This is a genomic window from Streptomyces venezuelae (assembly GCF_008642355.1).
Classification (GTDB): Bacteria; Actinomycetota; Actinomycetes; order Streptomycetales; family Streptomycetaceae; genus Streptomyces; species Streptomyces venezuelae_B.
The window spans coordinates 914953-972623 of sequence record NZ_CP029193.1 but is presented as its reverse complement, the minus strand read 5'-3'; the positions used below and the strand labels follow the sequence as shown (position 1 = coordinate 972623).

Below are 57671 nucleotides of genomic sequence, written 5' to 3'. Positions count from 1 at the left end.
CGGCGACGACTGCTACTTCGGTCCCTACGTCTACGTGACCTCCACCAATCACTCCTACGACGACCCGCACACGCCCATCGGCAAGCAGTGGCCGCGGATGGACCCGGTGGAGATCGGGCCGGGGTGCTGGGTGGGGACCGGTGCGGTGATCCTGCCGGGGGCGCGGATCGGGCGGAACGTGGTGGTCGCCGCGGGCGCGGTGGTCCGGGGCGAGGTGCCCGACCACGCCGTGGTGGCGGGGGCGCCCGCGAGGGTCGTCCGGACCTGGGACGCCGAGCACGGGTGGCAGCCGCCGCTGCGGACGCCGGCGCCGGTGCCGATCCCTGACGGGGTCACGCCGGAACAACTGGTGGCGCTCGGCGAGTTGGGAGAGCGGGGGGAGTCGGGGAGGCTGGACGAGGTCTGACGAGGCGCGTCGGCCCGCGTCCTCAGGTCGCCAGCAGGACCGTGCCCACCAGGGCCAGGCCCGCGCCCGCCGCCTGCACCCCGCGCAGGCGTTCCTTCAGGACCAGCCGCGCCGCCAGCGCCGTCACCACCGGGTAGACCGAGGCGAGGACGGCGGCCACGGTGACCGGGCCGTGCTGCGCGGCCACCGAGTACGTGCCGTTGGCGGCGACGTCCGCCAGGCCGACGAAGGCGAGAGCCGGCAGTGCGGCCCGTACGACACCCATGCCGCCTCCTGCCGTCCCGGAGCCCTCGGGGAGTGCCCCGCCGCCCCTCCGCACGGAGGCGTACAGCGCCGCGCCGCCCGCCGCCACGTTCGTCACCCGCTGCACGAACAGCGCGAGGAACAGACCGGTCAGGCCGCTCGACGCCTCGGCGATCAGGGCCATCACACCGCCGAACCCGAACGCGGCGAGGAGGGTGAGCAGGACGGCCCGCCGCTGCACGGGAGCGCCCCGCAGTTCCGGCCCGCCCGCGAGCACGATGCCCGCGAACGCGACGGCGATCCCCGCGAACTGGGCGAGCCCGGGCCGCTCGCCGAGCATGAGCCCGACACCGACCGGTACGGCGACGCCGAGCGAGCCGAGCGGCGAGACGACGCCCATCGGCCCGAGGGCGAGGGCCTTGTAGAAGGCGAGCATCGCGACGGGTCCGGCCAGTCCCGCGGCCACCGCGAACCACAGCTGTGGCCCCCACTCCGTCCACGCGCCGGTCGCGATCACGACGGTGCCGAGCACCACCACCGCGATGGACTGCGAGACGACCACCACGGTGAGGGCGGGGATGCGCCGGGTCAGCAGTCCGCCCCCGAAGTCGGCGAGGCCCCACAGCAGGCTGGTGGCCAGGGCGAACAGTGCGGTCATCAGCAGGCCTCGCAGTACAGTGTGTTGGACCATCCGGGTTCTTCGGTTGCACCGCACCGTAGTTCAGTACCGTGAACCCTGTCATCCAAAATATTGGACGGAATGTGTCGGACCTCGACCAGCTGACCCAGTCGCTCGCCCGCAACCTCAAGCGCTGGCGCAACGAGCGGGGCTTCACGCTCGACGCGCTCGCCGCCCGCGCCGGTGTGAGCCGCGGCATGATCATCCAGATCGAGCAGGCCAGGACCAACCCCAGCGTGGGCATCACGGTGAAGCTCGCGGACGCGCTGGGCGTCAGCATCACCACCCTCCTCGACTACGAACAGGGCTCCCACGTCCGGCTCGTGCCGCCGGAGCAGGCGGTCCGCATGTGGTCCACGGAGGCCGGCAGCAGCACGACGCTCGTCGTGGGGGCCGAGGCGCGCGGCCCCTTCGAGCTCTGGTCGTGGCATCTGATGCCGGGGGAGGGCAACGACTCCGACGCGCACCCACCGGGCACCATCGAGCTGCTGCACGTCACGCGCGGCGAGCTGACGCTCGTCGTGGACGGCGCCGAGCACGCCGTCCCCGCGGGGACGGGCGCCACCTTCGAGGCCGACGTGGCGCACGGCTACCACAACAAGGGCGCCGAGCCCGTCGAGATGACGATGTCGGTCTCGGTGCCGCCGGCCCACGCGGGCGCCTACTGACGAGCGGCCCGGACTCTCAGGAGCAGACACCCTCCTCGCGCAACCCCGCGATGTCGTCCGGGCCGTGACCCAGCTCGGCGAGGATCGCCTCGGTGTGCTCGCCCGCCTCCGGCACGGGGTCCATGCGCGGGGTGACCCCGGAGAGGATGGCCGGGGGCAGCAGGGCCTGTACGGGGTCGGTCGTGCCCGGCACGCGGATGTCCTGCCAGCGTCCGCGCTCGGTGAGCACTGGGTGGGCCAGGAACTCGTGCACCGAGTTGACCCCGGCGTTGGCGATGCCCGTGCGGTCGAGCAACTCCATCGCCGCGTCGCTGTCGAGCTCCGCGAACCGCTCGGAGATGATCGCGTCGAGCGCCTCGCGGTGCGCCACACGGTCGGACCCGGTGGCGAAGCGCGGATCGTCGGCCAGCTCGGGGCGTCCGATGAACGCACGGCACAGAGCGGCCCATTCGCGCTCGTTCTGCACCGACAGGAGAACGTCCTTGCCGTCGGACGCCGTGAACGGGCCGTACGGCGCCACCGTCGCGTGCCGGGCGCCGACGCGGGGCGGCTGGGTGCCGCCGTACCGCGTGTAGTAGGCGGGCTGGCCCATCCACTCGGCGAGCGCGTCGAAGAGGGACACCTCCACGGCCGGGGCCCGCCCCGTCGTCGCCCGCGTGTACAACGCCGACAGAATGCCGCTGTAGGCGTACATTCCCCCGGCGATGTCCGCGACGGAGATCCCCGCCCGCGCGGCTTCGTCCGGGGTGCCGGTGAGCTGGAGCAGTCCGGTCTGGCACTGCAGGAGCAGGTCGTAGGCCTTGCGGTCGGCCCACGGCCCGTCCGTGCCGTAGCCGCTGACGGTGCACGTGATCAGGGACGAGTGGCGCTCCCGCAACTCCTCGGCGCCGAACCCGAGCCGCGCGGCGGCGCCCGGGGCGAGGTTCTGCACGAACACGTCGGCGCCCGCGACCAGCTCCTCAAGGATCGCGAGGCCCCGCTCCGTCTTGAGGTCGAGGGTGATCGATTCCTTGGACCGGTTGAGCCAGACGAAGTAGCTGGCCTGCCCCCGCACGGTGGTGTCGTACCGCCGCGCGAAGTCGCCGCCCCCGGGCCGCTCGACCTTGATGACCCTGGCCCCCAGATCGGCGAGCTGCCGGGTGGCGAAGGGCGCGGCGACGGCTTGTTCCAGGCTGACGACAGTGACACCCGCGAGGGGCAGAGGAGGGGGAGGCGGCATGCGACGTTTCCTGTCCGACTGGATTTCTATTAATCCCAACGGGTGGCTCGAATTCAGATTGTCGGCGGCGGACCACAACAATGACGAGCCTCACGGCCGTTGGAGGTCTCGTGTTCCGCTCCACCTCGTCCCCGCAGAAGATGACCACGCTGGGCTGCGCCCTCTTCGCGACCCGGTGGCTCCAAGCCCCCCTGTACTTCGGCTTGGTGGCCGCGCAGGGTGTGTACGTCTACAAGTTCTTCAACGAGCTGTGGCACCTCATCCACCACGTCATCAGCGGGCACGCGGACGAGACGCACGTCATGCTCGCCGTCCTCAAGCTCGTCGACGTGGTGATGATCGCCAATCTGCTGATCATGGTGATCGTCGGGGGATACGAGACGTTCGTCTCACGGATCGGACTGCAGGGCCACCGGGACCAGCCCGAGTGGCTCTCGCACGTCAACTCCAACGTCCTGAAGGTCAAGCTGGCCACCGCGATCGTGGGGATCTCGTCCGTGCATCTGCTCCAGATGTTCGTCGACGTGCACCACACGCCCCGCCACGACCTGCTGTGGGGGACCGTCATCCACATGGCGTTCATCGCCTCCGCGGCGATCCTCGCCTACATGTCGGGGCCCATGGCGGCCCATGAGGCGAAGACGCGCGCAGTGAAGGACACCGGGCGGACCGCCGTCATTCCCGCGCAGCGGGACGGCGGCGGGGCCGGCGGAGGGGCACCGGCCGAGCTCTCGACCGGCGCCGAGGAGCGCATCGAGGCCGCCGGGTTCCCCGCGAGGAAAGTCCTGGAGATGTTCGACGAGGCGCATCTGCGGGCGCCCGAGCCCCAGGTGATCACCCGCCTCGGCAAGGTCGACTTCGTCAGCCGCAAGGCGAACGTGGTGCTGCTCGGCGGGCCCGGTACCGGCAAGACGCACCTGGCGGTAGCCCTCGGCGTACGCGCCTGCCAGGCCGGGCACCGGGTGCTGTTCGCGACCGCCGCCGAGTGGGGTGCCCGGCTCGCCGAGGCCAGGGCCGCGGGGCGGCTGCGCAAGGAGCTGGCACGCCTCGACGCCTACCCGGTGCTCGTCGTGGACGAGGTCGGCTACGTGCCCTTCGAGGCCGACGTCGCCCACCTGCTCTTCCAGCTCGTCTCGCACCGCTACGAGCGGGGCTCGCTCATCGTCACCGGCAGTCGGCCACTGGGCCGCTGGGACGAGGTGTTCGGCGACAGCGCGACGGCGTCCGCGACGGTGGACCGGCTGGCCCACCACGCGGAGGTCGTCACTCTCGACGCGGACAGCTACCGGACGCGCCGCCTGGACCTGGACAGCACGCAGGTCATGGGGGCGGGCGACGCGGGGCCCGCCACACCTTTCTGAGCAGAGGCACGACGGCGTCGACATGTCCGGCCGACGGCACCCGGGGCCTTCGCCTGCGGTCCCCTCCGATCCGGTCCGATCCCGTCCCCTCCGGTCTGATCCGGCCCGATCCGGACGCGAGCCCGACGACGGGCCGACGCACGCCTGAAGCGCGCAGTTCAGGCGGCGCGGGCACCGTGCTGAGTGGGCGCCGCCCTGAGCCGCGGCAGCGCCCACCGCACCGACTCCCCGTCTCCGTCGTCGTCCCCCTCGAACCGAGAAACGGAACCGTCATGCCCTCGACGCCGCTCGTCGCGACTCAGCCCAGCTCGTACGTCACCTCCATCGCGGACACCACCGAACAGATCAGGGCGGCCCAGCGGCTGCGCCACCGTGTCTTCGCCGAAGAGCTCGGCGCCGCCCTCGACACGCCCCTGCCCGGCCACGACATCGACGCCTTCGACGACCTCGCCGACCACCTGATCGTCACCGACACCTCGTCCGGCGACGTCGTCGGAACGTACCGGATCATCCCGCCCGGCCGGGCCCGGCGCTCCTACTCCGACGGCGAGTTCGACCTCGTCGCCCTCAACGCCCTGCGGTCCTCCACCGTCGAGGCCGGCCGGTCCTGCGTCCACCCCGACCACCGCTCCGGCGCCGTGATCACCCTGATGTGGTCCGCACTCGCCCGCTACGTCCTGCTCTCCGGCCACCGGTACCTGGCGGGCTGCGCCTCCGTGCCGCTCGCGGACGGCGGCCGCGCCGCGACCGCCGCGTGGCTGCTCGGCACGGCCAGGCACGCGGCACCGCCCGAGCTGCGCGTGCACCCCCGGCGCCCCTGGACCCCCGGCGGTCCGGCACCGGAACGCCCTGCCTACGCCGATCTGCCGCCCCTGCTGCGCGGCTACCTCCGCCTCGGCGCGTGGGTGTGCGGAGCCCCCGCCCACGACCCGGAGTTCGACGTCGCGGACTTCTTCGTCCTCCTCGACACGGAGCGGCTCAGCGCCCGCCACCGCCGCTACTTCCTCGGGGAGGACGCGCGATGAGCGCGTGGACGGTCGACCGCGGCTGTCCCGCGTCCTGCGCCGCCGACCCGGACCCGCGCGTGCCGTTCGGTGAACTCGCGCGCCGCTACGCCACGTTGACGTACGCCCTGACCCGCGCCGTGGCCCGAGGCGACCGGCTGGCCGAACCGTCGGCCCTGCGGGCCGAGGCCCGTGCGGTGCTCAGCGCGCTCGGGGTGGGCGTGGAAGGGGTCGAGGACGCGCCGTTCAGCGTGCGGACGGGGGGCGTGGGCACGCTGGTCGTCGCCAACCACATCTCGTGGCTCGACGTCGTCGCGCTGCTCGCCGTCGAACCGGTGAGCGTCCTCGCCAAGCGCGAGGTCGGCCGGTGGCCGGTGGTCGGCGCGCTGGCCCGGCGCGCGGGCACGCGGTTCATCGACCGTGACGGCAGCCCGCGCGAACTGCCGGGAGTCGTCCATGAGCTGGCCGACTGTCTGCGCGGTGGCACGTCGGTGCTCGTGTTTCCCCAGGCGACGACCTGGTGCTCCGCCTCCGGTGGCCGGTTCCGGAGGGCAGCCTTCCAGGCGGCGGCCGACGCGGGCGCGCCCGTCCGTCCGGTGACGGTCGAGTACCGCCAGGACGGTGGGCCGAGCACGGCCCCGGCCTTCCTCGGCGAGGAGGACTTCACCGCCTCGCTGCGCAGAGTGGCGGGCGCGCGCGGCCTGCGCGTACGGGTCGCGGCGCGCACGCCGCTGTGGGGCACCGACCGCCGCGCACTGGCCGACGCGGCGAGACGAGCGGTGCTCGGGGCCGGAGTCGTGGACGAGGCGTGTGTTGCGCGAGGGGTTGACCCTTCAACTGGGGCCTCCTATGGTCCCGTTGCAACAAGTTGCTGCAAGGCGGCATGAGTTTTCAGCAAGCCGCTGGAGGCGACCACTCCCACCCCACGCCCCACCCTCACGCCCATCCCCCCCACAGGAGGCTTTCGATGCACGGCCGTATATCGAAACCCCGCAGGATCGCCGTCATGAGCACCGCACTGGTCGCCGGAGCGGCGGGCAGCCTCTCCGCCGGAGCCCAGCAGCCCGGCCAGGCCGCGGCACCCGCCGGGACGAGCCGCGCCGCGGCCGCCGCCAAGGACGTCACGGCGGTCATGTTCGAGTGGAACTTCGACTCCGTGGCCAAGGCCTGTACGGACACGCTCGGCCCGGCGGGCTACGGCTACGTCCAGACCTCGCCCCCGCAGGAGCGCCTGGAAGGCCCCTCGTGGTGGACCGCCTACCAGCCGGTCAGCTACAAGATCGCCTCCCGGCTCGGCGACCGCGCGTCCTTCAAGAGCATGGTGGACACCTGCCACGACGCGGGAGTCAAGGTCGTCGCCGACACGGTCATCAACCACATGACCAACACGCAGGGCACCAACACCGGCTCCGGCGGCACACGCTTCTCCAAGTACGACTACCCCGGCACGTACGGGGACGCCGACATGGACAACTGCAAGAAGGAGATCCAGGACTACACCAAGCGCGAGGAGAGCCAGAACTGCGAACTCGGCGGCCTCGCCGACCTGGACACCGGGGAGGAGCACGTCCGCACGACCATCGCCGGATACATGAACGACCTCCTCGCACTCGGCGTCGACGGCTTCCGCATCGACGCGGCCAAGCACATGCCCGAGGGCGACCTGAAAGCGATCAAGTCGCAGCTCACCGACCCGGACGTGTACTGGAAGCAGGAGACGCTGCCCGGACCCGGCGAGGAGGTCCAGCCCGGCGAATACATCGGCACCGGTGACGTACAGGAGTTCAACTACGCTTACGCCCTGAAGGGCGCCTTCGAAAGCGGCAGCCTGGCCGGACTGAAAAACATCGCCGACGGGAAGCAGCCGTCCGAGAACGCGGGTGTCTTCGTCGCCAACCACGACACCGAGCGCCAGGGCAACGTCCTCACCTACAAGCAGGGCGCCCCCTACACCCTGGCGCACGTCTTCGCGCTGGCCTTCCCGTACGGCTCGCCGGACGTCCACTCCGGATACGCCTTCGACAGCAAGGACGACGGTCCGCCCGCGGACGGCAGGGCCGACTGCTCCGGCGACGCGTGGGTGTGCCAACACGCGCAGCCGAAGATCGCGAGCATGGTCGCCTTCCGCAACACCGCCGGTGATGCGCCGCTCACCGACTGGTGGGACAACGGAGGCGGCGCCATCGCCTTCGGCCGCGGCGACAAGGCGTTCGTCGCCGTCAACGCCGGGGACGGCGAGGTCAAGGAGAACCTGCGGACGTCGCTGCCCGCGGGGGAGTACTGCGACGTCCAGTCCGGCAAGCCCGTGACCGTCGACGGCGAGGGGCGCCTGGCCGTGACCGTCGCCGCGAAGAGCGCGGTCGCCCTGCACGTCGGCGCGAAGAGCTGCCCGAGTGCGAACGGCTGACGTTCCGGCACGCACGCCCTCCCGGCGCCGCCGCCCCGCGTTCTGCCCGCGCGGGGCGGCGTTCGTCGCCGTTCGAACGGAAAGGTCCCTATCCGTGGTGGAGTTGAGAGGGTACGGTGAGTAACAGCCCGCGGTCTGTTGTTGCTGTTAGCGCTGCGATGACCTTCCGGCGATCTCTCGGGCCTGGAGCGGGGCCCCCACGCCAGCGGCTGCTTCCAGCGGAACTCTGCTTCCGCCTCGTGGCACCGTGTGCAGGACCGTGCGATGGATCCGAACCCGGCATCCGCCGCCATCCGTCCCCTTTCACGGCGCATCAAGGCATTGGACTGCCATGCGCGACTACTTCGCGGACGATCTCCTGCTCATCATGCCCACCCCCCACAGCCCCGGCGTGCGCCTGTCCGGCGAGGTCGTGAGCACACACCGCGGGCCGCTGGCCCTGGCACTGACCGACCAGACCCAGGCCAACGGCGTGGACAGGGCGCAGGCCGACGAGATCCTCATCGACCTCACCGGCGTCCGCTACCTGGCCAACAGCGGCCTGGAGACCCTCGTGGCCTTCGCCGTCCATCTGCAGCCCCCGCAGTGCCTCGTGGTGCGCGCCACCCCGGAACTGGGCCTGCACGAACGGATCGCGGCGCGCGGCTGGGACCGCATCGAGACGCTACGGCTCGAGGAGGGTTCCGACGCGTAGCGGGAACGCGGGGGCCAGATCGCGTGCCCCCGCACGAACCCCGCGTACGGGGACGGCGCGCGTGGCGGGGAGCCGCGCCAGCAACTCGCCCACCAGGCAGGCGTTCTCGGGCCGCGAGGCGTAGCGGCTGCGGGCCTTCGGGACCGGCACGACCAGGCGGGGCGTGGCGCCCAGCGCCTCGGCGATCACCCCGGCCCACTCGGCGCGCGTGACCCGGTCCGGGCCACCCAGGTGCAGGACCGGCGGAAGCGGGTCGGGGGCGGAGAGGAGCGCGGCCACCACCTCGGCCACGTCCTCCACATGGACCGGTGTGGTCCAGTGGTCGTCGGGCGCCTCGACGGGCGTGCCGTCGGCCAGCCGGTGGGCGCATGCGGCGAAGAAGTTGAGCCACTTGCCCGCGTCGGCGGGCTCGTGGCCGTAGACGAGGCTGACCCGCAGACAGACCGCCCGCGGGGCGCTGCCCAGGAGCAGACGCTCGGCGTGCCGCTTGGCGCGGCCGTAGGCGTTCGCGGGGGAGACGGGGGTGCGCTCCGTGTTGTGCCACGCGTGGCCGTCGAAGACGTTGTCCGTGGAGATCATGACGATGCGGGAGGCGTCGGCGTACGCGGCGATGTTGGCGGTGACGGCGGCGTGCGCCGCGTCCGCCTCCTCCGGGTGCTCCTCGCACCAGGTGACGTCGGAGGGGCCGTGCACCAGGACGATCCGCTCCGGCCGCGACCGCGCGAGCAGACGACCGCAGGCCTCGGCGTCCGTGGCGTCCAGCGCGGACCACCGGGCGCCGTACTCCTCGGGCGGCGTGGCGGGGCGCCCGCGCGAGACGAGGGTGACGTCGTCCCCGGCGCGCGCGAGCCGCCGGGCGATGCCGGTGCCGACGAAGCCGCTGCCGACGATGAGGGTGCGGGCGCTGAGGGAGGTGCGGGGCGTGGTCATGTGGGCGGCCTGTCTGTGAGGGGCGGGGACGGGTGGCCGCGGGCGGCCAGGAGGCGGCCCGCGCCGAGCAGGCCGTGGTCGTCGTCGGGGGCGCCCAGGGACACCAGCGCGTTCACGCGGTCCGCGGAGAGACCGAAGCAGCCCTGCCGGACCAGCTCCTCCACCAGCAGCACCCGGTACCGCTCCCCGACCGCCAGGGCGAAACCGCCCATCAGGATGAAGCGGCACACGCCGATCGACGTGAAGACCGCCGAGACCGCCTGGGCGAGCGGCACGAGCGTGCCACGGAGCACCCCCGTAGCGAACGCGTCGCCCTCCGCGATCGCCTTGGCCAGCGCCGGATTGCCGATCGCGTCCGGGTGGCCGCCCCCGCAGAGAGCGGCGAGCCGGGACGTGGAGAACCCGGCAGGATCGGCGGCCGCCGCGCGCCGGGCCGCCGCGAGCACCCCGCGCCCCGAGGCGACGGCGCCCAGGTGGCCGCGGCCCCCGCAGTCGCAGAGCGGCGCGTCGGGCGAGGGGTCGCAGACCCAGTGGCCCAGCTCGCCACCGTGCCCCGCGGGGTCGACGAGCACGTCGCCGCCGCGGAACACCTTGTTGCCGATGCCCGAGCTGACGGTGAGGAGACAGAACGGCTCCGGTTCCGTGGCGGCGTACCGCCAGGCCGCCGCCGTGAGGTCGTTCACGACGGCGACCGGCACGCCCAGCCGCTCACCCAACCGTGCGCCGAGGGGCAGCGGTGCACCGCGCGGCCCCCACACCGTGGGCGCCGCGACGACCAGACCGTCCGCCGTGACCGGCCCCGCGAAGGCGATCCCGACCGCGCGCGGCGCTCCGCCCGCCCCCGCACCGTGCCGTTCGACCTCGCGGACGATCTGCTCCACCACCCGCTCCTGCAACTCCGGCACGGACGCGTCCGGATGGAGCGCCTTGCCCTCGACCGGGACGCGGCGCACCCGGGAGAGACGCCCGGTGGCCGGGGTGTAGCTCCCCACCCGCAGCGTGGTGCCGCCCACGTCCAGAACGGTGAAGGGCCCGGTCCGAGGGTCAGCTTCCTTCGTCTTCACGCACTGCCTCCTCGGAGATTTCGGAGACCTCGAAGACCAGCAGGTGCAGATCGGTCGCGTCCGCGGAGTCGTTGAGCAGGCCGTGCTCGCCGTGCGGCCGATTGACGACGACGTCGCCCGCTCCCACCCGGAACTCCTCCCCGTCGCGGAACATCAGCCCGCTCCCGGCGAGCACGACGTACGTCTCGCGGTCGGCCCCGTGCCGGTGCCTGCCGATGGACGCACCGGGCGGCAGAACGGCCAGGTCGATGAAGTCGGCGCCGGCGGAACCCTCTGCGCGGGCGAAGATGCGGTGCGCCAGGATCGTGCCGAGGCCACCGTGGTCGTGCTCCTTGGCGGTCAGCAGATCCCTTACGTTGACCGGGCGCCCGCGGCCCGTCGCCGTCGCCGCCGCGTCCTCAGCCATCGCGCCGCACCGCCCGGTCCGCCAGCGCGTCAAGGGCTGCCCGCAGCGTCTCCGTCGGGAGGTGCTCCAGCTCGTCGACGAAGGCCGCCTTGCCCAGCGCGGTCGGCACGACCAGGTGCAGCTTGCGGCCCCGCCGCTGCCACGACGCGCGCAGCGCCTGCGTCATCAGCTCCGGCGTGCAGGTGGCCGGGTCGTACACCGGCAGCCCGATCCGCTCGAGCAGGGTCACGATCCGCTCGCAGGTCTCCTCATCGGCGAGACCGAGCAGCCGCGCCAGGTGCGCGGAGAGCGCCATGTCGACGGCGACCGCCTCGCCGTGGGCCAGGCGGTGGCCGCCCGCCGTCTCGATGACCGGGCTGAACGTGTGCCCGAAGTCGACGAGCCTGGCGAGCTCGTGCTCCCGCAGATTCGGGCAGAGCTCCTCCATCATGAGCCGCATCGCGGTGCGGATGATGTACGTCTCCACATCGCCGCCCGAAGCCGCCGTGCCCGAAGCCGCCGCGCTTGACGGTCCGCGGCGGAACGCGTCCGGATGCCGTTCCAGTGTCCTGAACAGGTCGCCGTCGAGGATGACCGCCATCTTCACGATCTCGGCGAGACCGCAGCGGATCTCACGGGCCGGCAGCGTGTCCAGGAGCGCCGGATCGTTGAGGGAGGCGTGGGCGGGGTGGTAGGCGCCGAACATGTTCTTCGTGTGCAGGGCGTTGACGCCGGTCTTGACGCCGACGCCGACGTCGACCTGCCCCACCAGGCTGGTGTTGACCTTGATGTAGCGGATGCCGCGCGCGTACATGGACGCGGCGAAGCCGACGATGTCCGCCACGATGCCGCCGCCCACCGCGAGCATCACCCCGTGCCGGTCCAGGCCCGCCGCCTTGGCGGTGGCGCAGACCTGCTCCACCGACGTCAGGGACTTGTGGTGCTCGCCGGTCGCGATGGTGTGCACGCTCCAACTGCCCGGCTCCAGACGGGCGGTGAGGTAGTCGCGGAGCCGCTTTCCGTAGATGCGGTCCACGGTGGGGCCGATGTAGGCCACCACGCGGCGGCCCGCCACGTACTCCGCGAGCAGCGGGTTGTCCGGATGGAAGACCCCGCCCGTGACGTCGACGCGGTATCCGGTGCCGTCCGGTGCGAGCAGATCGAAGCCGCCGGCGTCCTCATGGACCCCCGCGGCCCCGGCCTCAGCAAGAACCTGGCCTGCCATGACTCTCCTCGATGTCGTTCTCAGTGGTGTCGTGCGCGGAGGCGTCCGCGGTGTCGTGCGCGAAGATGTCCGCCAGGATCCGGAGCAGCGTGGAATCGGGCAGCTCCTCCAGCGGCACCGGGCGGCCCCGTGCGTCCGCCACCGGCAGCCGCCAGTTGGGGTGCACGGCGGCCGTGCCCGGCAGGTTCTGCGGGCGCCGGTCGCCCGTCGCGTCCGGCAGCCAGACGCCGAGCATCCGGGCCGGCGTGAGCCGCAGGAACCGGTGCAGGGCGGCGACCTCGCCGTCCGGGTCGGGCAGCAGACCCAACCGGGTCAGCTCGGCGAGCCAGCCGTCGCGTTCGGCGGCGGCCGCTGCCTTCTCATCGGCCTCCGGCCGGGTCAGGAGCCCGAGCCGGGCCCGCAGGTCCACGTGTTCGCCGGAGAGCCAGGCCGCCGTCGTCGGCAGGTCGTGGGTCGTCAGCGTGGCCAGACAGTTCGCCCGCCACTGGTCGGGCGGCAGCGGGCCGTGCCGGCCCGCGGAACCACCCAGATACTCGAAGCGCTGCACCGACGTGCCGAGCATGCCGCGCTCCGCGAGCTCCTCGCGCATGCCGTCCTCGACGGTGCCGAGGTCCTCGCCGATCACCGCGGCGCCCGCCCGGTACGCCTCCAGGGCAAGGACCCCGAGCATCGCGTCCCGGTCGTACCGCACGTACGTGCCCTCCGTGGGCGGCCGTCCCTCCGGCACCCACCACAGCCGCGAAAGCCCCATGACGTGGTCGACGCGCAGGGCTCCCGCGTGCCGCAGCCCGGACCTGAGCAGCTCGGCGAAGGGCCGGCAGCCCTCGGCCGCGAGCGCGTCCGGCCGCCACGGAGGCTGGCCCCAGTCCTGGCCGCGCCGGTTGAAGTCGTCCGGCGGCGCCCCCACGCTCATCCCGGCGGCGAGACAGCGCTGCAGGGCCCAGGCGTCGGCCCCTTCCGGCGCGACACCGACCGCCAGATCGTGGACGAGACCGACCCGCATCCCCGCACCGACCGCCGCGGCCTGCGCCGCCGCCAGCTGCTCGTCGGTGATCCACGCGAGCCACCGGTGGTGGTCGACGGCCGCGGCGAGCTCGGTGCGGGCCCGCGCCACGGCGGGGGAGCGTGGATCGCGCAGCTCGGCGGGCCAGGACCGCCACGCCCCGCCGTGCACCTCGGCGAGCGCGCACCATGTGGCGTAGTCGGTCAGGCCCTGCCCCTCGCGCTCGACGAACGCGGCGAAGGCGGCGGCCCGTCCCGGCGACAGCGGCACGTCACGCACGGCCCGCAGCGCGCGCTGCTTGAGCTCGCGCACCGCCTCCCGGTCGATCAGTGAACTCCCGTCGAGCACCGTGTCGTTCAGCCGACGCGCGCGGGCGACGAGGCCGTCCACGGCGGGACGCGCCGCCGGGTCGAGATACGCGTACTCGGGCACGGCCTCCACGCGTACGTGCAGGGGGTCGGCGAAGCGCCGCGAACTCGGCCGGTACGGCGACGGGTCGGGCAGCGGGCCCGGCTCCACCGCGTGCAACGGCCCGAGCTGCACGAACCCCGCGCCCAGGGCCTGCCCCGACCAGGCGGCGAGCTCCGCCAGGTCGCCGAGGTCGCCCATGCCCCAGGAGCGGCGGGAGAGGACGGAGTAGAGCTGCACGAGGAAACCCCAGGTGCGGCCCGCGAGGGCGGGCAGACGGTCGGGCACCGCGAGCAGGGGTGCGTGCGCCTGCCGTCCGTCGGGGGTGCGGACATGGAGGAAGTGGTGGCCTGGCGGGAGGGCCGGGGAGAGAGCCGTCGTGCCGCCGGACTCCAACTGCACGTGTACGGCGGCGCGTCGACTGAGCCTCGTGAGGTGGTCGGGGAGAGGGGAGGCGGTGGTCCGGGCGCCGTCCACGGGGACGCGTACCACCACACACGGGGGCAGCGGCCTCTCCGCCTGCTCGTGCCGGTGCGCCTCCAGGGCCGCCCGTGCCGTCGCCTCCGTCGACGCGTCCACGCCGCACGCCGCGAGGACGGCGACCAGCGTGTCCGGGACGACGTCGACGCGGTGGCCGAGGTCGGTGGTGTAGGCGGTGGCCACGCCGTGGGCATGGGCGAGTGCGGTGCGTACGTCGGTCATGCGTGTGCCCCCGGTCCCGGTGCCTCCGGCGCCGGGACCGACGTCGCTGCCGGGCCCCGCGGTGCGGCGAAGAGCCGTTCCAGGACGGCTGCGACGCCGTCCTCCTCGTTGCTCGGCGCGACCTCGTCGGCCATGGCGCGGAGCTCCGGATGGGCGTTGGCGACGGCCACCCCGTGGCCCGCCCAGGCGAGGAGCGGTATGTCGTTCGGCATGTCGCCGAACGCGATCGTGTCCGCGCCGGTGAACCCCAGGAGCCGGGCCGCCCGTGCGACCCCCGCGCCCTTGGTGGTGCCGAGCGGCAGCACCTCGACCATCCCCTTCACGGAGTGCACGACGCTCACGTCGTCCCCGCACAACTTCTCGGTGATGCCGGCGAGTTCGTCCTCCGGGACCTGCGGGTGGTGCAGGACCAGCTTGTCGATGGGGCCGGACCACAGCTGGGCGCGGTCGGCCGTCACGTCCCAGCCGTGCCGGACCCGCTCCCCGAAGCGCGGTGTCACCTTGAAGCGGCTCTCGGGCGGCGCCGTGACGACCCCGAGCTCCAGCGCGCCGAGCGCCTCCTCGACCCGTGCGACCACCGACCTGGCCAGGTCGAGGTCGAGCCGGGCGGAGTCGATGAGCCGGTCCGCGCCCGCGTCGTACAGCTGGGCGCCCTGCCCGCACACCGCGATGCCCCGGTAGCCGAGCGCGGTGAGGAACTCCCGGCAGGCGGCGGCGGGCCGCCCGGTGACGACGAGGTGGTGCGCGCCCGCCCGGGTGGCCAGGGCGAGGGCGCGGCGGGTGCGGTCGGACACGGTCAGGTCGTCGCGCAGCAGCGTGCCGTCGAGGTCGGTGGCGACGATCCGGTAGGGCGGGGGCGCGGCCTCGGGGACCGGGACGGTGTCCCAGGCGACGCGTCCGGAGCGCAGGGTCACCATGACGACGAGTTCCCGCCCCGCGGGCAGTCCGTCGACGGTTCCGTGGAACGTGCCGTCGCCCGCCGCACTCAGAGCCTGGAACGCGGCCCCGCTCCCCATGGGCACGGGCTCGTCGGAGGCGACCGCTTCGGCGACGGACTCCAGGCCCGCCCCGGACTGCGTCGGCCCTGCCGACGCCACGACCACCTCCACGCGCTCCGCCCCGGCGTGGACGTACTCGACCCGCCACCCGCTACCGTCTCCCCCAGGGACCGGCGTCGCCCGGCACCGCGTCGCCAGCCGCGCCGCCCAGTCGTCGCGTCCCGCCGTCGCCGCGAGCTCCGCGCACCGCGCGAAGTCCGCGCGTGCGTACGCCGCCTCGAAGAGCCGCTCCAGGGCGGGCCCGTCCAACGGGGCGCACCGCGCGTACGCCGCCGCGTCACCCCGTTCGGCCGCCGCCCGCGCGATCCGCTCGCCGTGGCGTGCGAAGTCCGCGTCGTCCAGCGCGTCGAACCAGCCCCACGCGATGGCGTCCTCGGCGGGGAAGGGCAGTCGCTCGCCGCGCAGCAGCGCGTCGAACGCGGCGAGGCGCAGCTCGGCGGTCCGCGGCCAGGTGAACCGCCGGGCCAGTCGGCGCGAGTTGGCCGACAGGCGGTCGTACGTCTCCGGGGCGTCCCGGAAGACCGCCGCGGCCTGCCGTATTCGGTCGGCCAGTTCGCCTGCGAGTACGGAGTCGTCGTCGCGGAACGAGCCGCGCACCGAGAACCCGGTCGCCTCCGGGTCGGTGAGCGGGCGTGCGTGCCCGAAGTGGCCGGTGACCCGCTGGGCCGTGGCGATCGGCACGGCCCCGCACGCCATCGCCTCGGCCTGCGCGATGAGGAAGCCGTCCAGTTCGTACTTGGACGGGTTGACGCAGAAGTCGGCGCAGGCGGCCTGTTCGAAGAGGGTGTCCTCGTCGGCGAGACGCCAGTCCAGGTGCACCTGGCCGGGGTGGCGGTCGGCGACGTCCTGGAACCAGGCGTTCGCGACAGGTGTGGCCTCGACGGTCTCGCCACCGCCGCCCGTCGCGCAGCGGATGACGAAGCTGATGTCCGGGTCGGTGGCGAGGACCTCCTCCACCGCCCGCATCAGCTCCAGCTGGCCCTTGTGGTGCACGGCGTAGCGCGCCGCGTGGAAGAAGACGGGGCGCGCCGGGTCGAGGCCGAGGCCGCGCAGGACGGCGGTACGGTCCACCGCGCCGGGGTCGCGGGCGAGCCAGCTGTCGGCCACTCCGCAGCCGCCCATGAGGAGCTTGTGCGGATGGGCGCGGAGCTGCCGGGCCACCGGGAGCGTGGCGAAGAGCGCTTCGAAAGGGGTGCCTTCGAAGGTGCTGTAGTAGGCGCGCTGGCCGGGCGAGACGAAGTCGACGAGGTCCGCGTGGGCGGCGACCAGGGGGAACACACCGACGTGGTCGGGTCGGCGCTCCTGGTGCATGCGCGTGCCCGCGAGGGCTCGCGCGATGGTCGCCGCGGCGGTGTCCTCGGATGGCGGTGGCCCTTCGAGCGCGTCCAGGTCGATGGCCCCACCGGCGAGGCCCTCACCGGCGCCGAGCAGCGTGAGGAGGCGCTCCACCTGCGGCCGGTACACCTGCTGCCCGACGGGCGCGTTGGCCGCGACCGTGCTCACGGTGCGGTAGCGCGGGTCGGCGGCGAGGACGGGGGGCAGCAGGTAGTGGTAGTACGGCTCGAAGCCGTGGACGACGGCCGGTTCGGCGCCGGACGGGTCGGCGAGGGCGCCGGAGCGGATGAAGCGCGCCCCGTCCACCTGGAACACCAGCGGCTTGAAGTGCGCCAGGTCCCGGCCCTCCAGGCCCGGCGGCGGGTAGAGGCGGTCGGGCAGCAGGTCGAGGTACGCGTCGGCCAGGAAGTAGACGTCCACGCCGTCCAGGCGGAGCCGGTACGCGCGCGTGGTCAGCTCGACGGCGACCTCCGCGGGGTGGTCCGGCCACACCTCCGGGTCGAGGACGAGCGGCACCACGTGGTCGGCGCGGTGGTCGAGCTCCTCGACGGGGAATGTCTCCCGGAGCCGGTCGAGGTGGCCGTGGGCCGGAGTGACCACGGAGACGCGATGGCCGCGCGCGGCGTACTCGCGCGACAGGTTCCAGACCAGCGGCGAGAGGCCGCCCCGCATCAGACGGTGGTCGAAGCCGCCGCACTCGTACGAGAAGTTGATGATGTGCACGTGCGCGCAGCTCCCTCAGCCGGTGGCCGCGGCGCTCGCGCGCACACACGCGCCGCGCAGCCCCGGCAGGTCGATGAACTCGGTGTGGGTGCCCGCGCTGCCGCAGGCGAAGGCCCCCGAGACGGACCCGGCGAGCACGCACTCCTCCACCGGCCGCCCCTCGAAGAGTGAGTGCAGGAACGCGGTGACGAAGGCGTCCCCCGCGCCGTTGCTGTCGACCACGGGACGCTCCGGCCGCGCCGCGGGGAAGTGCCGCACCTTCGTGTCGCCGCGCACCAGCACGTGGCAGCCGTCCGCGCCGTCGGTCGCGACGACGAGGCGTGCCCTGCCCTCGTCCAGCACCGAGTGCAGCACTTCGTCGAGCCGGTCGTGGATCGCGGCGGCGCTGAGGAAGACGTGGTCGGAGGCGAGCGCGTACGTACGGTGGTGCGGGTTGTGCCCGTCCCAGTCGTGCAGGTCCGTCGAACAGGTCGCGCCGAGCCTGCGGATGTCGTCGTACATGTCGCGGTTGACGCCGGTGATGGAGAGGTGGACGTGCCGGGCGCGCTCCAGATACGGCAGGTAGAAGTCGCGCGGCAGCCGCAGGTCAGCGGGGTGCCTGCCGTCGTAGAAGGAGAAGCGGCGGCCCTGCGGGTCGACGAGGTTGACGCCGCGCGGGGTGCCGTGCGGCGACACGACATGGCTGAAGTCCAGACCGCGTTCGGCGTACGCGTCGAGGACGGAGCGGCCCTGCGCGTCGTCCCCGAGGAAGTCGATGAACTTGGTGGACAGGCCGAGCGCGTGCCAGCCGAGCGCGACGCCGTTCCCGGTGTGCGCCACGTAGTCGTACACGGGCGGCACGAACACGGAATCCCCGGGCGGCAGTTGCAGCGCCTCGACGCGCACGATCGTGTCCACGCCGGCGCCGCCGACCACCAGGACGTCGTACTCCGGCTCACTCATGCGCGTACTCCCTCTGTCGTGACTTCGGTCCGCTGGACGCGGCCGTCCTCCAGGACGACGGCCCCTTCGATGTCGGCGCCCGCGGGGATCCTGGCGCCGGGCAGCACCACACTGCGCCGCACCCGGGCGCCCGCTCCGATCCGCACGCCGGGGAAGAGCACGCTGTCCTCCACACGGCCGTCGTTGACCAGGTCCGACGGCACCACCGACGAGCGCACGCCGAAGTGGTCGGCCACCCAGGAACGCCGCACGTCCGGCGCCACCGTCCACGGCATCCGTCCGACGGGCAGCCCCGCCCGGGGCGACGCGGCGAGCGCGAGGTGCGCGCGGTGGTAGCGCTCGACGGTGCCGATGTCCTCCCAGTGGCCCGCCACCTCGTGGCCGCGGATGTGCTCGCCGGCCGCGAGCATCGCCGGGATCACGTCCCGGCTGATGTCGTGCTGCCAGTCGGTGCCGTCGAGCCGCTCCAGATACCGGCGCAGGACAGCGGCGTCGAAGACGCAGAACGCCGCGAAGACCAGGTCGCTCGTGGCGACCTCCGGCTTCTCCACGAACGCGGTGAGCCGCCCCCGCGCGTCGAACTCGACCATGCCGAACAGGTGCACCCAGCGCGGGTCGATGCGCTGGTACGCCAGGGTGAGCGCGGCCCCGGACGCGCGGTGGGCGTCGATCAGCGGCCGGTAGTCGAAGCGGTAGACGTGATCGGCGTGCAGCACGAGGACGTGCTCCGGGTCGGGCCGGATGCCGTCCCCCTCGAAGACGTACGCCTTCTTGCGGATCAGCGCGTCGGCCGTGCCCCGCTCCAACGGCCAGGTACGGGCGGGCAGTTCGGACGGTATGCGGGAGCCCGCCGTGGCGTACGCGGGGTCGTACGGACCGAAGTGCACCCGGAACCCCGGCCGCTGGTTCCACACCCGGTGCAGGTCGTCCATCAGCTGCCGCTCCTCGTACTGCGAGAGCAGCAGCACCTCGCCGAGGCCGGAGGCCCGCGCGTTGGCGAGGCTGAAGTCGATGAGTCGGCAGGCCCCGCCGTACGGCACCAGCGGCTTGAGCCGCCCCGTCCCGAGCGGGCCCATGCGCCGGCCCTCGCCGCCCGCGAGCAGCACGGTCCTGACCGGGCGGCTGAGCGCGTCGCGTTCAGTCATGGCGCACCTCGTCCCAGGTCACGCGGCCGGAGGAGAGGGTGAGGAGCAGCCGGGCGTCGGCGGCCCGGCCGGGCGCAGGACCGGTGAACACGCCGGGCGCGGTGCGTTCGAGGAGCTGTACGCGGGGGAGGGCGCGGCCGTCCGCGCCGGGCTCGGAGGGCACGACCAGCTCGACGCGTTCCGCGTGCGCCAGCCGGTAGACGATCCGGCCGTCGTCGCCCACGTGGCAGCGGCCGCGCAGCCGGTCCACGTCCTGCCGTTCCACCGCGCCGACCGGCCCCCGTTCGAGGACACGCTCGCAGGCGGCGAAGTCGGCCCGCTGCCAGGAGGCCGCGAAGATGCGGCGGGCGGCGTCGGAGTCCAGCGGGGCGTGGCGCGCGTAGACGTCCACGGCGCCGTGCGCGAGCGCCGCTTCCGCGACCGCGGCGCTGTCCGCGTCCTGCAGCTGCTCGAACCAACCGTGCCGCAAGGCGAGTTGGAGCGCCGCAGCGGCGGACTCGCCCCGCCAGAGACGCCCGAACGCGGCCAGATGCAGGTCCGCGCAGCGCTCCCACGTGAACTCCCGCGCGACGGCGGACGCCCGCTCCGACAGCTCCCGGTAGCGGGCCGGATCCTCCGACCACAGCGTCACCGCCGCCCGGAACCGGTCGGCGAGCGCCGAGACGAGCAGCTCGTCGTCCTCCGCGAACGACCGGTTCACGGCGAATCCGGTGCCCGTCGACGGGCCGTCGGCGTGCCGGAAGTGCGCCATGCCCTCCTGGGCGGTCGCGATGGGCACGGCGCCGCACGCCATCGCCTCGCCCTGCGCGATGAGGAAGGTGTCCATCTCGAACTTCGACGGGAAGACGCAGAAGTCGGAACTCGCCGCGTACGCGAACACCCGCCGCTCGTCGACCCGCTCCCACTCCAGGTGCAGCCGCCCGGCGTGCCGTCGCGCGACCTCGTGGAAGTACGGGTCGTCGATGCCCTCCCCGGCGATGCAGCGCAGCACGAAGTTGGCGGCGAGCCCGGCGGACAGGACCCGGTCGACCGCCCGCACCAGCTCCACCTGGCCCTTGTGGTGGACGGCGTAGCGCGCGTTGTGGAAGAAGGTGGGCAGGGCCGGATCGAGTCCGATGCCGCCGAGCACGTCCGCCCGGTCGACCTCGGCCGGGTCCATGGCCAGCCACTCGTCGGAGATCGCGCAGCCGCCCACGAACATCTTGTGCGCGTTGCGCCGCACGACGTCCGCCATCGGCAGCCGCTCGAAAAGCTCGGCGAAGGGGGTGTCGCGGAACGAGGCGTAGAAGTCGAGCTGGCCGGGGGAGAGGAAGTCGATCAGGTCGGAGTGCTCGGCGGTGAGCTCGTAGAGCGCGACGTGGTCCGGCGGATAGGCGTAGTGCAGGTGCGTGAGCTGCTGGTACTGGAGCACGGCGGCCGGATACGTGCCCTCCGGGACGTCCGGCAACTCCGCTTTCACATCCAGGAGTTCGAACAGGCGGCGCACCTCGGGCCCGTACACCTTCTTCGCGACGGGCATGTTGCTCTGGACGGTGCTGACGACCATTTTCGTGGGGTCGTCGCGCAGCGCGGCGGGCAGCAGATAGTGGTAGTACGGCTCGTGCGCGTGCACGACGGCCCGCTCCTCGCCGAACCAGCCGCGCAGGAACCGCACACTGTCGGCCTGGAAGACGAGCGGCTTGAAGAAGACGAGGTCGCGGCCCTTGGCGGAGTAGGGCGGATAGAACGTCGTCGGCAGCCGGTCGAGGCAGTCGTTGGAGAGGAAGTACAGGTCGACGCCGTCAAGCCGGATGCGGTGCGCCGTCGTCCGCAGCTCGATCCCGGTCTCCGCCGGGAAGTCCCGCCAGATCTTCGGGTCCAGGACGAGCGGGAGCGTGTACGTGTCCTCGTACGGCAGGTCCTCCACGTCGTAGCGCGCCCGCAGGTCGTCCAGGCGGCCGTGCGCAGGCGTCACGATGGAGACCCGGTGGCCGCGTGCGGCGAAGGCCCGGGACAGGTTCCACAGGTACACCGAGGTGCCGCCCTGCAAGAAGGTGTGGTCGAAACCGCAGCACTCGAAGTAGGTCTCGATGATGTGCATGCGGGGCTCGACCGTCGGTACGACGTTCTCGGGGGGCTCGGGGGTCAGCACGGCCTCACGTCCTCGGAGTCGCGGTGGGCGCCGCTGCCGCCTCCGCCGAGCCGCAGGGCGTGGCGGAGGTCGATCGCGGCGTGGTAGGGGCGCGTGTGCGCGTGGTTGTAGGCCAGTTCGTGGAGGAGTCGGCGCAGGTAGAGCAGCCGTCGGAGCGGTCCGTGGGACGCGGGGCCGAGCAGCAGTTCGCGCACGCGGTCCCGCCAGTGGTCCGCGACCGCGAACACCCGGTGCAGCTCGCCCTGTTGGGCCGGGGAGAGGTGCGGAGCACCGTCGAGCGAACCGACCATGGTCTCCAGGGAGTCGACACCCAGCCGGTTCGCGGCCTCGAACGCCGCCTCGTCCGCCGCGAAGTACTCCAGACCGCGCTGCAACGCCACGATGTCCTCGAGCGGCGACTGCGCGGCCCAGCCCGGCGCGGTGGGAGCGGTGCTCGGGGTGGAGAGATCGATCAGGGCGGGCGGGTTCCACAGCAGGTGGGACAGGTGCAGGTCACCGTGGCAGGGGCCGCCGCCGGGCCAGGAGTCGCCTGCTCGCGCCAACTCTGTTCGCAGCGCGGCAACGTCGTCCTCCAGCGCTTTGAAGGCGCCCCGCACCACCCGTGCGGGCAGCGCCGGATCAGCGGTGGTGCGGTCGTGCAGGTCCGCGAGACGCCGCTCCGCCTGTGCCAGCCGTTCGGCGGCCGGATAGGCGGGCTGCGGCGACCCGTCGCCGAGGCGGTCGGCGAGATCCGCGTGGAAGCCGCGCAGGAAACGCCCCGCCTCCCGCAACTGCCGTTCCAGCGGCAGCAGATGGCGCCGCGCCACCGTCTCCGGTGAATCATGGGTGAGCAGGCGCGACAGGGCGGGCCACAGGGAGCGCAGGTTCTGCCGCAGGGGTACGTCGATGCCGTCGCCCGGCGCGTAACGGTAGACGACGCCCAGCGGGTGGCGTGTCCCCGACGCGGGGTCGGTGTACGCGTAGTCGCCCGCCCACTCCGGGGTGCGCCCCGTGCCGTTCATGAGCCGCAGCAGGTCGGGCTCGCGGACGTCGTCGTCGAGGCTGCGGTACGTCTTGTGGATGTGCGGCAGGCCTCCGATCTCCACGAGGGACAGCGCGTTGGACGACCAGCCCTGCTCGAAGGGGAGCGGCCGTACCTCGGGCAAGGAGCCGGCCAGGGCGCCGCCCGCGCCGCGGAACTCCACGGTGCCGCCGCGCTCCGTGCGCAGCGTCGCGCCCGTCAGCGTCCTGAGGACCGCGTCCGTATGGAACTCCTCGACGGCGTGGGCCTCCCTGGGCCCGCCCCCCTCGTGCCGCCCGCCCCGGATGTCCACCGGCACGAAGAACCGCCGGCCCGACGCGGGCCCGCCGACCGCGGCCACGACCAGCAGTACCGCCGCGGAGCCGAGCACGGCGTGGTCGACGCGCTCGTACCGGTCGGCCTTGCGCCCGTCCTCGGACATCCACGGCGCCGACCGCAGCAGCGCGTCCAGCTCCTCGTCCCGGATCACTGACATCAACTCCCTGTCATCTCGTACGCGTTGACGCCGCGCCGCCACACGGCCAGGGCCAGCAGCAGCGACAGGGCCGTCACCACGGGCAGCCATCCCAGGAGCGCCGTGTCGCCGGAGAGGAGATAGACGGCCGGGACGTACGACGTGAAGGCGAACGGCAGCACCCAGGTCAGCAGCGCGCGCAGCGACGCGTGGTAGATGTCCAGGGGGTACGCCGCGAACTCCGACACCTGGCTCGCCGCGTACAGCGCGGGCAGGCTCGTCACCGTCCAGAACGACAGGGACGCGAAGAACAGCTTCACCGCCGTGTGGATCAGCGCCCCGCACAGCACGAGCAGCGGGGCCAGCGCCCACTGCGTGGCCGTGAGGTCCAGGTCGAGCGACGTACCCGCGTACGTCACGAGGGCCGCGCCGACGACCAGCTCGCCCAGCGCGTCGGGGTGGAAGAAGCGCTCGGAGAGCAGCGAGAAGAGCGGGTTCACCGGGCGGATCAGATAGCGGTAGAACTCGCCGCGCTGCACCAGCTTGCGGCCCAGCTCCCACAGCTGGTCGGTGAAGAGGTGGTCGAGGCCGCGCGGCAGCAGCGAGAAACCCAGCAGGAACAGGACCTCGTGGTACGACCAGCCGCCGACGGCCGGCACCTGCCGGAAGACCAGACCGACCACCGCCGTCTGGACGCCGACCCGGACCAGGAAGGCCCCGGCGCCGAGCGCGAAGTCGAGCCGGTACGCGGCGAGCCGTTGCAGGCCGACCCCGCCGAGGAACCAGGAGAGCCTGACGTACCAGAGCGCCGTGCCGAGACGTGTGCGCGTCATCCGCCGAGCACCTCGAGACGCCCGAGCGCGGCCCGCCACAGCACCGCGCACAGCACGGACAGGCCGGCCACCCAGCCCGCCTGCTGGGCCAGCACGGCGACGGCCCCTCCCGCCCCGTCGTACCGGCCGAGGAGCAGCGTCAGCGGGCCGTCGACCATCCCGCGGAACGGCAGGGCGTGGGCGACCGCCGCCAGCGGACCCGGCATCAGCGCGATCGGCACCAGCTGTCCGGCGAAGAAGGCCACGACGCTCTGCTTCACCATCCGCACGCCCCACGTGTTCGTGGTGACGAAGCCCGTCATGCCGGTCAGCAGGTTCACGCAGAACGCGATGAGCACGGACAGTGCGGTGGACACGGCGAAGAGCGCGGCGTCCACGGGACGGGGCGTTGTCAGCGGGACGAGGAACGAGAAGAGCACCAGGACCGGCACGCCCACCAGGACGGCGTTGGCCGCGACCACCGGCAGGCACGCGAAGAGCCGCACCAGCGGATAGCTGACCGGACGCACCAGCATCACGGCCACGTCCCCGCGGTAGACCTCCGCGGCCACCTCGTCGTCGACCCGGTTGGCGTGCAGGATCTGCAGCACCTGCGCCACCAGCAGGTAGGTGGTGATGCCCGCCGGAGTGAAGCCTCCCGGGCCCGTGCCGCCGTCCGGCGATCCGGCGTACACCGCGCGCCACAGGAACACGGTGACCGCGGCGCCCGCGGCGGCGGTGACACCCGTGACGACGAACATCGAGCGGTACTGGAGCAGGGACTGGAGTCCGCCGGTGGCGAAGGGGACGTAGCGCCCCGCACGTACGTTCATGAGTGACCGCCGACGGGCGTGGGCGCCCGGCCGTAGATCTGCCGCAGCACCTCCTCCAGGTCCGGCTCCGGGGCGTAGCAGTCCACCAGGTCGAAGTGGTCCAGGAGGAACGCGAGCACCTGGCGCGAGGCGAAGAGGTTCGCCGGATAGTCGACGCGGACGCGCCCGCCGTCCTCGGTGGCCGCCCGCACACCGGGCAGGCCGCGCTCGATCAGGGCGAGGGCGTCGTGCGGCGCCGGGCCGCCCCGGTGGTCGAAGCTCACCGAGCGGTCCTCGGCCGTGCGCAGCAGGTCCTGGATGGAGCCCTGGTGGACGACCCTGCCGTGGTCGACGACCAGCGCGCTGTCGCAGATCGCGGCGATGTCGGCGATGTCGTGGCTGGTGAGCACGACGGTCGTGCCGAGCTCCCGGTGCGCGCGGTTGACCAGGTCGCGCACCGCCGTCTTGAGGACCATGTCGAGGCCGATGGTCGGCTCGTCCCAGAAGACGACGGCCGGGTCGTGCAGCAGGCTCGCGGCGATCTCCGCGCGCATCCGCTGACCCAGGCTGAGCTGGCGCACGGGCGTGGTGCCGAGGGCGTCGATGTCGAGGAGTTCGCGGTAGAGCGCGAGATTGCGGTGGTAGACCCCGTCGGGGATGTCGTAGACGCGGCGCAGGATGCGGAACGAGTCGGGCACCGACAGGTCCCACCACAGCTGGCTGCGCTGCCCGAAGACGACACCGATGGAGCGGGCGTTCCGCCGCCGCTCACGGTACGGCTCGATGCCCGCGACCAGGCAGCGGCCCGACGTCGGCGTCATGATGCCGGTGAGCATCTTGACGGTGGTGGACTTGCCGGCCCCGTTGGCGCCGATGTACGCGGTCTTCGAACCGGCGGGGATCTCGAAGGAGACGCCGTCCACGGCGCGCACGGTGTGGTACTCGCGGGTGAGGAGCGTGGCCAGACTGCCCAGCAGCCCGGGTCTGCGCTCCGCGACGCGGAACTCCTTGGTGAGGTTCTCCGCGACGATCACGCCACCACCACCTGTTCGACGGCCCGCCCAACGGCCTGCTCGACGGCTTGTTCCAACAGGGCGACGCCCTCGTCGAGTTGTGTCTCGTCGAGCGTGAACGGCGGCGCGAGGCGGATGATGTGTCCGCCGAACGCCGTGCGCAGTCCCAGGTCGAGTGCGGCGGAGTGCACCGCGTGGGCGAGCTCCGGCGCGGGGGTGCGGCTCTCCCGGTCGGTGACGAACTCCAGGCCGTACAGGAGCCCGAGCCCTCGTACGTCGCCGATCTGCTCGTACCGCGAGTGCAGGGTCGCGAGCCTGTCGCCGAGCAACTCGCCCAGCACACGCGCGCGTTCGGTCAGCTCGTCGCGTTCGATGACGCCGAGCGTGGCGTGCGCCGCCGCGATGCCCAGGGGATTGCTCGCGTACGTCGACGCATACGAACCGGCCGTGGCCGCCTCGGGGGAGCGCAGCAGCTCCGCGCGCCCGGCGAGCACCGCGAAGGGGAAGCCGTTCGCCATGCCCTTGGAGAGGACGACCAGGTCCGGTTCGACTCCGACGAGCTCGGAGGCGAGGAAGGCGCCGGTGCGGCCGCCGCCGGTCAGGACCTCGTCCGCGACGAGCAGCACACCGTTCGCGCGGCAGGCCTCCGTGATCCGCTCCCAGTAGCCGGGCGGCGGCACGACGACGCCGGCCGCGCCCTGTACCGGTTCAAAGACCAGCGCGGCGACGTTCGGCTTCTCGGCGATGTGCTTGCGCACGAGCGAGGCGCACCGCACCTCGCACGTCGGATGGGTCAGCTCCAGCGGGCAGCGGTAGCAGTTGGGGGCGTAGCCGAGGACGCTGTTCCCGGCGAACGCCTGGTTCCCGATGTCCCAGTGGACCAGCATGCGGGCGCCCATGGTCTTGCCGTGGAAGCCGTGGCGCAGCGCCCCGATCCGGTTGCGGCCCGCGGGCGCGGTCGCCTGCACCACGCGCAGGGCCGCCTCGACGGCCTCGGCACCGGTGGAGAAGAGCGCGTAGGTGTCGAGGTGGGCGGGGAGCAGCCTGGCGAGCTGTTCGAGCAGCGCGGCGCGTTCGGGTGTCGCGGCGTCGTGCACGTTCCACAGCCGTCCGGCCTGCGCCGTGAGCGCCTCGACGACCTCCGGATGGCAGTGGCCGAGGGACTGGGTCAGTGTGCCGGCGGCGAAGTCCAGGTACTGGTTGCCGTCGAGGTCGGTGAGGAGCGCGCCCGAGCCCTCGGTGAAGACGCGCTTCCCGGCGGCGGTCTCCTCCGAGGCGCCGGGTGCGAGATGCCGGGCTTCCCGGTCGAGCCGTGCGCGCTGGCGGTGACCTGTCACTGCTGCCCCCACTCCCGTCGATGTGCGGCGTGCGCTGTGCGCGGTGCGTGATGCCGGTGAACTGTCCGGATCGGCACCGAAGTTGAGCGGTGGGACCGGCGATGCGCACCGAGTCAAACAAAGCCGCCCCACGGTTGGCAAGAGCTTGCTGAAACTTTCAGGGAGCTCTTGCGGCCGTGGGTCCGACTCTGCTTGAGTCGAGACCTCGCAAGCGAGGAGGGACCCGTGAGAACGCATCCCCAGGCCGCCCCGCCCCGCGGACGGCTTCCTTGAAAGCCCTGGTGCTGGCCGGCGGAACGGGCAGCAGGCTGCGCCCCTTCACCGACACCGGCGCCAAGCAACTGCTGCCCATCGCCAACAAACCCGTGCTCTTCTACGGCCTCGAAGCCATCGCAGCGGCCGGCGTCCGGGAAGCCGGGATCGTCGTCGGCCGGCGCGGCGCGGAGGTACGCGAGGCCGTCGGGGACGGCAGCGCCTTCGGCCTGTGCGTGAGCTACCTCCAGCAGGAGCGGCCACTCGGCCTCGCCCACGCGGTGCTGATCGCGCGGGAGTTCCTCGGCGACGACGACTTCCTGCTCTATCTCGGCGACAACTACCTTCAGGACGGCCTCACCGGCTTCGCGGAACGGGCCGCCGCCCAGCCGGGCGCCGCCCGCCTCCTCCTCACACCGGTCGCCGATCCGACGGCGTTCGGCGTCGCCGAACTCGACGCCCACGGCGACGTCGTGGGTCTGGAGGAGAAACCCGAACGGCCGCGCAGCGACCTCGCCCTGATCGGCGTCTACGCCTTCGGCAAGGACATCCACGAAGCGGTCCGGGCGATCAGACCCTCGGTGCGCGGCGAGCTGGAGATCACCGACGCCGTGCAGTGGCTGCTCGACCGCGGGCTGCGGGTGCGCGCGGAGACCACCACCCGGCCCTGGCGCGACACCGGCAGCGTCGACGACCTCCTGGAGGTCAACCGCCAGGTCCTCGACGGCATCGAGGGCCGCGTCGACGGCAAGGTCGATCCGGACAGCACCGTGCTCGGCCGGGTCCGCCTGGCCGAGGGCGCCGTGGTGCGCGGCTCGCGCATCGTCGGCCCCGCGGTGATCGGCGCGGGCACCGTCATCAGCAACTCCAGCATCGGCCCGTACACCGCCATCGCCGAGGACTGCCGGATCGAGGACAGCGCCATCGCCCACTCCGTGCTGCTGCGCGGCGCGGACGTGGAGGGCGCCTCCCGCATCGAGTCCTCGCTCATCGGTCGCGGCGCCGTCGTGGCCCCCGCCCCGCGACTGCCCCAGGCCCACCGACTCGTCATCGGCGACCACAGCAAGGTGCAATTGACCTCATGAACCACGTCGACCCCCCGGGCCGCCGCGCCCGCCGCATCCTTGTCACGGGCGGCGCCGGTTTCATCGGCTCCGCGTACGTGCGGTCGCTCCTCGGCCCCACGGGACCGCCCGGCACCGAAGTGACCGTGCTCGACAAGCTCACCTACGCGGGCAGCGTCAACCGTCTCGACCACGTGCGCTCCCACCCCGGGTTCACCTTCGTGCGCGGCGACGTCTGCGACACCCGGCTCGTCGGCGAACTGGCCGCGCACCACGGCCAAGTGGTGCACTTCGCCGCCGAGTCGCACGTCGACCGCTCGATCGCCGACGGCTCCGCCTTCACGCGCACCAATGTGCTCGGCACCCAGACGCTCCTCGACGCCGCGCTCCGGCACGGCGTCGCGACCTTCGTCCACGTCTCCACCGACGAGGTGTACGGATCCGTCCCGCACGGCGCGGCCACCGAGGAGGACCCGCTGCGGCCCAACTCCCCGTACGCGGCGTCCAAGGCCGCCTCGGACCTGGTGGCCCTGGCCCAGCACCGCACCCACGGCCTGGACGTCCGCGTCACCCGCTGCTCCAACAACTTCGGCCCGCACCAGCACCCGGAGAAACTCATCCCGCGCTTCCTGACGGCACTCCTCGACGGGGAGAACGTCCCGGTCTACGGCGACGGGCTGCAAGTACGGGACTGGCTGCACCTGGACGACCACATCCAGGGGCTCGAACTGGTCCGCACCCGGGGACGGGCGGGGGAGATCTACAACATCGGCGGCGGCACCTCCCTCACCAACCTGGAGCTGACCGAGCGGCTGCTCGCCCTGTGCGGCGCCGACGCCGGACGCATCACGCACGTCACGGACCGCAAGGGACACGACCGCAGGTACGCCGTGGACCACACGAAGATCAGCACCGAGCTCGGCTACCGGCCGTGCACCGACTTCGACGCGGCGCTCGCCGAGACGGCCCGCTGGTACCGGCACAACCGCTCGTGGTGGCAGCCGTTCGTCACGGCGGCGTGAGCACCTGTGTCAGATGCGGGTCTACTCCTTGCGCCCGGACCCCGTCGAGCCCCGCACCACCAGCTCGGGCATGAAGACGAACTCGCCGTGCGGCGCCGGTGTCCCGCCGATCTCCTCGAGCAGCGCGCGGACCGCCGCCTGGCCCATGGCCTGCACGGGCTGGCGGATCGTGGTCAGCGGCGGATCGGTGAACGCGATGAGCGGCGAGTCGTCGAAGCCGACGACCGAGATGTCCCGCGGCACGCTGAGGCCCAGGTCGCGGGCGGCCCGGATGGCGCCGAGCGCCATCATGTCGCTGGCGCACACGACGGCGGTGCAGCCCCGGTTGATGAGGGTGGTGGCCGCTGCCTGGCCGCCCTCCAGGGTGTAGAGGGAGTGCTGGACGAGTTCCTCCGACGCCTCGTCGTCGAGGCCGAGGCGCTCCAGGAGTCCGAGCCGGAAGCCCTCGATCTTGCGCACCACGGGCACGAACCGCTTCGGGCCGACCGCGAGGCCGATGCGGGTGTGGCCGAGCGAGGCCAGATGTGTGACGGCGAGGCGCACGGCGGCGCGGTCGTCGGTGGAGACGAAGGGGGCCGCCACGTCCGGCGAGAAGCCGTTGACGAGGACATAGGGGACGCCCTGGGCGCGCAGCACCTCGTACCGCTCCATGTCGGCGGTGGTGTCGGCGTGCAGGCCGGAGACGAAGATGATGCCGCTGACACCGCGGTCCACGAGCATCTCGGTGAGTTCGTCCTCGGTGGAGCCGCCCGGCGTCTGCGTCGCGAGGACCGGCGTGTACCCCTGGCGGGTCAGGGCCTGCGCGATGACCTGCGCGAACGCGGGGAAGATCGGGTTGTCCAGCTCGGGTGTGATGAGGCCGATGAGTCCGGCGCTGCGCCGGCGCAGCCGCACCGGGCGTTCGTACCCGAGCACGTCGAGGGCGGCGAGCACCGCCTCGCGGGTGCCGACGGCCACCCCGGGCTTGCCGTTGAGGACGCGGCTCACGGTGGCTTCACTGACCCCCGCGTGGGCTGCGATGTCGACAAGCCGTGCGGTCATGGCACTGGACTGTACCTGTCATCGGGGTGATTGCACACTGCCCGTGAATGTTCGTGGAAGCTTGCGGAAAGAGCTGTCTTGCAAGAGTCTTGCAGTCGCCTTCATCGCCCCCGGCGCCGCTCTTCCTCCGCGCCCGCACCGATGCCAGGCTCCCCGCGGCCCTGTCAAGCGCGATACGGGGAACGGTAAGGACACACAGATGTAACGATCGGCGGTCCTTGCAGAAATTTACCGCAAGCTCTTTCGGCAACATTCCAACGCTGTTACGTTCCTGGCAACCCGGCGCCGCCGTCCAGAGCGGCCAGCAGGAGGCACCTCTTCGTCTCCCCGTGATTCCGGGATCAGTTGAAGGAGTTCACATGCGGCGTGGCATTGCGGCCACCGGGCTGATCGCGGCCCTGGCCATGACAGCGGCAGCGTGCGGGGGCGACGACGAAGGCAGCGGCGGGAGCAAGGGCGGGAAGCTCTCCGGCACCGTCACCTTCTGGGACACCTCGAACGACGCCGAGAAGGGCGCGTACGAAAAGATCGCCAAGGGCTTCGAGAAGCTGCACCCGGACGTCAAGGTCAACTATGTGAACGTCCCCTTCGGCGAGGCCAACGCCAAGTTCAAGAACGCCGCGGGCGGCAACTCCGGCGCCCCCGACGTGATGCGCACCGAGGTCGCCTGGACCCAGGACTTCGCCTCGCTCGGCTACCTCGCCCCGCTCGACGACACCGTCGCGCTCGACAAGGCGGACGACTACCTCCCGCAGGCCGCGGCGAGCACGAAGTTCAAGGGCAAGACGTACGCCGCTCCGCAGACCATCGATACCCTCGCGCTCTTCTACAACAAGAAGATGCTCAAGGCCTCCGGCGTCGACGTGCCGAAGTCCTTCGACGAGGTGAAGTCCGCCGCGAAGAAGATCAAGTCGAAGTCCGGCAAGACCGGCCTGTACCTGCGCGGCGACGACCCGTACTACTACCTCCCGTACCTCTACGGCGAGGGCGGTGACCTCCTCGACACCAAGAGCAAGAAGGTCACCGTCGACGACCCCGAGGGCGCGAAGGCCTTCTCGGTGATGAAGGACCTGGTCGACTCCAAGGCGGCTGTCACCGACGCGAGCGACGGCTACAACAACCAGCTCAACGCCTTCAAGGACGGCGACGTCGCCATGGCGCTCGACGGCCCCTGGTCGATCGAGGGTGCCCTGCAGGGCAAGCAGTTCAAGGGCGACAAGGGCAACCTCGGCGTCGCCCCCGCCCCGGCCGGCAGCAAGCGCCAGGGCGCCCCGCAGGGCGGCTGGAACCTCGCCGCCTACGCCGGCTCCGGCAACCTCGACGCCGCCTACGAGTTCATCAAGTACATGAGCTCCGCCAAGGTGCAGCAGCAGACCACCGAGCAGCTCAGCCTGCTGCCGACCCGCACCTCCGTCTACGACGTGAAGTCCGTCAAGGACAACCAGATGGTGCAGTTCTTCAAGCCCGCCGTCGCCAAGTCCGTGCAGCGACCGTGGATTCCCGAGGCCAACGCGCTCTTCGAGCCGATCCGCCTGCAGCTGGAGAAGGTCCTCAGCGGCAAGTCGTCCCCCGAGAAGGGCGCCGAGGGCATCGGTGACGCCTACCGCAAGCTCCTCAAGGACTACAAGTAAGAAGAGGGAGGGCTGACCGACCCATGGCTGTCGAGACCGGCCAGTCGGTGGTGAGGGCCGCGGATGCCGAGAGCATCCGCGGCCGCGGCCACCGGCCCGGCAAGAATCCGGGGCGGCTGCGCAGGACGTTCGCCACCCACTGGTACGCGTGGGCCATGGTCGCCCCCGTGGTGACCGTGATCGGCGTGATCGTCGGCTACCCGCTGGTGCGCGGCATGTATCTGTCGACGACCAACGCCAACGAGGCGAACGTCGAGCGGCACATCGGTGTCAACGACATCCCCGCCACGTACGAGTCCGTCGGGCTCGACAACTACCAGGCGATCCTCTCCGACGGCGTCTTCTGGGACCGCCTCACCTGGACCGTGGTGTGGACCGTCTCCTGCGTCGCGCTGTCCTTCGCGCTCGGTCTCGCGCTCGCCACCATGCTCAACCGCAAGCTGGCGGGGCGCACCTTCTACCGGATGGCGCTGATCCTGCCGTGGGCGGTGCCCGCCTTCGTCTCCGTCTTCACCTGGCGCCTGCTCTTCAACGAGAAGAAGGGCCTCCTCAACAAGCTCCTCGCGGGCGGCGGCATCGACGCGATCCCGTGGCTCAACGACCCGACCTGGGCGAAGATCTCCGTGATCACCGTCAACGTCTGGCTCGGCGTGCCGTTCATGCTGGTCGCCATGCTCGGCGGGCTGCAGTCCATCCCGGGCGAGCTGTACGAGGCGGCCGAGATGGACGGCGCCAACGCCTGGCAGCGGTTCCGCCACATCACCCTGCCGGGCCTGCGGACCGTCGCCAGCACGGTCATCCTGATCAGCGGCATCTGGACGTTCAACATGTTCCCGGTGATCTTCCTGCTCACCAGGGGAGGACCCGGAGACGCCACCGAGATCCTGGTGACGTACGCCTACCGGCTCTCGTTCGTCGTCAGCCCACGCGACTTCGCGGGCTCCGCGGCCTGGGGCGTCCTCATCCTCGCCCTCCTTTCGATCATCGCGGTGGCCTACCGCCGCGCGCTGCGCAAGCAAGGAGAGGTCTGGTGACCACCGTGGAAACGAAGGAAACGGCCCCGGCGACGACCGCCCCGGAGAAGAAGCGCAGGCCCCGGGGGCGCGAAGAGCGCGGCCCGCTCGCCTCGGTCGCCCTGCACGTGACGCTGCTGCTCGCCAGCGCCATCGCGGTCCTGCCGCCCCTGTGGCTCCTGGTCACGTCGTTCAAGCCGCAGAGCGAGGCCTTCTCCACCGACCTGGTGAAGGACTTCACGTTCGGCAACTACGACCACGTCCTCAACGACACCGAGTTCCCGAACTGGCTCCTCAACTCCCTCGTCGTGGTCGGCCTGACCACGGTGATCGGCGTCTTCATCGCGGCGACGACCGGGTACGCGGTGAGCCGCTTCAAGTTCCCCGGCATGCGGCCGCTGATGTGGCTGCTCCTCATCACCCAGATGTTCCCCGTCGCGGTGCTCATCGTGCCGCTGTACAACCTGCTCGCCAGTCTCGGGCTGCTCAACCAGCCCGTCGGCCTCGTCGTCACCTACCTGACGATCGCCGTGCCGTTCTGCGCCTGGATGATGAAGGGGTACTTCGACACCATCCCGGTCGAGATCGACGAGGCGGGACGGGTGGACGGACTCAACCCGTTCGGCACCTTCTGGCGGCTCATCGTGCCGCTCGCCAAGCCCGGCCTCGCCGTCACCGGGTTCTACAGCTTCATCACCGGCTGGGCCGAGGTCGCCTACGCGTCCGCGTTCATGACCGGCGAGGAGAACCTCACGCTCGCCGGCGGCCTGCAGACCTTCGTCAACCAGTACACCAGCGACTGGGGTTCGCTGACGGCGGCCGCGGTGATCGTGGCGGTGCCCGCCGCGGTGATCTTCGGCTTCGCACAGCGCCACCTGGTCTCCGGTCTGACGGCGGGCGCGACGAAGTCCTGAGGCGTCCGGCCGCACTCCTACCGCACAGTGCGCACGCCACGTCGGCGGCGCCGGGCCGACACCGTCCGGCGCCGCCCCCACCACACTCGATCCCCAGGGAAGACATGACCCAGCATCTCGCTGCCCCTGCCGCCCCCACCACCGAGACGCGCACGGACTGGTGGCGCGACGCGGTGATCTACCAGGTGTATCCGCGCAGCTTCGCCGACGGCAACGGCGACGGCATGGGCGACCTGGAGGGCATCCGCAGCCGGCTGCCGTACCTCAGGGACCTCGGCGTCGACGCCGTCTGGCTCAGCCCGTTCTACGCCTCGCCGCAGGCCGACGCCGGATACGACGTCGCCGACTACCGTGCCATCGACCCGATGTTCGGCAGCCTCCTCGACGCCGACGCGGTCATCCGCGACGCCCACGAGCTCGGCCTGCGCATCATCGTGGACCTGGTGCCCAACCACTCCTCCGACCGCCACGACTGGTTCCGCCGCGCCCTGAGCGAGGGCCCCGGATCGCCGCTCCGCGAGCGCTACCACTTCCGCCCCGGCAAGGGCGCCGACGGCGAACTCCCGCCCAACGACTGGGAGTCCATCTTCGGCGGCCCCGCCTGGACCCGGGTGCCCGACGGCGAGTGGTACCTCCACCTCTTCGCTCCCGAGCAGCCCGACTTCAACTGGGAACACCCCGCAGTCCAGGACGAGTTCCGCTCCATCCTGCGGTTCTGGCTCGACATGGGCGTCGACGGCTTCCGCGTCGACGTGGCCCACGGACTGGTCAAGCAGGCCGGCCTCCCCGACATCGGCCGCCACGACCAGCTCAAGCTGCTCGGCAACGACACCATGCCGTTCTTCGACCAGGACGGCGTGCACGAGATCTACCGCAGCTGGCGGCAGGTTCTGGAGGAGTACGCCGGAAACGAACTGGGGCCCGGAGGGCCTTCCTCAGAAGGGCGGCGGCGGGAGACGGGTGGGCGGATCCTCGTCGCCGAGGCGTGGACGCCGACCGTCGAGCGGGCCGCTCAGTACGTCAGGCCCGACGAGATGCACCAGGCCTTCAACTTCCAGTACCTCGGCACCTCCTGGGACGCCGCCGAGCTGCGCGAGGTCATCGACGTGTCGCTGGCCGCGATGGGACCCGTGGGCGCCCCCGCCACCTGGGTCCTCTCGAACCACGACGTGACCCGGCACGCCACCCGCCTCGCCAACCCGCCCGGCCTCGGCACCCAGCTGCGCACCCCCGGCGACCGCGAGCTCGGCCTGCGCCGCGCCCGCGCGGCGACGCTGCTGATGCTGGCGCTGCCCGGCTCCGCCTACCTGTACCAGGGCGAGGAGCTCGGCCTGCCCGACGTCACCGACCTGCCCGACGAGGTGCGCCAGGACCCGTCGTTCCTCCGCGCCGCGGGACAGGACGGCTTCCGGGACGGCTGCCGGGTGCCCATCCCGTGGACGACGGAAGGCTCGTCGTACGGCTTCGGCACGGGCGGCAGCTGGCTTCCGCAGCCCGAGGGCTGGGGTGAGCTGAGCGTGCAGGCGCAGACCGGCGACCCCGGCTCGACCCTGGAGCTCTACCGCAGCGCGCTCGCCGTGCGCCGCGCGGAGGCCGGGCTCGGCGCGGGCGGCACCGTCGAGTGGCTCGACGCCCCCGACGGCGTGCTCGCCTTCGCCCGCGAGGGCTTCGTGTGCACCGTGAACACCACCGCCGAGACGGTCAGGATCCCGGCTCCGGGCCGCGTCCTGCTCGGCAGCGAGGAGGCGGAGGTGTCGGACGGAACCGTGCACCTGCCCGCCGACACCACCGTCTGGTGGGCGGTGTGACGCTGCCCTCCGCGCCGCGGGACGCCCACCGGGGCGCCCCGCGGCTCCTGGACATCGCGGCCCAGGCCGGCGTCAGCGAGGCCACCGCGAGCCGGGTCCTGAACGGCAAGGCGGGGGTCGCGAACGGCACCAGGCGCAGAGTCCTCGCCGCCCTCGACGTCCTCGGCTACGAACGCCCCACCCGCCTGAAACGACGCAGCGCCGGACTCGTCGGCCTGGTCATCCCCGAGCTGACCAACCCGATCTTCCCCGCCTTCGCGCAGGTCATCGAGCAGGTCCTGGCAGGACACGGCTACACCCCGATGCTCTGTACGCAGATGCCGGGCGGCGCCACCGAGGACGAGCTCGTCGAACAGTTGGAGGACCGCGGGGTCAGCGGCATCATCTTCCTGTCGGGCCTGCACGCCGACATGACGGCCGACACCGCCCGCTACCGCGAACTGGCGCACCGCAAAGTGCCCTTCGTCCTCGTCAACGGCTACAACGAGGACATCCCGGTCTCCTTCGTCTCGCCCGACGACCGCTCCGCGGTGCGCATGGCCGTACGCCACCTCGTCGACCTCGGGCACGAGCGGATAGGCCTGGCCATCGGACCGACCCGGTACGTGCCCTCGCGCCGCAAGGCGGAGGGGTTCACGGCGGCCCTGCACGGCATGCTCGGGCTGCCGCGGGCGGAGGCCGAACGCCTCGTGCAGCGCACACTGTTCACGGTCGAGGGCGGGCAGGCCGCGGCCGGTGCCCTGCTCGACCTCGGATGCACGGCGATGGTGTGCGGCAGCGACCTGATGGCGCTCGGTGCCGTCCGGACCGTGCGCGAACGCGGCCTCACCGTGCCCGGCGACGTCTCCGTCGTCGGCTTCGACGACTCCCAGCTCATCGCCTTCACCGACCCGCCGCTGACCACCGTGCGCCAGCCGGTGCAGGCCATGGCGACCGCCGCCGTGGGCGCGCTCCTGGAGGAGATCGACGGAAACCCCGTGCAGCGCACGGAGTTCGTGTTCCAGCCGGAGCTGGTCGTGCGCGGTTCGACCGGAGTGTGTCCAGAGGGTTGACCCCATGCGGGGGGCGCCATACGGTCCAACCCGCAACAACTTGTGCGGACTTGCTGCAAGGACTTGCTAAGAGGGGTTCTCGCTCGAGGAAGCACTTGCTGAAGGTTCTCCCTACGTGCAGGAGGTACCCCATGACCGGCCGGACCACGAAGAGCCGCAGACCCGTCGCGACCGCGCTCGCCCTCATGGCGGGTCTCGCGGGCAGTGTCGTCGCCGGAGCCCCTGCGGCGCAGGCAGCCCCGCCCGGCGGCAAGGACGTCACCGCCGTCCTCTTCGAGTGGAACTTCAAGTCCGTCGCCAAGGCCTGTACGGACCGGCTCGGCCCGGACGGTTACGGGTACGTGCAGGTGTCGCCGCCCCAGGAGCGCCTCCAGGGGGACGCCTGGTGGGCCGCGTACCAGCCGGTCAGCTACAGGATCGACACCCGGCTCGGCGACCGCGCCGCGTTCAAGAGCATGGTCGACACCTGTCACGCGGCCGGTGTGAAGGTCGTCGCCGACGCGGTGATCAACCACATGACCAATGCGTCCGGTACCGGCTCGGCGGGCTCCCGCTTCACCAAGTACGACTACCCGGGCACGTACTCGTCCGCCGACATGGACGACTGCAAGACCCCCATCAGCAACTACCAGGACCGCTGGAACGTCCAGCACTGCGAGCTGGGAGGCCTCGCCGACCTCGACACGGGTGAGAACTACGTGCGCGGCCGCATCGCCACGTACCTCAACGACCTCCTGTCGCTCGGCGTCGACGGCTTCCGCATCGACGCGGCCAAGCACATCCCCGTCGACGACCTGAAGAACATCAAGTCGCGGCTGAGCAACCCGGGCGTCCACTGGAAGCAGGAGACGCTGTTCGGGGCCGGTGAGCCCGTCTCCCCGAGCGAGTACACCGCGACCGGCGACCCGCAGGAGTTCCGGTACGCCTGGGACCTCAAGCGCGTCTTCAACAGCGAGAAGCTCGCCTACCTGAAGAACTACGGCGAGGGCTGGGGCTACATGCCGGGCGGCACCAGCTCCGTGTTCGTCACCAACCACGACACCGAGCGCCACGGCCAGACCCTCAACTACAAGGACGGTGCCAACTACACCCTCGCGCACGTCTTCATGCTGGCCTGGCCCTATGGCTCTCCCGACGTCCACTCCGGCTACGAGTTCAGCAGCAACGACGCCGGTTCGCCCAACGGCGGCCAGGTGAAGACCTGTTACAGCGACGGCTGGAAGTGCCAGCACGCCTGGCCGGAGATCCGCGGGATGGTCAAGTTCCGCAACACCGCGCGCGGCGCGTCCGTCACCAACTGGTGGGACAACGGCAACAACACCATCGCCTTCGGCCGCGGCGACAAGGCGTACGTCGTCATCAACCACGAAGGGTCCACCGTCAACCGCACCTTCCAGACCTCCCTGGCGGCGGGCACGTACTGCGACGTGCAGAGCGGCAGGCGCGTCAGCGTGAACGGCTCGGGACAGTTCACGGCGTCCGTCGCCCCGAACACGGCCCTCGCACTGCACACCGGGGCCAAGAACTGCTGACCGGCTTCCCCGAGGGCCGGCCTCCCGGGGCCGGCCCCCCAAGACCGGCCGCCCGGCCCATCCGTGTCCCCGCTGCCGGGCGGCCGCACCACCTTCCCCAGCACTGAAGGAGTAACCGCCGTGACCGGCTCCCCGCGCCGCGCCGCCGTGACCGTGGCCCTCGCCCTGCTCGCCGCCACCGTGCCCCTGGCGGCGACGGCGACCGCCGTACCGACGGCGCCCTCGGCGCCGTCCGCCGCGGCCGAGCAGGCCGACCCGCTCGACCTGTCGACGTCGCGGGCCCAGTGGATCGACAGGAACACCGTCGCCTGGGACCGGGGCACGGGGACCCGCCACGAGCTCCTGTACGCACCCCACGGCGGCCTCACGGTCGAGAACGGCGACATCGGGGGAGCGGCGCACCGGCTGCGCCTCACCCCGGCGGACGGCGGCGGCCTCACCGACGCGCAGAAAGCCAAGTTCCCGCACCTCAAGGGCTACGCCGCCTTCACCGTCGATCCCCGCGACCGTCACCTCGCCCGCACCGCCCTCACCGGCCGGCTCGTCGCCACCGCCCGGTCCGCCGACGGCACCCTGCGCTCCGCGACCGGCGTACAGATCCAGGGCGTCCTCGACGACCTGTACGGCCCGGCCGCCACCAGGGCCGCCCTCGGCCCCCGCTTCGCGCACGGCCGCGTCACTCTCGACGTCTGGGCCCCCACCGCCCAGAAGGTCTCCCTCGACATCGGCGGTCGCACGGTGAGGATGCACCGGGACCGCGCCTCCGGCGTCTGGTCGGCGACCGGGCCCGGCAGCTGGTCGGGCAAGGCCTACCGGTACGTCGTGAAGGTGTGGGCGCCGAGCGTCCGCAAGGTCGTCACCAACAAGGTCACCGACCCCTACTCCACCGCGCTCACCACCGACTCCGAACACAGCCTCGCCGTGGACCTCACCGCCCCGGAGCTCGCCCCCAAGGGCTGGGCCGGGCTGCGCAAGCCGAAAGCGACCCCCCTGCGTGACGCGCAGATCCAGGAGCTCCACGTCAGGGACTTCTCCGTCGCGGACCGCACGTCGGACCACCCGGGCAAGTACCTGGCGTTCACGGACGAGCAGTCCGACGGCATGAAGCACCTGCGCCGCCTGGCCCGCGCCGGCACGTCGTACGTACACCTGCTGCCGGTCTTCGACATGGGCACCGTCCCCGAGCGCGCCTCCGGACAGACCACGCCGGACTGCGACCTGCCCGCGTACGCCGCCGACTCCGAGGAGCAGCAGGCGTGCGTCACCAAGAGCGCGGGCAAGGACGCGTACAACTGGGGCTACGACCCGCTGCACTACACGGTCCCGGAAGGTTCGTACGCGAGCGACCCCGAAGGCACCCGCCGCACCGTGGAGTTCCGCAAGATGGTGCAAGGCCTCAACAGCGCGGGACTGCGCACGGTGATGGACGTCGTCTACAACCACACCGTCGCGAGCGGCCAGTCCGACAAGTCCGTGCTCGACAGGATCGTGCCCGGCTACTACCAGCGCCTGGACGCCGACGGCGCGGTCGCCACCTCCACGTGCTGCGCCAACACGGCGCCCGAGAACGCGATGATGGGCAAGCTCGTCGTCGACTCGGTCGTGACGTGGGCGCGGGAGTACAAGGTCGACGGCTTCCGCTTCGACCTGATGGGACACCACCCGAAGGCCAACATCCTCGCCGTCCGCAAGGCACTCGACGCGCTGACCCCCGCGAAGGACGGCGTCGACGGCAGGAGCATCATCCTGTACGGGGAGGGGTGGAACTTCGGCGAGGTAGCCGACGACGCCCGCTTCGTCCAGGCCACGCAGAGGAACATGGCGGGCACCGGCATCGCGACGTTCTCGGACCGGTCGCGCGACGCGCTGCGCGGCGGCGGCCCGTTCGACGGCGACCCGGGCGTGCAGGGCTTCGCCAGCGGCCTGTACACCGAGCCGAACGCCTCGAAGTCGAACGGCACCCCGGCCGAACAGAAGGCCCGCCTCCTGCACTACCAGGACCTCATCAAGGTCGGCCTGACCGGCAACCTCGCCGACTACACCTTCAGGGACTCTGCGGGACGTACGGTCAAGGGCGCGGACGTCGACTACAACGGCGTCCCCGCCGGATACGCGGCGCAGCCCGGCGACGCGCTCTCCTACGCCGACGCGCACGACAACGAATCGCTGTACGACGCGCTCGCCTTCAAGCTGCCCAAGGACACGACAACCGGTGACCGGGCCCGCATGCAGGTCCTCGCCATGGCGACCGCCGCTCTCTCCCAGGGCCCGGCGCTCTCCCAGGCGGGCACGGACCTGCTGCGCTCCAAGTCCCTGGACCGCAACTCCTTCGACAGCGGCGACTGGTTCAACACGATCAACTGGGACTGCCGCGCGGGCAACGGCTTCGGCCGCGGCCTGCCCCCGGCCGCCGACAACAAGGACAAGTGGCCCTACGCCAAGCCCCTCCTGTCGTCCACGTCCGAACTGACCCCCGACTGCGGGGACATTGACGGCACGTCGGGCGCGTACAGGGACCTGCTGCGCATCCGGACGACCGAACCTGCCTTCTCCCTGGCCACGACCGGGAAGGTCCAGTCGGAGCTGTCCTTCCCGCTGTCCGGGACCGCCGACGAAACCCCCGGCGTCATCACCATGAAGCTCGGCGACCTCGTCGTGGTATTCAACGCGGGCCCGCAGACCCAGCGGCAGCGCGTCGTCGCGGCACGGGGCACCCGCTACGCCCTGCACCCGATCCAGCGCTCGGGCTCGGACCGTACCGTCACGTCATCGGCGTACGAACGGAGTTCGGGCACGTTCTCCGTCCCGGCGCGTACGGTCGCGGTGTTCAAGCGCGGCTGAACGCGGCGCCTGAAGGGTCAGGCGCCGTGGGGGAGCGGGGCGGCCGGGCTGACGAGGTTCGCGGCCCGCAGCTCCGTCCAGAACGCCTCGGGAATCTCCTCGCCCAGGGCGGCCGTGTCCTCGGCGATGCGGCTGGGGCGGGTGGCGCCGGGGATGACGGCGGCGGTCGCCGGGTGGGCGAGGGAGAACTGCAGAGCGGCTGCCTTGATGCTCACGCCGTGCTTGTCGGCGAGGGACTTCAGGCGGCCGACGCGCTCGACGATCTCGGCGGGCGCCTCCTGGTACTCGAAGTGGGTGCCGCCCGCGAGGATGCCGGAGCTGTAGGGGCCGCCGACGACCATGTCGACGCCCTGTTCCCGCGCCGCGGGCAGCAGCCGCTGGAGGGCGTGGTCGTGGTCGAGGAGGGTGTAGCGGCCGGCGAGGAGGAAGCCGTCGGGGCGCGGCTCGTCCAGGGCGAGGGTCAGCTCGATGGGCTCGGTCTTGTTGACGCCCAGGCCCCACGCCCTGATCACGCCTTCGTCGCGCAGCCGGGTCAGGACGCGGAAGGCGCCGGTGCGGGCCTCCTCGAACTTCTGCAGCCACTGGTCGCCGTGGAAGTCCTGGGCGATGTCGTGGACCCAGACGATGTCGAGTCGGTCGGTTCCCAGGCGCTTCAGGCTGTCCTCTATGGAGCGCTCGGTGGCGTCGGCCGTCCACTCGTGCACGATCTTGTTCGGATTGCCGTGCTCGAAGAGGCCGCCCTTCTCACCGAAGTCGGGCGTGTCGGTCTCGTGCTCGTCCAGGATGACGCGGCCGACCTTGGTGGACAGGACGTAGGAGTCGCGGGGCTTGCCGGCGAGTACCTCGCCGAGCCGGGTCTCCGCGAGTCCGGCGCCGTAGAAGGGCGCCGTGTCGAAGTAGCGGATGCCGTGGTCCCAGGCGGCCTCGACGGTGGCGCGGGCCTCGTCGTCGGGGATGGCGCGGAACATGTTGCCGAGCGGGGCGGTGCCGAAGCCGAGACGGCCGGGGAGGAGGGGAGCGATACCCATGCTGTGAAAAATCCTTGCGTCGCGGACGTGGGGGGAACTGGCGGGCTGATATGGACGGATTCGTCCTTTCCCGCGGCTCTTGCTCCTTCGAGGTTAGGATCGACGGGTCAGACTGTCCAAGACTTGCTTGGTCATACTTGAGTCCCCCGAGGTCTTACATGCTCGACCTGCGACAACTGCGCTACTTCGTGACCGTGGGCGAGGAGGAGCACGTCGGACGGGCCGCCGAGCGCCTGCACATCTCGCAGTCCCCGCTCAGCCGCCAGATCGCCCAGCTGGAGAAGAACCTCGGACTGACGCTCTTCGAGCGCGGCCGACAGCGCCTGCGGCTCACCTCCGACGGCCGCGTCTTCCTCGCCGAGGCCACCGCCCTGCTGCGGCACGCGGACCGCCTGGAGAACCTCGGCCGGCGGCTCGGCCGCGGCGACGAGGGCGGTCTGTGCGTGGGGTACGTGAGCGACGCCATGCACACCGGTCTGCTGCCCGGCGCCCTGCGCACCCTCAACGAGGGCCGCCCCGGTATCCACGTGGCCCTCTACGACCTCACCGCCCCCGAGCAGTTCGAGGGCCTGCGCCGGCGCAGCCTGGACATCGCCCTGGTCCAGGAGGCGCCACCCGAGGAGGATCCCGACCTGCGCGCCGCGCTCCTCCTGGCGGACCCGCTCCTCCTGGCCGTGCCCGGGGGCCATCCGCTCGCCGACGCGGACGAGGTGCGGCCCGAGGATCTCGACGGCCTGCCCTGGATCGCCGTCGAGGACGGCACGGACCACGTCTGGCGCGACGACTTCGTCGCCGCGTGCGCCGCCGCCGGATTCGCCCCCGACATCCGCTTCGAGGCCCCGGAGCCACTGACCGCGCTGGGCCTGGTGGCGTCCGGGCTCGGCCTCGCGTTCGTGCAGAGGAGCATGGTGCGCGGCGGCACGGAGGGGGTGACGGTCCGCGAACTCCCCTGGTTCCGGCGGTCCGTCCGACTGTGGGCGGTGTGGCACCGGATCGACCTGCGCCCGGTCGTCACGTCGTTCCGCGAGACGGTGCTGGCGGCGGGGTCCGGCGAGCGGGATCAGGAAGGGGTCAGCTGATCCGCTTGAAGTTGTCGCCGAACGTCCAGCCCTTCGAACCGTCCCAGTTGATCGACCACGTCATCAGGCCCTTGAGGGCGCCGTTGTAGCGGTTCCAGGCCTGGGAGACGAGGGTCGGGGACATGTAGCCGCCGCCTGCGCCCGGTTGGGCGGGGAGGCCGGGGACCTGTTTGTCGTAGGGGACCTTGATGGTGGTGCCCTGGATGTTCAGGCCCTTGTTGAGGCAGTCGGTCTGGGCGGTGAAGCCCTGCACGGTGCCCGCGGAGTAGGAGTCGCCGGAGCAGCCGTACATGCTGCCGTTGTAGTACTGCATGTTCAGCCACCACAGGCGGCCGTTGTCCGCGTACTTCTTGATGATCGGCAGATACGCGCCCCAGATCGAGCCGTAGACGACGCTGCCGCCGGTGACGTACGCCGTCTCGGGGGCCATCGTGAGGCCGAAGCCCGCGGGCATGCGGGCGAGCACGCCGTCGATGATGCGGATCAGGTTGGACTGGGAGGGCGACAGCTGGTTGATGTTGCCGCTGCCCACCAGGCCCGTCTCGATGTCGATGTCGATGCCGTCGAAGTTGTACTTCTTCAGGATCGGCACGATCGTCTCGACGAAACGGTCGGCGACGGCGGTGGAGTTCAGGTCGATGCCCGCCGTCGCGCCGCCGATGGACATCAGGATGGTCGCGCCGTCCGCCTTCGCCTGGCACATCTCGGCGGGCGTCGCGACCTTCACCGTCGCGTCCATGCCGTCCTCCCACAGGACGGTGCCGTCGGAGCGGATCACGGGGAAGGCCGCGTTGATGACGTTGTAGCCGTGCTGCTTGATGCGGCTGTCGGTGATGGGGGTCCAGCCGAACGGCGGGTGCACGCCGTTGGCCGCGCCGTCCCAGTTCTCCCAGTACCCCTGGAGCACCTTGCCCGCCGGCTTCGGCTTGACCGCGCAGGTGTCGGCCTGTGGGGCGGCGGGGGCGGAGGCGGGGGCCGCCGTGGCGGCGGGCAGCTGTGCGACACAGGCCAGTGCCAGGGCTGACCCCAGCAGGCTCAACGTCCGACCGATCACGCGGTGCTCCCTGGGTGCGGTGGGGGGTGCGGAGACGTGCCTCGTGCGGTGCGTCAACCTAGGCTGGTACGGACCAGGCGTCAATAGGTCTGTACCAAAGGGCGGTTGGGGGTTCGGTGGAGTCCACCGGACCGCGCTCAGCCGTCCACCGGCAGGCCCTGCGGTTCCTTGATCCGCTTCATGATGATCTGCGAGTTGACCTCGGTGACCCCGGCCAGCGTGGTGAGCCGCTCGATCCACAGCCGCTCGTACGCCGCCAGGTCCGCCACCGCGATGCGCAGCAGGCAGCCGGGGCTGCCGAACAGGCGGTGCGCCTCGATGACGTCCGGAATGTCCTGGAGTGCCGCCTCGAACGCCTCGACGGTCTCGCGGTCGCGGCGCACCTCGATGGAGACCAGCACCTCGAAGCCTCGGCCGACCGCCTCCGGGGCGACGACCGCGCGATATCCCTGGATCACCCCGTCCAGCTCCAGCTGACGCACCCGGCGCATGCAGGGCGACGCGCTGAGGCCGACGCGCGCGGCCAACTCCTGATTGGTCAGTCGGCCGTCGTTCTGCAGCTCGCGCAAGATGTTGCGGTCGATGTCGTCCATGGCGCAATTATCCACCACGCATATTGCACAAGCCTTCGAATTTGGCAAACACATTGCGCAATGTTCGACCTATCCTTGCGGCGAGGCTGCCCACCACTCAGGGGGCTGATGGTCCTCGGGTTCCCTGGGAGGTATACGGACGTGGAAGCACAGGCGCGACGGATCGTCGTCATCAGCACCGGCGGGACGATCGCGAGCCGTTGGCAGGGGACCGGTTTCGCCGCCGACGCGCCCGGCCGCGAGGTGCTCGCCACGGCGGCGATACCCCAGGACATCACCTCCGAGGTCATCGACCTGTTCAACGTGAACAGTCCGCGCCTGACCTCCGCCCAGCAGCTCACCCTCCTGCGCACCGTGCACCAGGTCCTCGCCGACCCCGGCGTCGACGGCATCGTCGTCACCCACGGCACGGACACGCTCGAGGAGTCCGCGTTCCTCCTCGACCTGTACCACGACGACCCCCGGCCGGTCGTCTTCACCGGAGCGCAGAAGCCGCTCGGCGCCGAGGACGGCGACGGCCCCGGCAACCTGTACGACGCGCTGCTCACCGCCGCGACCGTGCGTGACCTCGGTGTGCTGGTCGTCTTCGACGGCAAGGTGCACGCGGCGCGCGGCACGGTCAAGACGCAGACCCTCGCCGCCGACGCGTTCGCCGATCCCTCCGGGCCGCCCGTCGGCAAGGTCGGCTTCGGCAAGATCTCGATCCTGCGCCGGCCGCAGCGGCCCGCGCCGCTGCCGCTGCCCCCGGCCGACGTGACCCTGCCGCGCATCGACATGGTCATGCACCACGTGGACGCGGACCCCCTGTTCGTGGAGACGGCCGTCGCGGCGGGCGCGCAGGGCATCGTGCTCGTCGCCACGGGGGCGGGCAACGCGACGCCCGAGTTCGTCGGCGCGGTCACGGCGGCGATCGAGCGGGGCGTGCTGGTCGCTCTGACGACGCGTGTTCAGGGCGGGCCCGTCACCGAGATCTACACCCACGGCGGGGCGGTCGACCTCGCGGCGGCCGGAGCGGTGCTCACGGGGACGTTGCGGGCGGGGCAGGGGCGGAGTGCGGTGCTTGCGGCGCTTCTTTCGGCCTCCGGGGTGGGTGAGCGGGTGTCGGCCCTACGGCACGTCGTCGGTTCGGCGGGCCTGGAGCGGGGAGAGGCTGCCGCCGCCTGACCGTTCGCGTGTGCGGGCCCGTTGTGGCCGGTCGCGCAGTTCCCCGCGCCCCTGACCGGCACGCTGTCCCGCCGCCCCCGAATCAAGCACCCGGCGCGTCACCCCCACCCAACAGAACAAAGCGGCGCACCCGCGCCCGGAAAAGATCACGTAATCACCATGAGCACCGTCCCCGCCCCCACCCCCGCCCTCCGTCGTGAGCACGATCTGCTCGGGGAGCGTGATGTTCCCGCCGATGCCTACTGGGGCATTCACTCCCTCCGGGCCACCGAGAACTTCCCCATCACAGGCATCCCCATCTCCGTGTACCCGCAGCTCATCGACGCGCTCGCCGCCGTCAAGGAGGCTGCGGCCCGTGCCAACGAGGAGCTCGGCCTGCTCCCGAAGGCGAAGGCCGACGCCATCGCCGCCGCGTGCCGGGAGATCCGTGCGGGGCACCTGCACGACCAGTTCGTCGTCGACGTCATCCAGGGCGGCGCCGGCACCTCCACCAACATGAACGCCAACGAGGTCGTCGCCAACCGGGCGCTCGAACTCCTCGGGCACCCCAAGGGCGCGTACGAGCACCTGCACCCCAATGAGGACGTCAACCTCAGCCAGTCCACCAATGACGTGTATCCGACCGCCGTGAAGGTCGCGACGGTCAGCGCCGTCCACGGGCTGCTGCGCGCCATGGCGGTCGTGCAGGACGCGTTCGCCGCGAAGGCCCTGGAGTTCCGCGACGTCCTGAAGATGGGACGCACCCAGCTCCAGGACGCCGTGCCGATGACGCTCGGCCAGGAGTTCTCCGCGTACGCCGTGATGATCGACGAGGACCGCGCACGGCTCGCGGAGGCCGTCGAGCTCATCCACGAGATCAACCTCGGCGCCACCGCCATCGGCACCGGCCTCAACGCCCCCGCCGGGTACGCGGAGACGGCCCGCCGCCACCTCGCAGAGATCACCGGCATGCCGCTGGTGACCGCGGCCAACCTCGTCGAGGCGACCCAGGACTGCGGCGCCTTCGTGCACCTGTCCGGCGTCCTGAAGCGCATCGCGGTCAAGCTCTCCAAGAGCTGCAACGACCTGCGGCTCCTCTCGTCCGGCCCGCGCGCGGGGCTCAACGAGATCAATCTGCCGCCGGTGCAGGCCGGGTCGAGCATCATGCCGGGCAAGGTCAACCCGGTCATCCCCGAGGTCGTCAACCAGGTCGCCTTCGAGGTGATCGGCAACGACGTCACCATCACCATGGCCGCCGAGGCGGGTCAGCTCCAGCTCAACGCGTTCGAGCCGGTCATCCTGCACTCCCTCGCCAAGAGCATCACCTCGCTGCGCGCCGCCTGCCTGACGCTCGCCGAGCGGTGCGTGACCGGCATCACCGCCAACACGGAGGTGCTGCGCGCCTCGGTGGAGACCTCCATCGGCCTGGTCACCGCGCTCAACCCGCACATCGGGTACACCGCGGCCACCGAGATCGCCCAGGAGGCCCTGAGCACCGGCAGGGGCGTCGCCGAACTGGTTCTGGAGAAGGGCCTTTTGCCCGCGGAGCGCCTCGCCGAGCTGCTCACCCCGGAGCGGGTGGCGGGAGCTGCCTGACCCCGGCCGTGCTCGGATAGCATGATCCGACCCCGGCGAGAGTGGACTATTTCAGCCCACGCACCTAACAAACGGCCAGACCATTGATATCTGAAGCACCGCGGATATCTCCGCGCAAAGACCGCACCCGGTTGATCTCTGCCCTGCGTCGCCCCCGGGTGATGCTGTGGACCGCGGCGGGCGTGGTGACCCTCGGGTTCCTCGTCGCGCTGGAGATCGCCTCGCGGCACTACGGCCTGCCGGGGCCGATCGCCAACCAGGCGAGCGAGGTGATCTTCGCGCCGAAGTCGGGGCCGCTGCTGTACGCGAGCATGGCGCTGATGATGGTCGTGCTCACCTGGCGGCAGCGGCTCATCGCCTTCGGTGTCGCCGTCGGCATCGACGTCGTCTTCTTCCTGGTGCGCCTCGCCGTCGGCGCCGACATGATGTTCGGCAACGGCGCGCTGTGGGTGATCCTGGGCTGCGGGGTCATCGCCGTCACCCGCCGCACCGGACCGGAACGGGTGCTGCTCCTCAAGGGCGTCGGCCTCGGCCTGCTGCTCGTGGCGGGCCGCAAGACCGGTGACGCCTGGCTGCTCATCACCTCGAAGACCCGCCCGACGGTCCTCGACCCGTACGTCGCCGTCGCCGACCACGCGCTGGGCAACCCGTCGTGGCTGGTGGGCCGCATGGTCGAGGCGACCGGGCCGGTCGGCTCGACCGTCCTGGACTGGGTCTACATCCAGCTCGCGGTGGCCGCGGTCTGCGTCTCGCTCTACCAACTGCGCAACGTCGCCACCGAGGGCCGCTTCCCCGGCCACTACCTGGTGCGCACCTTCCTGGTGATCGGTCTGGTCGGGCCGGCCATCTACATGGTGTTCCCCGTGGTCGGGCCGATCTTCGCGTACGGCGAGGGGGCCTTCGGCACCGGTGGCAGCCAGTGGGCGCTCGCCGAGCTGTGGCCGCACACGGCGCCGCCCCTCACCGCCCCGCACGCGATGCCGTACGACGGGTTCACCCCGCGCAACTGCATGCCCAGCCTGCACACGGCATGGGCCACCGCGATCTTCATCCACTCCCGCAAGGGCCCGCGCCTGCTGCGGTACGCCGGTACCTTCTGGCTGATCGCGACGCTCGGCGCCACCCTGGGCTTCGGCTACCACTACGGCGCCGACCTCATCGCGGGTGTCGTGTTCGCGTTCACCATCGACGCGGCGATGCGCGCGTTCGACCGCGGCTGGGACCGGTCGGCCGTCCGGCTCGTCGCCTACGGCACCGGCGTGTTCGCCGCGCTCCTGGTGTCGTACCGCTATCTGCCGGTGCAGATGGCCGAGTACCCGTGGGTGGCGGGACCGCTGCTCATCCTCGCGATGGCCTCGGTGGTCCAGGGCTACGTGTGGACGACCAGGCTGTGGGAACCGAAGCCTGTCCCGGCCGAACCGGGGCCGCAGCCCGAGCTGGTCTGAGCTGTTCTCAGCGACCTCGGCCCGCCGCCAGCACGTCCAGTGCGGCCTGCGCCGTGAACTCCTCCTGCCCGCCCCGGAACAGCAGCTCCGCACCCGCGAAGGCCGGGTCGTCCGCGTGGGCGGCGACATAGGGGATCGCGACGCAGCGCATGCCCGCCGCGTGCGCCGCCGCGGCGCCCGGCGCCGCGTCCTCGAAGACCACGCAGTCCGCGGGCTCCACGCCGAGCAGCGCGGCCGCCGCGAGGAACACGTCCGGCGCGGGCTTGCCGCGCGGCACCTCCTCGGCGGAGACGAACGTCGTCAACTGCGCGTCCAGGCCCGTCCCGGCGAGGATCGCCCCGATGGCCGCCCGTGAGGAACCCGAGGCCACGGCCATCGGCACACCCGCGTCGTGCAGCCGCTCGACGAGCTTGCGCATCTCCGGGTAGACGGGGGTCCGGGCGCGCGCCAGCTCCAGATAGCGGCGGTCGAGGTCGGCGAGCAGCTCGGCCACGGACGCCGGTATCCCGTACTCCCGCTTCCAGAGCGCGAGCGTCTCGTGGGAGCTGATGCCGACGTACTGCTCGTTGTCGGCCCAGGTGTACTCCCGGCCCGTGAAGTCGGCGAGCAGGGCCCGCGACGCTTCGTAGTAGTTGGGCTCGCTGTCCACGAGGGTGCCGTCGAGGTCGAGGACGACCGCGGTCCTGCCGAAGGTGCTCATGCCCTCCAGCATGCCAAACCGCCAGGTCAAACCTGTCCGCCGACCGACCTGCCGACCGACTCGACCAGCGGGAGCAGCCGGTGCGGCACCCGCTCCCGCAGCGCCATCTCCGTCCGTGTGCGGACGACCCCCGGCAGGTTGATCAGCCGCTGCACGACGTCCTCCAGGTGCCCGTTGTCGCGGGCCGCGACGCGGGTCAGGAGGTCGCCGCCGCCCGTGATCGAGTGCGCCTCGATGATCTCGGGCACGGCGGCGAGCGCGTCCCCCACCTCGTCCAGGTGCCCCTGCGTGACCTCGATGTGGACGAAGGCGAGCACAGGGTGACCGAGCGCGGCGGGGGAGAGGAAGGGCCCGGTGCCGGTGATCACGCCGTCCCGCTCCATGCGGTCGAGCCTGGCCTGGAGCGTGCCGCGGGCGATGCCGAGGACGCGGGCGTACTCGCGCAGGCTGGTGCGAGGCTGTTCGAGCAGCAGCCGGAGGATGCGGGTGTCGAGTTCGTCGACGGCCATGGTCCGAGGTTCTCCCAGGTGGGCGGGGGTGATCGCAGGTGACTGTAGCCGCTTCGGCCGTACCTGCGGACGCGCCCGCCCACCGGGGTGCGCCACGGGTGCGCTACGTGGGCGTGACCCAGATCTGCCGCTTGTACGTGTTCGCCGCGTGCAGCTGGACCTTGGTGCCGTCGGCGGTGGAGCCGCCCTTCACGTCGAGGACCTTGCCGGACGCGACGTGCACGATCTGCCCCTTGGCGTTGATCTTCCAGCGCTGGGACGCGCCGCCGTTGCAGTCGTACAGGGAGATCTTGTTGCCGTTCGTGCTCGCGTTGCGGTAGTTGTCCAGGCACTTGCCGAGCGCGCGGACCGTGCCGTCCTGCTGCGGGATCCAGGACTGCCCGGGGCCGCTGTTGCAGGTGAAGATCTGGATCTGCGTGCCGTTGGCCGCCTTGCCGCCCTTGACGTCGAGGCACTTGCGGCCGATGCCGGTCACCTTGCCCTGCGGGGGCAGCACCGCGCCGCCGCCGCGCGCGAGGTGGCGCAGGCCCTGCATGTCGTACTGCTGGACGTAGGTGCCCGCGCGCTTGTCCTGGTACGCGTTGGTGGGTGTGCACATCACCGGGAACTGGCCGGAGTCCGACCCCTTGACGCAGTCGCCGCGGGTCGCGCTGCGGTTGGCGTGCGCCAGGCCCATCGTGTGGCCGAGCTCGTGGCTGATGTGGTTGCGGAAATACGTTTCGCCCATGGACGGGGCGGGCTTGCCGGCCGACGTCAGGAACTCGTCGTCGATGTACGCGTGCCCGCTGGTCACCGTGTCGGCGACGGACGAGGCGTAGAAGCCGCAGCTCAGGTTCTTGCTGCCGGAGCCGTCACGGACCACCTTCCAGCCCTGCGAACCCCCGTCGGCCGGCGGGACGCAGGGCCGGTGCAGCACACCGACGAGGATCTCGCCCTTGGGCCGGACGTAGTCCCAGCCGACCGGCCGCGTGTCGACCTTCACGGGAAGCGCCGTGACGCGCTGGAGGTCGGCGGCGGACTTCTTCACGTACGGCGCCAGCCAGTCCGCGGACTTCTTGTCGTAGAACTTGATCGTGTAGCCGGTGGAGAGGTACTTCGAGGCGCCGCCCGACTGCCAGCCCGTGCCGTGCGGGGCGGCGGCGGCACGCCCGGACGAGGCGGACGGCGCCGCGGAGCGGGCCACGGGCGTCGACTTCAGGGACATGACGCCGTTCTCGAACGTCGTGCCGTCGGAGCGGGTGGCGCCGAAGTCCCGCGTCCCCGCGGCCGGACGCGCAGCCGTCGGCTCGTCGTCGCCGCCGGTGCCGAAGGCGGCGGGCGACAGCTGGACCCCCGCCACGACGGCCGCCGCGGCGCCCACGGCGGCCATCGCCATGCGGCGCTTGCGGGCGCCGCGCTTGCGTATGGAACTCAATTCCCCGTTGTCCTCTCACTGCCGAGTCATCGGTGCGTCACTGTCGAACAGACGCACCGATGATAGGCGTGAACTGGGGGACGGTTGTTGCCAGTTGTGCCCCGCCGGACGTCCGGTCAGTGTGCGTCCTCCGTCGGGCGCAGGTCCTTCGGGATCTTCGCCCAGGTGAGCGCCGCGGCGGCCAGCGGCAGCGCGGCCGCCATCAGGAACGTAGGGGTCATCCCGGAGGTGAACGCGTCGGCGGCCCGTGACAGGAGCTCGGCACCGGCCGGGCCCGTGAGGTCGGACGCGACGCGGGCGGCCTCGCCGATCGAGTCGCTCACGGACGCCGCGGTGTCCGCCGCGAGACCCAGGTCGGGCAGGTTCACGCGGTACAGGGCGGTGGCGATGCTGCCGAGCACGGCCACGCCCATCGCGGCGCCCAGCTCGTAACAGGTCTCCTCGACCGCCGCCGCGCCGCTGACGTCCTCGGCCGGGGTGGCGGCCATGAGCGTCACGGAAGCGGCGGTCGTCGCGATGCCGACGCCGCAGCCGAGCACACCGAGCGCCACGGCGACGCCGCCGTAGCCGAGCGGCCCCGACAGCTGGAGCAGCCACGGCAGGGAGAGTCCCGCCGTCATCAGGAGCAGCCCGCCGCCCATGACGTGACGGATCGGCAGACGGTGCATCAGCGCCGGGGTGACCAGCGAGGTCAGGACCAGGCCGAGCGGCGCGGGCAGCAGCCGGACGCCTGCTTCCAGAGGGCTGTAGCCCTCCCCGTACTGGAACCACTGGGTGATGAGGAACAGCGCCGAGCCGAGCGCGATCATGCCGAGGAAGATCGAGGCGGCGGCGATGGCGAAAGGCCGGGACGCGAAGAGCCGCACCCGCAGCAGCGGGTGGGGAAGGCGCAGCTGGCGGCGTACGAAGACCGTGAGGGTCACCGCGGCGACGGCGAGGAGCGCCCAGGCGGCGGGGTCGGCGGGGCCGCCCTTGCCGAGTTGCTTGATGCCGCCCGCGAGGGCGAGCATGCCGACGACGGACTGGGCGACGCCCCACCAGTCCCAGCGGCCCTCGCGGGGCTGCCGGGACTCGGGCAGGATCCACAGGCCGAGCGCGATGATCACCAGCGCGACGGGGATGTTGACCAGGAACGCCGACTGCCAGCCGTCGTGCTCGACGAGGAGACCGCCGACGACCGGGCCGAGCGCCATGCCGCCGCCGAAGACGGCCGACCACACCGCGTAGGCGAGGGCGCGTTCGCGGGCGTCGGTGAAGACGTTCCGCAGGATCGACAGGGTGGCGGGCATGATCGTCGCGCCGCCGGCGCCGAGCAGCGCGCGGGCGGCGATGACCTGCCACGCGGCGGTCGCGAAGACGGCGAGCAGCGAGGCGGCGGCGAAGACGCCGAAGCCGATCAGCAGCAGCCGCTTGCGGCCCCACCGGTCGCCGAGCGCGCCCGCGGTCACCAGGAGACCGGAGAGCACGAGGGCGTAGACGTCGATGATCCACAGCTGCTGCACGGAGCTGGGCCGCAGATCGGCGACGAGGGAGGGGAAGGCGACGTTCAGGATCGTGGTGTCCATGGCGATCAGCAGGAGACTGCCGGAGAGGATCGCGAGGACGGCCCAGCGCCGTGGATCACGCTGCGGGGACATGTGGAGTAACACCTCAGTTTCGAATGAGACATAAATGTCTCACAGGAAACGTGTAAGTGTCTACCGGGCCGCCCGGTGCGCAGGCATCACTGCACGCGCTGGAGCGCCTCCCGCGTGAGGTCCGCGAGCGTCGGATAGCCGTCGACCGCCATCAGGAGGTCGGCCTCGGCGAGGAGCGAGCGCAGTACGTGCGTGACACCGGCGGCCCCGCCCATGCCGAGCCCGTACGCGTACGGGCGGCCCACGCCCACCGCGGTGGCGCCGAGCGCCACGGCCTTGACGATGTCCGCGCCGCTGCGCACCCCCGAGTCGAAGAGGACGGGCAGCCCCTCGGCGGCCTCGACGACCGCGGGCAGTACGTCGAGCGCGGGGAGTCCGCCGTTGGCCTGGCGGCCGCCGTGGTTGGAGCAGTAGATGCCGTCCACGCCGCCGTCCCTGGCCCGGCGCACGTCCTCGGGGTGGCAGAGCCCCTTCACGATCAGGGGCAGCGAGGTCAGCGAGCGCAGCCACGGCAGGTCGTCCCACGTCAGCGGATTGCCGAAGACCTGCACCCACTTGAGCACCGCGGACTGCATGTCGTGCTCGGGGTCGGCGGGCAACTGCGCGCGGAACACCGGGTCGCTCGTGTAGTTGGCCAGGCAGTGGCCGCGCAGCTGGGGGAAGTTGGAGGTGACCAGGTCGCGCGGGCGCCAGCCGGTGATCCAGGTGTCCAGGGTCACGACGATGCCCTTGAACCCGGACTTCTCCGCCCGGCGCACCAGACTCTCGGCGAGCGCGCGGTCGGTCGGCGTGTACAGCTGGAAGAAGCCGGGCGTCCCGCCGAACTCGGCGGCGACCTCCTCCATCGGGTCGGCGGACAGGGTGGAGGCGATCATCGGGACCCCGGTCCGCGCGGCCGCCCGCGCGGTCGCCACATCACCGTGTCCGTCCTGCGTACAGATGCCCAGGACACCGATGGGCGCCATGAACAGCGGCGAGGGCAGCGTCATGCCGAACAGGTCGACGGACAGGTCGCGCTCCGCGGCCCCCACGAGCATGCGCGGGATGAGCCCCCACCGCTCGAACGCCGTGACGTTGGCGTCCTGCGTGCGCTCGTCGCCCGCACCGCCCGCGACGTACGAGACGACCGAGGGCGGCATCGCGGCATGGGCCCGCGCCTCCCACCCCGCGTACGTCATCGGGTACTCCGGGACGACGCCGCGCAGACCGTCGAGGTAGATCTCGTCCTGGTAGTCCTTGAAGGGGCGGGGCGTCGGGTGCATGGGCGGCCTTCCCGGTGCGGAGGATCGGATGGCCGCTCAGTGTTGTTCGAAGCCGATGTCAGGGTCAATGCGCCGCGGTCATATGCGGTCCGGCGGATGCTCACGGAAGTGCCGGCGAGCGGATTGATGATCTGTGCGCGAGGGCATCACCGTGAGGCAGGACAGGTCGCGCCGGATGAGCAGCGACCCCGGTGGCGACATGGTTCGCGGGTGGACGCCGGTTTTTCTATGGGGAGGGGAGTGAGCTGCCATGCGTGCGCACCAGCGCGCCCGTCGGCCCACGGAACGGGTGGAGTACGCGCTGCCGCAGGAGCCCGCGTCGGCGGGCCGGGCGCGGCGCCTGGCCTCGGCGTTCCTCGCCGGGTCCCGGCGCCGCAAGACCGAGGTGGACGCGGAACGGATGGACGACGCCGCACTGATCGTCTCCGAGCTCGTGTCCAACGCGCTGCGGCACGGACGCGGCGGCTGCAGGCTGCGCGTCGAGGTGTCCGGCGCGCGGGTGACCGTCGCGGTCACCGACGCCGGTCGCGAGCATCCGCGGTTCCAGAAACACGGCATGGACAACCCGGAGAAGGAGAGCGGGCGCGGCCTGGCGATGGTCAGGCTGCTGACCCACCGGCTGGAAGTCGTCGGTGCGCAGCGCGGGGGGAAGACGGTGCGGGCGGTGCTGGCCTGAGAGACGGCGGGGAGGACGGGAAAAGTCCGTTGCGGGCCCGGGCCCCGCCCACGGACAGTGGACCCATGACGACGTCTCCCACACCGCCCCAGGGGCTCACCGTGCGCCCGGCGACGCTCGACGACGCCGAGGCCGTGTGCGTGCTGCTCAACGAGGTCGACCTGCTGGAGATAGGCCGCGCCGACACCGAACTGGCTCTTGTCCAGGCCGACTTGAAGCATCCCGACGTGGACCTGGAGCGGGACTCCTGGCTGCTCTTCGACGGTGACCTGCTCGTCGGGTACGCGCTGGTGTGGGACGAATCCGGCGGCGAACGCGTCAACGGCGACCACTACGTCCTTCCCGGCCGCCCGCAGGGTGCACTGCACCTCCTCGGCCTGCTCGAGGCACGTGCCACGGAGCGCGCGGCGGCCAACGGCGCGGCGCGGGCGGTGGTGCATCTGGATCTCACCACCAAGCCCACTCTGGACCCGGCGGACCTGCGGGCGCGGGGCTGGCGGACCGTCCGGCACTACAAGGTGCTGGAGCGACGGGTCGGCGTGGACGCGGATCCGCTGCCGCAGGCACCTCCGGGTGTGGCCCTGCGGCCCTGCCTCAGCGAAGAGGACCGCAGGCGTGCCCACGTGCTGCTCCAGGAGAGCTTCACGGAGCACTTCGACCACCAGCCGCGCACCTACGCGCAGTGGCTCGACGACATCGACGCCGAGAACGTCGACTGGTCCCTCATCTGGGTCGCCCACGTCGAAGGAATCGGCGACGTCGCCGCGATGCGCACCCGCGACAACCCTGCCTCGTCGGCGGGCTGGATAGGCAACCTCGGCGTCCTCGCCGAGGCCCGCGGGCGCGGCATCGGCAGCCATCTCCTGCGTCACGCCTTCGGGCACTACGCCGCGCTGGGCCGCGACCGGATCGGCCTCGGCGTCGACACCGACAACAGCAGCGGCGCGCTCGCCCTGTACGAACGTCACGGCATGACGCTCGACCACGCCGTCGACACCTGGGAGCTGATCCGCCCGGCCGCCTGAGTTCCCGCCCTCTCCGGGGCTACCGCAGCGCGCTGCCGAAGAGCGCCGCCGTGTTCGGCGCGTCGACGTCCTTCGGTCCGAACGCCACCGAGCCCGTCGCGGTCGCGCCCGTGGCGGTGCCGCGCAGCGACCACAGGGCGCCCGCGCGGGCGTTCTCCTCGACGGACGACGCCGCGAGGTCGCCGTGTCCGTCGCCCGTGACGTCGAGCAGTGACACGGCCGCGCCGAACAGGTCGTTCTTCTCGGCGACGCCGGGGACACCCGCCGTGTCCTGGTGGAAGGCCTGGGCGCCCGTGCCCGTCACGCCGGCCGCGCCGCCGTGCACCAGGACGACGGCGCCCGCGTCCGTGACGTCCCGGACGTCCTCACCGGGCACGCCGAGCGCGATGTCGGCGTAGCCGTCACCCGTCACGTCGCCGACCGCGAGCGAACCGCCGAACGCGTCCCCGCTCTCCTCCGCGCCCGGCACGCCCGGCAGGTCCTGGTCGAACTTCTGCACGTCGCCCTTGAGGCCGTCCGCCGAGCCGTAGGAGACCGTCACCTTGCCGTCCTCGTCGCTGGCGCCCGCGACCACGTCGTCGTAGTGGTCGCCGTTGACGTCGCCGACGCCCAGGGCGTCGCCGGCGCCCGGCGCGTCACCCCGCTTGAACCCGGTCGCGCCGCCGTACAGGACGCTGTTGCCCCACTCGCCGTCGCCGGAGTAGTCGTTCATGACGATGTCGGCGCGGCCGTCGCCGTTGACGTCGCCGACCCCCTTGGGCACCACCGGGCCCTTCACGGACAGCGGACCGTCGACGCAGACCTCGGGCCTCGCGCGGCAGGAGGGGTCGGGCCGCTCGTCGCCCTCGTAGCTCCACCACTCCGACGGGTCCATGAAGTCGAGGGTCGCGGCCGGCGTGCCGGTGCGCGCGATCGGGCCCTTCCAGAGGCGGGCGCCCTGGGCGACCGGGTCGTCGCCGTGCGAGCCGACCCTGCCGAACAGCGCGAGGTCGGTGGTGCCGTCGCCGTCGAAGTCCCCGGCCTGCGGCGCGAATCCGTACGTGGCGATCGCGGTGCCGCCGGTCAGGCCGGACGCGGAGCCCCACAGAACCACCGCGCCCGACCCCGAGCCCCGGCCCTCGGTGCCGATGACCAGGTCGGTGTATCCGTCGTGGTCCAG

At 71.9% G+C, this 57671-nt stretch carries 46 protein-coding genes and 3 pseudogenes (2 of these 49 only partly in view); 22 read left to right on the top strand and 27 right to left on the bottom strand.

Annotation, left to right across the window (positions count from 1 at the left end):
- Positions 1 to 406: the 3' portion of an acyltransferase gene (locus tag DEJ47_RS04210; RefSeq protein ID WP_150165055.1), read on the top strand. It extends 359 nt beyond the left edge of the window; 406 of the gene's 765 nt are visible here — the last part of the coding sequence; its start codon lies beyond the left edge, outside the window; it ends in the stop codon at positions 404 to 406.
- Positions 407 to 428: 22 nt separating this feature from the next.
- Here DEJ47_RS04210 and DEJ47_RS04205 read toward each other — a convergent pair whose 3' ends face one another.
- Positions 429 to 1307, bottom strand: a complete 879-nt coding sequence (locus tag DEJ47_RS04205; RefSeq protein WP_150165053.1) for a DMT family transporter — start codon at positions 1305 to 1307, stop codon at positions 429 to 431.
- Positions 1308 to 1411: 104 nt separating this feature from the next.
- Between DEJ47_RS04205 and DEJ47_RS04200 the strand changes: the two genes are divergently transcribed.
- Positions 1412 to 1996, top strand: coding sequence for a helix-turn-helix domain-containing protein (locus DEJ47_RS04200; RefSeq protein WP_150165051.1), 585 nt, complete (start codon positions 1412 to 1414; stop codon positions 1994 to 1996).
- 16 nt (positions 1997 to 2012) lie between these two features.
- Here DEJ47_RS04200 and DEJ47_RS04195 read toward each other — a convergent pair whose 3' ends face one another.
- Positions 2013 to 3215: a CaiB/BaiF CoA transferase family protein gene (locus DEJ47_RS04195; protein WP_150165049.1), complete on the bottom strand. Its 1203-nt coding sequence runs from the start codon at positions 3213 to 3215 to the stop codon at positions 2013 to 2015.
- Positions 3216 to 3355: 140 nt separating this feature from the next.
- On the opposite strand from DEJ47_RS04195, the gene istB reads away from it, so the two are divergent.
- The 5 genes and pseudogenes from istB to DEJ47_RS04170 all read left to right on the top strand — a co-directional run bounded on the left by istB (position 3356) and on the right by DEJ47_RS04170 (position 8681).
- Positions 3356 to 4576, top strand: coding sequence for an IS21-like element helper ATPase IstB (gene istB, locus DEJ47_RS04190; RefSeq protein ID WP_223828670.1), 1221 nt, complete (start codon positions 3356 to 3358; stop codon positions 4574 to 4576).
- Positions 4577 to 4848: 272 nt separating this feature from the next.
- Positions 4849 to 5601, top strand: coding sequence for a GNAT family N-acetyltransferase (locus tag DEJ47_RS04185; protein ID WP_150165045.1), 753 nt, complete (start codon positions 4849 to 4851; stop codon positions 5599 to 5601).
- Entirely contained in the window at positions 5598 to 6467 is an 870-nt protein-coding gene (locus tag DEJ47_RS04180; RefSeq protein ID WP_150165043.1) for a lysophospholipid acyltransferase family protein, read from the top strand. Before DEJ47_RS04185 ends, DEJ47_RS04180 begins: the two co-directional genes overlap by 4 nt.
- An 80-nt stretch (positions 6468 to 6547) precedes the next feature.
- Positions 6548 to 7969 (top strand): annotated as a pseudogene (locus DEJ47_RS04175) (alpha-amylase); the annotation flags it as partial.
- Positions 7970 to 8318: 349 nt separating this feature from the next.
- Entirely contained in the window at positions 8319 to 8681 is a 363-nt protein-coding gene (locus DEJ47_RS04170) for a hypothetical protein (RefSeq protein ID WP_150165039.1), read from the top strand.
- On the opposite strand, the gene DEJ47_RS04165 is transcribed toward DEJ47_RS04170, so the two are convergent.
- The 15 genes and pseudogenes from DEJ47_RS04165 to DEJ47_RS04100 all read right to left on the bottom strand — a co-directional run bounded on the left by DEJ47_RS04165 (position 8652) and on the right by DEJ47_RS04100 (position 27181).
- Positions 8652 to 9611, bottom strand: a complete 960-nt coding sequence (locus tag DEJ47_RS04165; protein WP_150165037.1) for an SDR family oxidoreductase — start codon at positions 9609 to 9611, stop codon at positions 8652 to 8654. The two genes, DEJ47_RS04170 and DEJ47_RS04165, sit on opposite strands and share 30 nt — an antisense overlap.
- Positions 9608 to 10675 carry an ROK family protein gene (locus DEJ47_RS04160; protein WP_150165035.1) on the bottom strand — a complete coding sequence of 356 codons (1068 nt, stop codon included), beginning with the start codon at positions 10673 to 10675 and terminating at the stop codon, positions 9608 to 9610. Before DEJ47_RS04160 ends, DEJ47_RS04165 begins: the two co-directional genes overlap by 4 nt.
- Positions 10656 to 11081: a cupin domain-containing protein gene (locus tag DEJ47_RS04155; protein ID WP_150165033.1), complete on the bottom strand. Its 426-nt coding sequence runs from the start codon at positions 11079 to 11081 to the stop codon at positions 10656 to 10658. The genes DEJ47_RS04160 and DEJ47_RS04155 overlap by 20 nt, the downstream gene beginning before the upstream one ends.
- Positions 11074 to 12285, bottom strand: a complete 1212-nt coding sequence (locus DEJ47_RS04150) for a sedoheptulose 7-phosphate cyclase (RefSeq protein WP_150165031.1) — start codon at positions 12283 to 12285, stop codon at positions 11074 to 11076. The genes DEJ47_RS04155 and DEJ47_RS04150 overlap by 8 nt, the downstream gene beginning before the upstream one ends.
- Entirely contained in the window at positions 12263 to 14398 is a 2136-nt protein-coding gene (gene malQ, locus DEJ47_RS04145; protein ID WP_150165029.1) for a 4-alpha-glucanotransferase, read from the bottom strand. Before malQ ends, DEJ47_RS04150 begins: the two co-directional genes overlap by 23 nt.
- Positions 14395 to 15315, bottom strand: a complete 921-nt coding sequence (locus DEJ47_RS37585; protein ID WP_161270702.1) for an HAD family hydrolase — start codon at positions 15313 to 15315, stop codon at positions 14395 to 14397. The genes malQ and DEJ47_RS37585 overlap by 4 nt, the downstream gene beginning before the upstream one ends.
- A gap of 813 nt (positions 15316 to 16128) precedes the next feature.
- A pseudogene (locus DEJ47_RS37580) lies at positions 16129 to 17514 on the bottom strand (glycosyltransferase); the annotation flags it as partial.
- A gap of 15 nt (positions 17515 to 17529) precedes the next feature.
- Complete coding sequence (locus DEJ47_RS04135) at positions 17530 to 18456, bottom strand: carbohydrate kinase family protein (protein ID WP_150165027.1); 927 nt, start codon at positions 18454 to 18456, stop codon at positions 17530 to 17532.
- Complete coding sequence (locus DEJ47_RS04130) at positions 18453 to 19601, bottom strand: sugar phosphate nucleotidyltransferase (RefSeq protein ID WP_150165025.1); 1149 nt, start codon at positions 19599 to 19601, stop codon at positions 18453 to 18455. Before DEJ47_RS04130 ends, DEJ47_RS04135 begins: the two co-directional genes overlap by 4 nt.
- Positions 19594 to 21732, bottom strand: coding sequence for a glycosyltransferase (locus tag DEJ47_RS04125; protein ID WP_223828225.1), 2139 nt, complete (start codon positions 21730 to 21732; stop codon positions 19594 to 19596). The genes DEJ47_RS04130 and DEJ47_RS04125 overlap by 8 nt, the downstream gene beginning before the upstream one ends.
- Positions 21726 to 23228: a phosphotransferase gene (locus DEJ47_RS04120; protein ID WP_150165023.1), complete on the bottom strand. Its 1503-nt coding sequence runs from the start codon at positions 23226 to 23228 to the stop codon at positions 21726 to 21728. Before DEJ47_RS04120 ends, DEJ47_RS04125 begins: the two co-directional genes overlap by 7 nt.
- The gene (locus tag DEJ47_RS04115; RefSeq protein ID WP_150165021.1) at positions 23228 to 24040 is read right to left on the bottom strand and encodes an ABC transporter permease; all 813 of its coding nucleotides are present in this window, start codon (positions 24038 to 24040) and stop codon (positions 23228 to 23230) included. The genes DEJ47_RS04120 and DEJ47_RS04115 overlap by 1 nt, the downstream gene beginning before the upstream one ends.
- A complete protein-coding gene (locus DEJ47_RS04110; protein WP_150165019.1) occupies positions 24037 to 24852 on the bottom strand; it encodes an ABC transporter permease in 816 nt (271 codons plus the stop codon). The genes DEJ47_RS04115 and DEJ47_RS04110 overlap by 4 nt, the downstream gene beginning before the upstream one ends.
- Positions 24849 to 25865, bottom strand: coding sequence for an ATP-binding cassette domain-containing protein (locus DEJ47_RS04105; RefSeq protein WP_150165017.1), 1017 nt, complete (start codon positions 25863 to 25865; stop codon positions 24849 to 24851). The genes DEJ47_RS04110 and DEJ47_RS04105 overlap by 4 nt, the downstream gene beginning before the upstream one ends.
- Positions 25862 to 27181 (bottom strand): aspartate aminotransferase family protein, encoded by a 1320-nt coding sequence (locus tag DEJ47_RS04100; protein ID WP_223828224.1) that lies wholly within the window; start codon positions 27179 to 27181, stop codon positions 25862 to 25864. Before DEJ47_RS04100 ends, DEJ47_RS04105 begins: the two co-directional genes overlap by 4 nt.
- Positions 27182 to 27450: 269 nt before the next feature.
- Between DEJ47_RS04100 and DEJ47_RS04095 the strand changes: the two genes are divergently transcribed.
- The gene (locus DEJ47_RS04095; protein ID WP_150165013.1) at positions 27451 to 28518 is read left to right on the top strand and encodes a glucose-1-phosphate thymidylyltransferase; all 1068 of its coding nucleotides are present in this window, start codon (positions 27451 to 27453) and stop codon (positions 28516 to 28518) included.
- Entirely contained in the window at positions 28515 to 29519 is a 1005-nt protein-coding gene (gene rfbB, locus DEJ47_RS04090) for a dTDP-glucose 4,6-dehydratase (protein WP_150165011.1), read from the top strand. The genes DEJ47_RS04095 and rfbB overlap by 4 nt, the downstream gene beginning before the upstream one ends.
- 21 nt (positions 29520 to 29540) lie before the next feature.
- Here the strand turns inward: rfbB and DEJ47_RS04085 are convergent, their stop codons facing one another.
- Positions 29541 to 30560, bottom strand: a complete 1020-nt coding sequence (locus DEJ47_RS04085; RefSeq protein ID WP_150165009.1) for a LacI family DNA-binding transcriptional regulator — start codon at positions 30558 to 30560, stop codon at positions 29541 to 29543.
- Positions 30561 to 30919: 359 nt separating this feature from the next.
- On the opposite strand from DEJ47_RS04085, the gene DEJ47_RS04080 reads away from it, so the two are divergent.
- The 7 genes and pseudogenes from DEJ47_RS04080 (at position 30920) to pulA (ending at position 41351) form a co-directional block, all read left to right on the top strand.
- Positions 30920 to 32191 carry an extracellular solute-binding protein gene (locus tag DEJ47_RS04080; RefSeq protein ID WP_150165007.1) on the top strand — a complete coding sequence of 424 codons (1272 nt, stop codon included), beginning with the start codon at positions 30920 to 30922 and terminating at the stop codon, positions 32189 to 32191.
- 23 nt (positions 32192 to 32214) lie between these two features.
- Positions 32215 to 33225 (top strand): carbohydrate ABC transporter permease, encoded by a 1011-nt coding sequence (locus DEJ47_RS04075; RefSeq protein ID WP_150165005.1) that lies wholly within the window; start codon positions 32215 to 32217, stop codon positions 33223 to 33225.
- Positions 33226 to 33230: 5 nt separating this feature from the next.
- A complete protein-coding gene (locus DEJ47_RS04070) occupies positions 33231 to 34118 on the top strand; it encodes a sugar ABC transporter permease (protein ID WP_190415727.1) in 888 nt (295 codons plus the stop codon).
- Positions 34119 to 34222: 104 nt separating this feature from the next.
- Positions 34223 to 35926 (top strand): glycoside hydrolase family 13 protein, encoded by a 1704-nt coding sequence (locus DEJ47_RS04065; protein ID WP_150165004.1) that lies wholly within the window; start codon positions 34223 to 34225, stop codon positions 35924 to 35926.
- Positions 35923 to 36978: a LacI family DNA-binding transcriptional regulator gene (locus tag DEJ47_RS04060; protein WP_150165002.1), complete on the top strand. Its 1056-nt coding sequence runs from the start codon at positions 35923 to 35925 to the stop codon at positions 36976 to 36978. Before DEJ47_RS04065 ends, DEJ47_RS04060 begins: the two co-directional genes overlap by 4 nt.
- Before the next feature lie 131 nt (positions 36979 to 37109).
- Positions 37110 to 38507, top strand: a pseudogene (locus DEJ47_RS04055) (alpha-amylase family glycosyl hydrolase); the annotation flags it as partial.
- 123 nt (positions 38508 to 38630) lie between these two features.
- A complete protein-coding gene (gene pulA, locus DEJ47_RS04050) occupies positions 38631 to 41351 on the top strand; it encodes a pullulanase-type alpha-1,6-glucosidase (RefSeq protein WP_150164998.1) in 2721 nt (906 codons plus the stop codon).
- A gap of 17 nt (positions 41352 to 41368) precedes the next feature.
- On the opposite strand, the gene DEJ47_RS04045 is transcribed toward pulA, so the two are convergent.
- Positions 41369 to 42379 (bottom strand): aldo/keto reductase, encoded by a 1011-nt coding sequence (locus DEJ47_RS04045; RefSeq protein WP_150164996.1) that lies wholly within the window; start codon positions 42377 to 42379, stop codon positions 41369 to 41371.
- A 158-nt stretch (positions 42380 to 42537) separates the two neighbouring features.
- Between DEJ47_RS04045 and DEJ47_RS04040 the strand changes: the two genes are divergently transcribed.
- Positions 42538 to 43458: a LysR substrate-binding domain-containing protein gene (locus tag DEJ47_RS04040; RefSeq protein WP_150164994.1), complete on the top strand. Its 921-nt coding sequence runs from the start codon at positions 42538 to 42540 to the stop codon at positions 43456 to 43458.
- Here the strand turns inward: DEJ47_RS04040 and DEJ47_RS04035 are convergent.
- Together DEJ47_RS04035 and DEJ47_RS04030 are read right to left on the bottom strand one after the other, a co-directional pair.
- Positions 43451 to 44512, bottom strand: coding sequence for a chitinase (locus tag DEJ47_RS04035; protein ID WP_150164992.1), 1062 nt, complete (start codon positions 44510 to 44512; stop codon positions 43451 to 43453). The two genes, DEJ47_RS04040 and DEJ47_RS04035, sit on opposite strands and share 8 nt — an antisense overlap.
- A gap of 137 nt (positions 44513 to 44649) precedes the next feature.
- Complete coding sequence (locus DEJ47_RS04030) at positions 44650 to 45105, bottom strand: Lrp/AsnC family transcriptional regulator (protein WP_150164990.1); 456 nt, start codon at positions 45103 to 45105, stop codon at positions 44650 to 44652.
- A gap of 141 nt (positions 45106 to 45246) precedes the next feature.
- Between DEJ47_RS04030 and DEJ47_RS04025 the strand changes: the two genes are divergently transcribed.
- The 3 genes from DEJ47_RS04025 (at position 45247) to DEJ47_RS04015 (ending at position 49289) form a co-directional block, all read left to right on the top strand.
- Positions 45247 to 46269 (top strand): asparaginase, encoded by a 1023-nt coding sequence (locus tag DEJ47_RS04025; protein ID WP_223828223.1) that lies wholly within the window; start codon positions 45247 to 45249, stop codon positions 46267 to 46269.
- Positions 46270 to 46428: 159 nt separating this feature from the next.
- Positions 46429 to 47844 (top strand): aspartate ammonia-lyase, encoded by a 1416-nt coding sequence (gene aspA / locus DEJ47_RS04020; protein WP_150164986.1) that lies wholly within the window; start codon positions 46429 to 46431, stop codon positions 47842 to 47844.
- A 161-nt stretch (positions 47845 to 48005) separates the two neighbouring features.
- Positions 48006 to 49289 carry a phosphatase PAP2 family protein gene (locus DEJ47_RS04015; protein WP_150175425.1) on the top strand — a complete coding sequence of 428 codons (1284 nt, stop codon included), beginning with the start codon at positions 48006 to 48008 and terminating at the stop codon, positions 49287 to 49289.
- 7 nt (positions 49290 to 49296) lie between these two features.
- Here DEJ47_RS04015 and DEJ47_RS04010 read toward each other — a convergent pair whose 3' ends face one another.
- The 5 genes from DEJ47_RS04010 to DEJ47_RS03990 form a co-directional block, all read right to left on the bottom strand.
- Positions 49297 to 49989, bottom strand: a complete 693-nt coding sequence (locus DEJ47_RS04010; RefSeq protein ID WP_150164984.1) for an HAD family hydrolase — start codon at positions 49987 to 49989, stop codon at positions 49297 to 49299.
- Between the two features lie 26 nt (positions 49990 to 50015).
- Positions 50016 to 50498 carry an Lrp/AsnC family transcriptional regulator gene (locus tag DEJ47_RS04005; RefSeq protein WP_150164982.1) on the bottom strand — a complete coding sequence of 161 codons (483 nt, stop codon included), beginning with the start codon at positions 50496 to 50498 and terminating at the stop codon, positions 50016 to 50018.
- 103 nt (positions 50499 to 50601) lie between these two features.
- Positions 50602 to 51912, bottom strand: a complete 1311-nt coding sequence (locus DEJ47_RS04000) for a ricin-type beta-trefoil lectin domain protein (protein ID WP_223828222.1) — start codon at positions 51910 to 51912, stop codon at positions 50602 to 50604.
- A 116-nt stretch (positions 51913 to 52028) separates the two neighbouring features.
- The gene (locus DEJ47_RS03995; RefSeq protein WP_150164980.1) at positions 52029 to 53549 is read right to left on the bottom strand and encodes an MFS transporter; all 1521 of its coding nucleotides are present in this window, start codon (positions 53547 to 53549) and stop codon (positions 52029 to 52031) included.
- 86 nt (positions 53550 to 53635) lie between these two features.
- Positions 53636 to 54811 carry an alpha-hydroxy-acid oxidizing protein gene (locus DEJ47_RS03990; RefSeq protein ID WP_150164978.1) on the bottom strand — a complete coding sequence of 392 codons (1176 nt, stop codon included), beginning with the start codon at positions 54809 to 54811 and terminating at the stop codon, positions 53636 to 53638.
- 250 nt (positions 54812 to 55061) lie between these two features.
- Here DEJ47_RS03990 and DEJ47_RS03985 point away from each other — a divergent pair, with 250 nt between their 5' ends.
- Positions 55062 to 55487, top strand: a complete 426-nt coding sequence (locus tag DEJ47_RS03985; RefSeq protein ID WP_202456707.1) for an ATP-binding protein — start codon at positions 55062 to 55064, stop codon at positions 55485 to 55487.
- A gap of 65 nt (positions 55488 to 55552) precedes the next feature.
- Complete coding sequence (locus tag DEJ47_RS03980; protein ID WP_150164976.1) at positions 55553 to 56512, top strand: GNAT family N-acetyltransferase; 960 nt, start codon at positions 55553 to 55555, stop codon at positions 56510 to 56512.
- 19 nt (positions 56513 to 56531) lie between these two features.
- Here DEJ47_RS03980 and DEJ47_RS03975 read toward each other — a convergent pair whose 3' ends face one another.
- Positions 56532 to 57671: the 3' portion of an FG-GAP and VCBS repeat-containing protein gene (locus DEJ47_RS03975; RefSeq protein WP_150164974.1), read on the bottom strand. Its footprint extends 348 nt past the window's final position; only the last 1140 of its 1488 coding nucleotides appear in the window; its start codon lies off the right edge, out of view; the stop codon is at positions 56532 to 56534.

Bases quoted from the DNA above. Each gene is read 5' to 3' on its own strand.
- DEJ47_RS04120 (WP_150165023.1), bottom strand. From the start codon at position 23,228: ATGTCAGTGATCCGGGACGAGGAGCTGGACGCGCTGCTGCGGTCGGCG.
- DEJ47_RS04015 (WP_150175425.1), top strand. From the start codon at position 48,006: ATGCTGTGGACCGCGGCGGGCGTGGTGACCCTCGGGTTCCTCGTCGCG.
- malQ (WP_150165029.1), bottom strand. From the start codon at position 14,398: ATGACCGACGTACGCACCGCACTCGCCCATGCCCACGGCGTGGCCACC.
- DEJ47_RS04005 (WP_150164982.1), bottom strand. From the start codon at position 50,498: ATGGCCGTCGACGAACTCGACACCCGCATCCTCCGGCTGCTGCTCGAA.
- DEJ47_RS03990 (WP_150164978.1), bottom strand. From the start codon at position 54,811: ATGCACCCGACGCCCCGCCCCTTCAAGGACTACCAGGACGAGATCTAC.
- DEJ47_RS04180 (WP_150165043.1), top strand. From the start codon at position 5,598: ATGAGCGCGTGGACGGTCGACCGCGGCTGTCCCGCGTCCTGCGCCGCC.
- rfbB (WP_150165011.1), top strand. From the start codon at position 28,515: ATGAACCACGTCGACCCCCCGGGCCGCCGCGCCCGCCGCATCCTTGTC.
- DEJ47_RS03980 (WP_150164976.1), top strand. From the start codon at position 55,553: ATGACGACGTCTCCCACACCGCCCCAGGGGCTCACCGTGCGCCCGGCG.
- DEJ47_RS04130 (WP_150165025.1), bottom strand. From the start codon at position 19,601: ATGACTGAACGCGACGCGCTCAGCCGCCCGGTCAGGACCGTGCTGCTC.
- aspA (WP_150164986.1), top strand. From the start codon at position 46,429: ATGAGCACCGTCCCCGCCCCCACCCCCGCCCTCCGTCGTGAGCACGAT.
- DEJ47_RS04150 (WP_150165031.1), bottom strand. From the start codon at position 12,285: ATGGCAGGCCAGGTTCTTGCTGAGGCCGGGGCCGCGGGGGTCCATGAG.
- DEJ47_RS04205 (WP_150165053.1), bottom strand. From the start codon at position 1,307: ATGACCGCACTGTTCGCCCTGGCCACCAGCCTGCTGTGGGGCCTCGCC.
- DEJ47_RS04170 (WP_150165039.1), top strand. From the start codon at position 8,319: ATGCGCGACTACTTCGCGGACGATCTCCTGCTCATCATGCCCACCCCC.
- DEJ47_RS04040 (WP_150164994.1), top strand. From the start codon at position 42,538: ATGCTCGACCTGCGACAACTGCGCTACTTCGTGACCGTGGGCGAGGAG.
- DEJ47_RS04165 (WP_150165037.1), bottom strand. From the start codon at position 9,611: ATGACCACGCCCCGCACCTCCCTCAGCGCCCGCACCCTCATCGTCGGC.
- istB (WP_223828670.1), top strand. From the start codon at position 3,356: ATGACCACGCTGGGCTGCGCCCTCTTCGCGACCCGGTGGCTCCAAGCC.
- DEJ47_RS04075 (WP_150165005.1), top strand. From the start codon at position 32,215: ATGGCTGTCGAGACCGGCCAGTCGGTGGTGAGGGCCGCGGATGCCGAG.
- DEJ47_RS03985 (WP_202456707.1), top strand. From the start codon at position 55,062: ATGCGTGCGCACCAGCGCGCCCGTCGGCCCACGGAACGGGTGGAGTAC.
- DEJ47_RS04080 (WP_150165007.1), top strand. From the start codon at position 30,920: ATGCGGCGTGGCATTGCGGCCACCGGGCTGATCGCGGCCCTGGCCATG.
- DEJ47_RS04110 (WP_150165019.1), bottom strand. From the start codon at position 24,852: ATGAACGTACGTGCGGGGCGCTACGTCCCCTTCGCCACCGGCGGACTC.
- DEJ47_RS04065 (WP_150165004.1), top strand. From the start codon at position 34,223: ATGACCCAGCATCTCGCTGCCCCTGCCGCCCCCACCACCGAGACGCGC.
- DEJ47_RS03995 (WP_150164980.1), bottom strand. From the start codon at position 53,549: ATGTCCCCGCAGCGTGATCCACGGCGCTGGGCCGTCCTCGCGATCCTC.
- DEJ47_RS04155 (WP_150165033.1), bottom strand. From the start codon at position 11,081: ATGGCTGAGGACGCGGCGGCGACGGCGACGGGCCGCGGGCGCCCGGTC.
- DEJ47_RS04085 (WP_150165009.1), bottom strand. From the start codon at position 30,560: ATGACCGCACGGCTTGTCGACATCGCAGCCCACGCGGGGGTCAGTGAA.
- DEJ47_RS04115 (WP_150165021.1), bottom strand. From the start codon at position 24,040: ATGACGCGCACACGTCTCGGCACGGCGCTCTGGTACGTCAGGCTCTCC.
- DEJ47_RS04045 (WP_150164996.1), bottom strand. From the start codon at position 42,379: ATGGGTATCGCTCCCCTCCTCCCCGGCCGTCTCGGCTTCGGCACCGCC.
- DEJ47_RS04030 (WP_150164990.1), bottom strand. From the start codon at position 45,105: ATGGACGACATCGACCGCAACATCTTGCGCGAGCTGCAGAACGACGGC.
- DEJ47_RS04185 (WP_150165045.1), top strand. From the start codon at position 4,849: ATGCCCTCGACGCCGCTCGTCGCGACTCAGCCCAGCTCGTACGTCACC.
- DEJ47_RS04135 (WP_150165027.1), bottom strand. From the start codon at position 18,456: ATGAGTGAGCCGGAGTACGACGTCCTGGTGGTCGGCGGCGCCGGCGTG.
- DEJ47_RS04195 (WP_150165049.1), bottom strand. From the start codon at position 3,215: ATGCCGCCTCCCCCTCCTCTGCCCCTCGCGGGTGTCACTGTCGTCAGC.
- DEJ47_RS04010 (WP_150164984.1), bottom strand. From the start codon at position 49,989: ATGAGCACCTTCGGCAGGACCGCGGTCGTCCTCGACCTCGACGGCACC.
- DEJ47_RS37585 (WP_161270702.1), bottom strand. From the start codon at position 15,315: ATGGTGACCCTGCGCTCCGGACGCGTCGCCTGGGACACCGTCCCGGTC.